Below are 57,671 nucleotides of genomic sequence, written 5' to 3'. Positions count from 1 at the left end.
AACACCATGTGGTCACGGGTCCAGGGCTGGGTCTCCTGGGACATCCGCCCCGCGAACACCCACTCATCCCGGTCCCCCACCCGCACCGCGGCACCCAGCACGGGATGGTCCACCCGCACCAGACCAGCCGCGGACACATCACCACCACCCACACCCGGCATCAGCCAGAACCGCTCACGCTGGAACGCATACGTCGGCAGGACCGTGCGCGCGGCACCCGTGTCCTTGTAGAACACGGACCAGTCCACCGCCACACCCACCGCGAAAGCCTCGGCAAGCGACAACGCGAACCGGCGCAGACCACCCTCACCACGCCGCAACGACCCGACCACACCCACACGCTCAGCCACACCGTGCGCGCTCAACGTGCCCTCAAGCGCCAGACCCAGCACCGGATGCGGAGACATCTCCACGAAACAGCCCGCGCCCTGGTCCACCAGAGCCCGCACCGCCGCCTCGAAACCGACCCGGCCCCGCAGGTTCCCGTACCAATACCCGGCGTCCAGCATGGCCGTGTCCACGAACCCACCGACCGCGGTGGAGTAGAACGGCACACTCCCCGACACCGGCTTCAGCGAGGCCAGGACCTCGCCCAGCTCGTCCTCGATGGCCTCCACCTGCGCGGAGTGCGACGCGTAGTCCACCGCCACCCGACGCGCACGAACACCCTCGCCCTCACACCGGGCCACGATCTCGTCCAACGCCGCGGGCTCACCCGCAACCACCACCGACGCCGGCCCGTTCACCGCAGCCACCGACACCCGACCGCCGAACGGACCCACCAACTCCTCGGCCCGCTCCACACCGACCGCCAGCGACACCATGCCACCCCGGCCCGCCAAACGCTCCCGCACCAGACGACTGCGCAGCGCCACCACCCGCGCACCGTCCCCCAGCGACAGACCACCCGCCACACACGCAGCGGCGATCTCCCCCTGGGAATGACCCACCACCGCGGACGGCTCGACACCGAAGGAACGCCACAACCCGGCCAGGGACACCATCACCGCCCACAACACCGGCTGGACGACATCCACCAGCTCCAGCGACGGCGCACCCTCCGCCCCACGCAACACATCCACCACACGCCAGTCCACGAACGCGGACAGCGCCTCATCACACTCCGCGATCAACCCCGCGAACACCGGCGACGAGTCCAGCAACTCCACCGCCATACCAGCCCACTGCGCCCCCTGACCCGGGAACACGAACACCGGCCGACCCGCCACCACACGACCCTCAACCACCTGCGACGCCGGATCACCCGCAGCCAACGCGCCCAGACCGGCCAGAAGTTCACCACGATCGGAGGCCACGACCACACCACGGGAATCCAACTGCGCCCGCGACACCACCGACGAGAAGCCGACGTCGGCGAGCGACAGTCCCGGCTCGGCGATCAGATGAGCCCGCAGCCGGTCCGCCTGCTCACGCAGCGCCGCCCCCGACTTGGCCGACACCACCACCGGAACCACCGGCAGCTCAACACCCCGGACCGGTACCTCCGCCACCTCGGCCGCCTCGGCCGGCTCCGCGGCCGGCTCCGCGGCCGGGGCCTCCTCCAGAATCACGTGCGCATTCGTACCGCTCACACCGAACGACGACACACCCGCACGCCGCGGACGCCCCTCCGACGAAGACCACTCCCGCGCCTCGGTCAGCAGTTCCACCGCACCCGAGGCCCAGTCCACGTGCGGCGACGGCTCGTCCACATGCAGCGTCCGCGGCAGAACCCCGTGCCGCATCGCCATCACCATCTTGATCACACCGCCGACACCCGCCGCAGCCTGCGTGTGTCCGATGTTCGACTTCAGCGAGCCGAGCCAGAGCGGGTCGCCCGAGCGCTGCTGACCGTAGGTCGCCAGCAGCGCCTGGGCCTCGATCGGGTCACCCAGCTTCGTGCCCGTCCCATGACCCTCGACCGCATCGACGTCCGCCGTGCTCAGACCCGCGTTGGCCAGCGCCGCCCGAATCACCCGCTCCTGCGAAGGACCGTTCGGCGCGGTCAGGCCGTTGCTCGCACCGTCCTGGTTCACCGCACTCCCGCGCAGCACCGCCAGCACGTCGTGCCCCTTGCGACGCGCATCCGACAGTCGCTCCAGCACCACCAGACCCACGCCCTCGGCCCAGCCGGTCCCGTTGGCGGCGGCCGCGTACGCCCGGCAGCGCCCGTCCGGGGAGATTCCACGCTGGCGGCTGAACTCCACGAAGACGTTCGGCCGAGCGAGCACCGTCACACCGCCGACGAGCGCCATCGAGCACTCGCCCAGTCGCAGGGCCTTGGCCGCGCTGTCCATCGCGACGAGCGAGGACGAGCAGGCCGTGTCGACCGTGACGGCCGGGCCCTCGAAGCCGAACGTGTAGGAGATCCGGCCGGAGGCGACGCTGCCCGCCGAGGAGATCGTGAGGTAGCCCTCGATCTGCTCCCGGCGGTCACTCGTGCCGGCGACGAACCCGTAGTCCTGGTACATCACACCGCAGAACACACCGGTGTCGCTGCCGCGCAGCGTCGTCGGGTCGATGCCGGCGTTCTCGAACGCCTCCCACGCGGCCTCCAGCAGCAGCCGCTGCTGCGGGTCCATGGCCAGGGCCTCGCGGGGGCTCAGCCCGAAGAACTCGGCGTCGAAGTCGCCCGCCGCGTCGACGAACCCACCCTCACGGGTGTACGCGGTGCCCGGGTTGTCCGGGTCCGGGTGGTAGAGGTTCTCCAGGTCCCAGCCGCGGTCGGTGGGGAACCGGGAGGTGCCGATGCGCCCGTCCGACACCATCGACCACAGCTCGTCCGGCGAGGTGACCCCGCCCGGGTAGCGGCAGCTCATTCCCACGATCGCCAACGGCTCGTTGGCCCGGTCCTCGTACTCGCGCAGCCGGGACTTGGTCTCGTTGAGGTCGACGGCGACCCGCCTCAGCGACTCGACGAGTTTGCTCTGCTGGAGGGCATTGCTGTCACCACTCATGGCCACGTTCTCTCTGAGGTAGTTCTGAAAGTAGTCCGGTCTCGTCCGAGCACGTGTCACGCGTCGTGGAACTCGGCGTCGATCATCTGCAGGATCTCCATAGCGGAGGTGGCCGCCTCGATCTGAGCGAGGTCGTTGTCGGTCCGCTCGATGTCGGTGAGCGCGGTGAGCATGGCGCGCAGTCGGCCGGCCACACGCTTCTTCTCCCCGTCCTCCGCGATCCCGGCGAGGAGGTCTTCGAGCCTCTTCAGCTCCTGGTCGATCGGCGGTTCGGCAACGGCCGGGGCCATCCTGGCCAGCACGAGCCGGGTGACCGCCACCGAGGTCGGGTGGTCGAAGACCAGGGTCGACGGGAACCGCAGGCCGGTGACGCGGCTGAGCCGGTTGCGCAGCTCGACGGCGCTCAGGGAGTCGAAGCCGAGTTCCTGGAACGCGCGGGCCGGGTCGACGGCCCCGGGGGACGCATGGCCCAGGACCCCCGCTACCTGGGCCTGAACGACCTGGAGGACGACGCCCTCCCGTTCGGGCTCGGCCACGTCGGCCAGCCGCTGCGCGAGCGATTCGTCCGTTTCCGCACGGCGGGCCGACGAACCCACCAGCGCGCGCATCAGCGCGGGGAGTATGCCGGCTCGTGCCTGGGCCCGCAGCGCGGCCAGGTCGAGCCGGACCGGCGCCAGCAGGGCGGTGTCGAGGGCCAGGGCCTGGTCGAACAGCTTCGGTCCGAGGTCGGCGGGGATGGCGCCGACGCCGATGCGTTCGAGCCGTGCCACCTCGGCTTCGGCCAGTTCACCGGACATGCCGCCCGCGTCCGCCCAGAGGCCCCAGGCCAGCGAGGTCGCGGCCAGGCCGTCCGCCCGGCGCTTGGCGGCCAGGGCGTCGAGGGCCGCGTTGGCCGCCGCGTAGTTCGCCTGACCGGGAGTACCGATCAGCGCCGACACCGAGGAGAAGAGGACGAAGGCCGCGAGGTCCATGCCGGCGGTCAGCTCGTGCAGGTGCCACGCCGCGTCCACCTTCGGACGCATGACCCGCTCGACCTGCTCCGCGGTCATCGACTCGATCACACCGTCGTCCAACACACCCGCCGCATGCACGACCGCCGCCAGCGGCCGATCCAACGATGCGATGAGAGACGCCAGTTGGTCACGGTCGGCGACGTCGCAGGCCTCGACCCGCACCGCCGCACCGGCCACCGCCAACTCCGCCACCAGCTCGGCGACACCCTCCGCCGCCGCACCACGCCGGCTCACCAGCAACAGGTCCTCGACCCCGTGACGCTCCACCAGATGCCGCGCGAACAGCGCACCCAGACCGGACGTACCACCCGTGACCAGCACCGTCCCGTCCAGCACCGGCCCCGCGCCGGGTGCGGCCGACACCCGCACCAGCCGCGGCGCGAGCAGCCGGCCACCACGCACCGCGAACTGCGGCTCGTCCGAACCGAACACCTTCGCCCAGTCCGCCGCACCGGCCTCGTCCACATCGACGAGCACGAACCGCCCCGGGTGCTCCGACTGTGCACTGCGCACCAGACCCCATACCGGGGCCTGCGCCACGTCCGGCGTCCCCTCGCCGGCGTCCACGCCGTTGCGGGTCACCACGATCAGCCGGGCCTCACTCAGCCGCGCGCTCTCCACCCAACGCTGCACGAGCGCAAGGGTCTTCGTCGCGACCGCCGTCGCCGCTCCGGCCACGTCGGCGGCACCCGCCGGGGACCCCACCGAGGCGAGCACGACCTCCGGAGTGGCCATGCCGTCGGCGAGGGCCTTCTCCAGCACGTCCAGGTCCTCGAAGCGCTCGCCCGGCGCCACCAGGTCGCCGAGTACGGCCGTCCGGACCGTTGCGGCCGGCGCGGACGTGACCTGGACCCAGTCGAGTTGGAAGAGGGAGTTCCGGTGGACGCGCTGTCTGTTGTCCAACTGGTCCTGCTGCACGGGGCGCAGGTCGAGACGGGCCAGGTTCAGCACCGGTTCGCCGTGCTGGCCGGTGATGTCGACCCGGAACGCGGAGTCGCCCGCCGGGGCGATCCGTACCCGTGCCCGCGAGGCACGGGTGGCCTGCCCGAGCCGGACGCCCGACCAGGTGAACGGCAGGTCGAGCGGGGACCCCGCCTCCTTGTCGAGCAGGACACCGTGGAGTGCCGCGTCGAAGAGGGCCGGGTGGATGCCGAAGCCCTCGCCACCACCGTCACCCGGCAGTTCCACCTCGGCGTACGTCCGGTCGCCGTTGCGCCAGGCCGCCCGCACACCCTGGAAGACCGGCCCGTAGTCGTACCCGAGATCGGCCAGACCCGCGTACAGCCCGTCCACGGGAAGCGGCTCGACCCCGGTGGGCGGCCACTCGGCCGGCCACGCCTCACCGGGCTCGGCATCGGGGCCGAGCAGTCCACGCGCGTGGCAGACCGCCTCCCGCTCGTCCTCGTCACCGCTCTCCGGACGGGTGTACACCGCCACCTCGCGGCGCCCGTCCGCAGCAGCCGGACCCACCGTGACCTGGACCTGCAGCGCCACACCGTCGGACAGGGCCAACGGCGCCTCCAGGACGAGTTCGTCGACGACGGGGGTGTCGGTCTGGCGGCCGGCGGTGAGGGCGAGCTCGACCAGCGCGGTCCCGGGCACGATCACCGTGCCGAGGACGACGTGGTCACGGGTCCAGGGCTGGGTGTCGGTGGACAGCCGGCCGGTCAGGACCCACTCGTCACGGTCGCCGACCTGGACGGCCGCCGCCAGGACCGGATGCCCGATCCGGCTCTGCCCGGCCGCCACCACGTCCCCGGCACCGCTGCCCGGCGCGAGCCAGTACCGCTCACGCTGGAACGCGTAGGTCGGCAGGGGCGTACGTGCGGCTCCGCTGGCCTTGTAGAACGCGGACCAGTCCACCTCCACACCCGCGATGTGGACCTGCCCGAGGAACTTGACGAAGGTCTGCACCTCGGGGTGCTTGGCACGCAGCGCCGGCACCAGCACCGATTCCGTACCGGTGGCGTGGTCGCCGAGTTCTTCCAGGGTCTGGCGGGCCATCGCGGTGAGCACACCGTCCGGGCCGAGCTCCAGGAAGCGGCGCACGCCCGCCTCGTGGAGCGTCCGCACACCGTCCGCGAAACGCACCGCCTGACGCACGTGCCGCACCCAGTAACCCGGATCGGCAAGCTCGGACGAGACCAGAGCGCCCGTCACGTTCGACACCACCGCGATCCGCGGCGCCGCATACGACAGACCCCGCGCGACCTGCTCGAACTCCGCGAGCATCGGCTCCATCCGCGGCGAGTGGAACGCGTGACTCACCCGCAGACGCGAAGTCTTGCGGCCCTCCCAGGCCGGAAGCCACTCCTCGGCGGCGTCCGCGTCACCGGAGACGACCACCGACCGCGGGCCGTTGACCGCCGCGATCTCCAGCCGGCCCTCGAACCCGGCCAGCGAGGCCGCGACCTCGTCCTCCCCCGCCTGCACCGCGACCATCGCACCGCCCGTCGGCAGCGCGCCCATCAGCCGGCCACGCGCCACCACCAGCGCGCAGGCATCCGCCAGCGACAGCACACCCGCCACGTGCGCGGCCACGATCTCACCGACCGAGTGCCCCATCACGTGGTCCACCCGGACCCCGAAGGACTCCACCAGGCGGAACAGCGCCACCTCGACCGCGAACAGTGCGGCCTGCGTGAACTCCGTCGCATCCAGCAGAGCCGCCTCCGCCGAACCCTCCTCCGCACTCAACAGCGCCCACAGCGAACGCCCCAGCAGCGGATCCAGCTCCGCACACACCTGCTCCAGCGCGGCGTCGAACGCCGGGAACGCCCCCGCCAGCTCCACACCCATCCGAGCCCGCTGCGAACCCTGACCGGTGAACAACACCGCCGTCCGCCCCGCCACCACACGGCCCTCAACCACCCGAGCCGCCGGATCACCGACCGCCAACGCCGCCAGACCAGCGAGGAGTTCATCCCGATCGGACGCCACCACCACACCACGGGAATCCAACTGTGCCCGCGACACCACGGAAGAGAAGCCGACATCCGTCAGAGAGACCTTCGGCTCCGCCAGAAGATGCGCCCGCAGCCGCTCGGCCTGCTCACGCAGCGCCGCACCGGACTTCGCCGACACCACCACCGGAACCACCGGCAACTCCACGCCCCGGACCGGCAGCCCGGCCGACTCCGTCATCTCCGCCGGCTCCGCGGCCGGAGCCTCCTCCAGAATCACATGCGCGTTCGTCCCACTGATCCCGAACGACGACACCGCAGCACGCCGCGGGCGCTCCGCCGACGCGGGCCACTCCCGCGCCTCCGTCAACAGCTCCACCGCACCCGAGGCCCAGTCCACGTGCGGCGACGGCTCGTCCACGTGCAGCGTCCGCGGCAGCACCCCGTGCCGCATCGCCATCACCATCTTGATCACACCGCCGACACCCGCCGCAGCCTGCGTGTGCCCGACGTTCGACTTCAGCGAGCCGAGCCACAGCGGGTCACCCGACCGCTCCCGGCCGTAGGTCGCCAGCAGCGCCTCGGCCTCGATCGGGTCACCCAGGGTGGTGCCGGTCCCGTGGCCCTCCACCGCATCGACGTCCGCCGCGGTCAGACCCGCGTTGGCCAGGGCCTGCCGGATCACCCGCTCCTGCGACGGGCCGTTCGGGGCGGTCAGGCCGTTGCTCGCACCGTCCTGGTTCACCGCACTCCCGCGCAGCACCGCCAGCACGTTGTGCCCCTTGCGACGCGCGTCCGACAGCCGTTCCAGCAGGAGCAGGCCCGAGCCCTCGGCCCAGCCGGTGCCGTCGGCGGCGGCCGCGTACGCCTTGCAACGTCCGTCGGCCGAAATGGCGCGCTGGCGGCTGAACTCCACGAAGATGCTCGGCCGGGACAGGACGGTGACGCCGCCCGCGAGGGCCATCGAGCACTCGCCCGAGCGCAGCGCCTTCGCAGCCAGGGCGATCGCGACGAGCGAGGAGGAGCAGGCGGTGTCGACCGTGACGGCCGGGCCCTCGAAGCCGAACGTGTAGGAGATCCGGCCGGAGGCCACGCTGGCCGCAGAGGCGATCGTCAGATAGCCCTCGACCTCGGAGGCCCGGTCGCTGGTGCCGGCGACGTACTGGTAGTCCGAGTACATGAGGCCGCAGAAGACACCGGTGTCACTGCCCCGCAGCGACGTCGGGTCGATGCCGGCGTCCTCGAACGCCTCCCACGCGCCCTCCAGCAGCAGCCGCTGCTGCGGGTCCATGACCACGGCCTCGCGGGGGCTCAGTCCGAAGAACTCGGCGTCGAACTCGTCCGCGCCGTCGACGAAGCCGCCCTCTCGGGTGTACGCGGTACCGGGGTTGTCCGGATCGGGGTCGTAGAGCCGTCCGAGTTCCCAGCCGCGGCCCTCCGGGAACGGGGACACCGCGTCGCGGCCCGATGCCACCAGCTCCCACAGCTCCTCCGGGGAGGTCACTCCGCCGGGGTAGCGGCAGCTCATGCCCACGATCGCCAACGGCTCGTTGGCCTGGTCCATGAGCTGCTTGTTCTGTCGCCGCAGGCGCTCGGTCTCCTTGATCGACTTCCGGAGAGCGCCGACGATGTCGTTCTTGTCGGTGGACATTCCTACTCCTTCACGTCAGGGCACGGGACGGGAATCGCGTTCCGGACAGCACGAATGACACGTTCTTCTTCCTCCTGACCGCCCGAATCGGGATTCGGAGGGCCACGCCGCCTGTCGACCGGCACCACCCACCGACGGCCCGGATCCCTTCCGGGCCGTCGGTGGTACGGGTGGGGTCAGAGCAGGCCCTTGTCCCGGAGCTTCGTCGACACCTCGATGAAGTTGCTCAGCTGCTCGTCGGTGTGCGCGGCGTTGATGATGATGCGGAGCACCGCCTGGCCCCGGCGCGCCGCCGGGTACAGGTACGGCGGCACCCGGATGCCCTCGTCGAGGTAGGCGTGGAAGAGCTCCACGCACCTGCGTTCGTCGCCGATCACGAGCGAGGAGAAGCAGGTCTCGGTGTCGGTGACGGGGAGTTCGGCGTCGAGGAGCATCTTGCGGAAGTCGGCGACCTTCGCCAGGTACCCGTCGACGATCTCCGGCTCGTCGTACGCGAGCAGTTTGGTGATGTAGTCCGTGCCGGCCGCGGCCGGTGCGGACATTCCCGCGGTGAACGATCCGGTGCCGGACAGCAGCTCGAATCCCAGGATGGCGTCCTTGGGTCCGGCGATGAGGCCGCCTTCGAGCCCGACGGCCTTCTTCATGGACACCATGATGAAGTCGGCGCGCTGCATACCGGCGTACTCTTCGGCGAACTTGCGGTGCGGAGGGCCGTAGAGCAGGAACCCGTTGGCGTCGTCGACGTACGACACCGCGCCGTAGCGCTCGCACACGTCGACGAGTTCGTGCATCGGGGCCACCGTGCCGTCGATGGAGAACACCGACTCCAGCACGACGACGACCCGCTTGCCGGCCAGTCCCTTGAGGACCTCCTCGAGGCTCTCCACGGAATTGTGCTTGAACGAGAAGATCCGTTCGCCGAACTTCAGGCCTTCGACGGACTTCCACAGCGACCAGTGCGCATCGCGGTCGAACACGAAGACCACGTCGCGGTTCACCATGGCAACGCCCGGCATGAACGAATGGGTTCCGGACATCGCGTTGATGAAGCCGATGTTGGCGAGGGTGCCGGTTCCGAAGCTGATCGCCGCTTCCTTCTTCAGGTACGCGGCAATCGTGGTCTCCATCTCGATGTGAGCGGGGGAGACACCCTGAACGGTACGGGATCCGCCGCTGGCCAGGCCGTACTTCCTGGTGGCGTCGAGCAGGCGGTCCATGACGTCGTCGCGGCGCTGGAGGTTCAGCATGTTCACCGACGCGAAGTTGGACACCAGGGTGTCGGTGCCGTGCACGGCGCCGGGGATGAGGCGGGACACCGGCGGGCCGGTGATGCCCGCGGCCCGGATGCCCTCGGCGAACTTGTCGAAATTCCAGCCGGGGAGAGTCGTCATCGTGAGCAGACCTCGTTTTCCTTCGTCAGCGTGTGAATACCTGGGCCGGCGCGTCCTCGGGCCGGGCGCGGTGGGGATGCTCGTCCGCGGGCCGTACCGTCGGGTCAGCCCTCTACGGGGGCCGGGCCGGCCGGTGCCGCGGTGCCGGGCCGACCGTCCGCCAGTTCGCGCAGCCGGTCGAGGACGCCCGACGCCTGCAGGTCGCTGACGGGGATCGAGGCCAGCAGGGCGCGGATCGCGGCCTCCTCGGCCGGCTCGGTGGTGGTCTCGCTCGCCGGCTTCACCAGGGTGAGCAGGTGCTGCGCGATCGCCAGCGAGGTCGGGTGGTCGAACACGAGGGTGGGCGGCAGCTGCAGCGACGTCAGGCGGGTGAGCCGGTTGCCGAGTTCGACGGCGCTGAGCGAGTCGAATCCGAGCGACTGGAGCTCACGCTCCGGGTCGACCATGTCCGCCGCGTCGTGGCCGAGCACCGCGGCGACCTGGACCCGGACGAGGTCCAGGACGACCTTCTCGCGGTCGGCCTCGGCTACGCCGGCGAGCCGCTGCTCCAGCGACCGGCCGCTGTCCGGGCCGCCGGGCCGTGCCCGCACCAGCCCGCGCAGCAGCCCCGGCAGCATGCCCCCGGACGCCTGGCGGCGCAGGGCGGCGTTGTCGAGTCGTACGGGCGCCAGCAGGGCGGTGTCCAGGCCGAGCGCCTGGTCGAACAGCTCCAGCCCGAGGGCCGCGGGGAGCGAGCGTACGCCCATCCGCTCGAGCCGGGCGATGTCCGAGGCCTGCAGCTGGGCGGCCATGCCCGCGTCGTTCGCCCACAGGCCCCACGCGAGGGAGGTGGCGGGGAGCCCGTCGGCGCGCCGCTGGGCGGCGAGCGCGTCGAGTGCGGCGTTGGCGGCCGCGTAGTTCGCCTGGCCGGGGCTGCCGATGAGGGCGGCCACGGACGAGAACAGGACGAACGCCGATGCTCCGCGGTCCTTGGTGAGCTCGTGCAGGTGCCACGCGCCGTCGGCCTTGGGGGCCATGACCCGGGCCACCTGGGCCGGGGTCATCGACTCGACCACGCCGTCGTCCAGCAGGCCGGCCGCGTGGACGACCGCGCCCAGCGGGCCCTCCACCGAGTCGAGCACCCGGGCCACCTGGTCGCGCTCGGCGACGTCGCACGCCTCGACCCGGACGTCGGCGCCCGCGGCCTCCAGCTCGGACACCAGTTCGGCGGCGCCTTCGGCGTCGGGACCGCGCCGGCTGACCAGCACCAGGTTCCGCGCCCCGTGCCGTTCGACGAGGTGTCGGGCCAGCAGCGCACCCAGGCCGCCGGTACCTCCGGTGATCACGATGGTGCCGTCCAGGTCCGGTGCCGTCGGTACGGTCAGCACCACCTTGCCGATGTTGCGGCCCTCGCGGAGGTACCGGAACGCCTCCTGGGCACTGCGCACGTCCCAGGACCTGCACGGCCCGAGGTCGATCGCCCCCTGTGCGAAGAGCGTGAGCAGCTCGCGCAGCATCTCCTGGATGCGGTCCGCCCCCGCCTCCATCAGGTCGAAGGCCCGGTAGCGGACACCCGGGTGCTCCCGCTCCACCATGTCCGTGTCACGGATGTCGGTCTTGCCGATCTCCAGGAACCGGCCGCCGCGCGGCAACAGGCTCAGGGACGCGTCGACGTACTCCCCGGCGAGCGAGTTCAGCACCACGTCGACGCCGTCGCCGCCGGTGGCCTCCCGGAAGGCGTCCCGGAACTCCAGGTCGCGCGAGGAGGCGATCCGGTCGGCCGGGATGCCCCGGTCCAGCAGGGCGCCCCACTTCGGCCGGCTCGCGGTCGTGAACACCTCGGCACCCACGTGGCGGGCCAGTTGGACGGCCGCCGAGCCCACGCCGCCGGCCGCGGCGTGCACGAGCAGGCGCTCCCCGGCCTGCAGGTCGGCCAGGTCGAACAGGCCGCGGTACGCGGTGAGGTACACGATGGGAACCGATGCCGCCTCGGCGAACGACCAGTCGGCCGGCATCGGGGCGAGCATCCGCCGGTCGGACACGGCCACGGGGCCGAACGAGTCGGCGACGAGCCCGAAGACCCGGTCTCCCGGAGCCAGGTCGGTGACGTCCGCACCGACCTCAAGGACCACGCCGGAGGCCTCGGTGCCCATGTCGGCCTCGCCCGGGTACATCCCGAGGGCGATGAGCACGTCGCGGAAGTTCAGGCCGGCGGCCCGCACCCCGATCCGGACGTCGCCCGCGCCGAGCGGCCGGTCGCCGTCGGACGGAAGGACGGCCAGCCCGTCCAGCGACCCCTTGGTGGCGGCCGTCAGCCTCCACGGTCCGTCCGGCAGCACCGCGGCCCTGGCCAGGCGCGGCACGGCGAACCGGTTCTCGCGCACCGCGAGCTGCGGCTCGTCGTCGAGGGCGGCGGCCAGGGCTCCCCACTCGGGTGCCGCGCTGCCGTCGAGGTCGACGAGCACGAACCGGCCGGGCCGCTCGGACTGGGCACTGTGCACCAGGCCCCAGACGGCGGCCTGGGCGATGTCGGGCCGTTCGCAACCGACCGCGACGGCGCCGCGGGTCACGAACACCAGGCGCGTGTCCACGAGCCATTCGCTGACGAGCCACTGCTGCACCAGCATCAGGGCGTCTTCCGTGGCCTTGCGGGCGGCCGCGGCCGGGTCGCCCGCCGGGGTCTCGACCGCGACCAGGACCAGGTCGGGGGCGGGCATGCCCACGGCGACCTCGTCCTCCAGCGCGTACAGGTCGACGAACCGGTCTCCCGGGGCCTGGAGGTCGCCGAGGACCGCGAGGCGCACGTCGCGGGGTTCGGGGGTCGCGACCGTGGCCCAGTCGACCTGGTACAGCGACTGCTCGGTGCTCTTGCGTGCCCGCCCGAGCTGGCCCGGCTCCACCGTGCGCACGGCGAGCTTGTCGACGCTCACCACGAGCTGACCGGCGTCGTCGACCATGACGATCCGCACGGCGGACTCGCCGGCCGGGCTGACCCGGACCCGGACAGCGGTCGCGCCGGCCCGGCCGAGCCGGATGCCCGACCAGGAGAACGGCAGCACCACCGGGTCGCCGGGCCGGGTGTCGAGCATCCCGGTGTGCAGGGTGGCGTCGAACAGCGCGGGGTGGACGGCGAATCCGGTGCTCGGGGCGTTGTCGGACAGCGCCACCTCTGCGTACACCTCGTCGCCGGCCCGCCACACGGCGCGGACGTTCTGGAAGAGCGGCCCGTAGTGGAGCCCGTACTCGGTGAGCATCGGGTAGAGCCCGTCCACGGCGACCGGCTCGGCCCCGGTGGGCGGCCACGCCAGGACGGGCTCCGGCTCATCCTCCGATGCCGCGGCGAGGACACCGCGCGCGTGGCAGACCAGCACGGACGCGTCCTCGTCGGCGGATTCCGCGGCGGACAGGACGGCGACCTCGCGGCGCCCGTCGGCGTCGGCCGTTCCGACCGTCACCTGGATCCGGCGTGCCGCCCCCTCTTCGAGGACCAGCGGCGCCTGGAGGGTGAGTTCCGCGAGGACGGGGCTGCCGACCTGACCACCGGCGGTCAGCGCCATGTCGACCAGGCCGGTGCCGGGGACGATGGTCACCCCGAGCACGACGTGGTCGCGGGTCCACGGCTGGAGATCGGTGGAGAGACGGCCGGTGAACACCCACTCGTCCCGGGTGCCGACCTGGACCGCGCCGAGCAGGATCGGGTGCTCCAACGCGTTCAGCCCGAACGCGACGGCGTCGCCCGCCTCAGCGCCGGAGGCCTGCCAGTACCGGTCGTTCTGGAACGCGTAGGTCGGGAGCTTGACCCGGGCCGCGCCCGTGGCCTTGTAGAACGCGGACCAGTCCACGTCCACGCCCGCGATGTGGGCCTGCCCGAGGAACTTGACGAAGGTCTGCGCCTCGGGGTGCTTGGCCCGCAGCGCGGGGACCAGCACCGCGTCCTGTACACCGAGCTCGTCCAGACTCTGGCGGGCCATCGCGGTGAGCACACCGTCCGGGCCGAGCTCCAGGAAGCGGCGCACGCCCGCCTCGTGGAGCGTCCGCACACCGTCCGCGAAGCGCACCGCCTGACGCACGTGCCGCACCCAGTAGCCCGGATCGGCAAGCTCGGACGAGACCAGAGCGCCCGTCACGTTCGACACCACCGCGATCCGCGGCGCCGCATACGACAGACCCCGGGCGACCTGCTCGAACTCCGCGAGCATCGGCTCCATCCGCGGCGAGTGGAAAGCGTGACTCACCCGCAGACGCGAAGTCTTGCGGCCCTCCCAGGCCGGAAGCCACTCCTCGGCGGCGTCCGCGTCACCGGAGACGACCACCGACCGCGGGCCGTTGACCGCCGCGATCTCCAGCCGGCCCTCGAACCCGGCCAGCGAGGCCGCGACCTCGTCCTCCCCCGCCTGCACCGCGACCATCGCACCGCCCGTCGGCAGCGCGCCCATCAGCCGGCCACGCGCCACCACCAGCGCGCAGGCATCCGCCAGCGACAGCACACCCGCCACGTGCGCGGCCACGATCTCACCGACCGAGTGCCCCATCACGTGGTCCACCCGGATCCCGAAGGACTCCACCAGGCGGAACAGCGCCACCTCGACCGCGAACAGTGCGGCCTGCGTGAACTCCGTCGCATCCAGCAGAGCCGCCTGCTCCGTGCCCTCCTCCGCGCTCAACAGCGCCCACAGCGAACGCCCCAGCAGCGGATCCAGCTCCGCACACACCTGCTCCAGCGCGGTGTCGAAGGCCGGGAACGCCCCCGCCAGCTCCACACCCATCCGAGCCCGCTGCGAACCCTGACCGGTGAACAACACCGCCGTCCGACCCGGAACCACGCGGCCCTCAACCACCCGAGCCGCCGGATCGCCGACCGCCAACGCCGCCAGACCGGCAAGGAGTTCATCCCGGTCCGAGGCGACCACCACACCACGGGAGTCGAGCTGCGCCCGGGAGACCACGGAAGAGAAGCCGACATCCGTCAGGGAGGCCTTCGGCTCCGCCAGAAGGTGCGCCCGCAGCCGCTCGGCCTGCTCACGCAGCGCCGCACCGGACTTGCCCGACACCACCACCGGCACGAGCGGCAGCTCGGCCGACTCCGGTGCCTCGGCCGGCTCCGCGGCCGGAGCCTCCTCCAGAATCACATGCGCGTTCGTCCCACTGATCCCGAACGACGACACCGCAGCACGCCGCGGACGCTCCGCCGACGCAGGCCACTCCCGCGCCTCCGTCAACAGCTCCACCGCACCCGAAGCCCAGTCCACGTGCGGCGACGGCTCATCCACATGCAGCGTCCGCGGCAGAACCCCGTGCCGCATCGCCATCACCATCTTGATCACACCCGCCACACCGGCAGCCGCCGAGGTGTGCCCGATGTTCGACTTGATCGAGCCCAGCCACAGCGGGTCACCCGCCCGCTCCCGGCCATAGGTCGCCAGCAGCGCCCGGGCCTCGATCGGGTCACCCAGGGTGGTGCCGGTGCCATGGCCCTCCACCGCGTCCACGTCCGCCGCGGTCAGACCCGCGTTGGCCAGGGCGGCCCGGATGACGCGCTCCTGCGAGGGACCGTTCGGCGCGGTCAGGCCGTTGCTCGCACCGTCCTGGTTCACCGCGGTGCCGCGGATCACGGCGAGGACGTCGTGCCCCTTGCGGCGGGCGTCCGACAGCCGTTCCAGGACGACCAGGCCGACGCCCTCGGAGAAGCCGGTGCCGTCGGCGGCGGCCGCGTAGGACTTGCAGCGCCCGTCCACGGACAGCCCCCGTTGGCGGCTGAACTCCACGAACAGGAAGGGTCCGGACAGCACTGTGGCGCCGCCGACCAGGGCCATCGAGCACTCGCCCGAGCGCAGCGACTGCGCCGCCATGTGCAGCGCCACCGCCGACGAGGAGCACGCCGTGTCCACCGACACCGCCGGGCCTTCGAGGCCGAGGGCGTAGGAGATCCGGCCGGAGGCCACACTCGACGACTTGCCGGTGAGGCGGTAGCCCTCCAGCTCCGGGGCGGGCCCGCTGCCGTAGTCGGAGCCGGTCACACCGCAGAAGACGCCGATGTCGCCGCCGGTGAGGGAGCTCGGGTCGATGCCCGCGTTCTCCAGCGCCTCCCAGGCCACCGGGAGCAGCAGTCGCTGCTGCGGGTCCATGGCCATCGCCTCGCGGGGGCTGACGCCGAAGAAGTCGGCGTCGAAGTCGCCCACCGCGTCGAGGAAGCCGCCGCCCTGGTTGTAGAACCTCCCGGCCTCGTCCGGGTCCGGGTCGTAGAGTCCCTCCAGGTCCCAGCCGCGGTCGGCCGGCATCCCGGAGACGGCGTCCCGGCCGGAGGCCACGAGGTCCCACAGTTCCTCCGGGGAGGTGACTCCACCGGGGTAGCGACAGCTCATTCCCACGATCGCCAGCGGTTCGCTCAGCTGGTCCAGGATGCGGTTCTTGTCCTGGCGCAGCCGGTCGTTCTCCTTGAGCGATTGCCGGAGCGCCTCGACGAGTTCGTTCTCATCAATGGGCATGGTTCTGGGCACCTCCAAGTCAGCGCCCCGGGGGGCGAATTGATCGTCACCCCGGGGCGGGGCGGGCGGAACGCCTCAGCTGTGTGCGCCGGCCGTGGCCGGCGTCTTCTCCTCGTCGGGGTCCGATTCGCTGATGCCGAACCGGTCGTGGAACCGCTTCAGCGGTCCGGGTGCCCACCAGTTCGCGGTGCCCAGCAGCCGCATGAAGGCGGGCACGAGCACGCCGCGGACGAGCGTCGCGTCGAGCAGGACGGCCAGCGGAAGGCCGATGCCGAGTCCCTTGACGTAGCTGACGCTGGAGAAGGTGAGGCCGGCGAACGCCATGGCGAGCAGCAGGGCCGCGTACGTGACGACCCGGCCGGTGCGTTCGAGGCCGAAGGCGACCGCCTCGTCGTTGCGGCCGGTCCTGCGGTACTCCTCCGTGATGCGGGACAGGATGAAGACCGCGTAGTCCAGCGACAGCGCGAAGGCGATCGCGACGACGACGATGGGCACGAGCCAGGTGAGTGCTCCGGTGACGACGAAGTCGCCGACGAGCCACTTCAGGTGCCCCTCCTGGAGGATGTACACCAGGGCGCCGAAGGTTGCGGAGAGGCTCAGGGCGCTCAGCAGGATCGCCTTCAGGGGCAGCAGGACGCTACCCGTCAGCAGGAACAGCAGGACGAGGCTGCCGATGGCGAGGATGGCGATGGCGATCGGCAACCGGTCGCCCAGGACGTCGAAGGTGTCGACGGAGTCGGCCGGCGCGCCGCCGACGAGGACCGCGAAGGGTGCTGCGGCGTCGCGCACGGTGCGGACGAGTGCGGCGCCGTCGTCGCCGTAGGGGTCGACGCTGAGCACGAGGGACAGGTAGGTGTCGGACTCGTTGGCGAACCGTGCCGAGGCGGGGTCCGCCTCCAGGACCTTCTGGCCCTTGCTGTAGCCGCCGGTGAGGGCGTCGACCCTGGCGACCGCGCTGTTCTGGGAGAGCTGCTTGGCGTACCGGTCGATGTCCGCGGTGCGGGAGGCGGGGCTCCCGATGTCCGTGGCCACCACCGTGAGGGTGTCCTGCTCACGGTTGTCGAACTTGTCGCGGACGGTGGTGGCGACCTGTGCCGACTGTGCCGTGGGGGGCAGGATCTGCTCGTCGGGCAGCCGCGCCTTCATGTCCATCGCCGGCGAGGCGAGGAACATCATGAAGGCCAGGACCGCCAGGAGGAGGGGCACCGGGCGGCGCATCACGAACATGGCGAGCCGGTGCCAGAAGCCCTCGCTGTCCACGCGGGCGGCGGTGGCGTTCTTGCGGGCCCGGCGCCCGGCGATGCGGTCCGGTCCCATCCAGACCAACAGGGCGGGCACGATCAGCAGGGTGGTGGCGGCGGCGGTGAGGCCGGTGAGGACGGAGCCGACGGCCAGCGAATGGAAGACGGTGAACGGCAGCACCAGCATGGAGCCGAGGGCCACGGCCAAGGTGGTCGCGGAGAAGACCACCGTGCGCCCGACGGTGCGCATCGTCGTGCGGATGGCGTCCGGTACGGGGGCGCCGGCGGCGAGTTCCTCCCGGTAGCGGGTGATGAAGAGCAGGCTGTAGTCGATCGCCAGGCCCAGGCCCAGGAACGTGGTGACCATCGTCACCATGTCCGCGATCTCCATCAGGAACGTGATGGCGAACAGCAGGCCCATCACCACGAACGTCGTGGTGATCGCGATGGCCAGGGGCAGCAGCGCGGCACGGAGGCTGCCGAAGATCAGTACCAGGAGGACGAGGACGACGGGGATGAAGAACGCCTCGGCCTTCAGCGAGTCGTCGGCCGCCGTTTCGAGGTTCTCCACCCACATGAGGCCGCTGCCGCCGAGTTTGACGTCGAGGCCGTCGACCGTTCCGGAGTAGGTCTTCTTCAGCACCTTCGCACGTTCCTGGACCGTGTCGAAGTCACCGACGATGCGGCCCAGGACCAGCGCCTGCTTGTGGTCCTTGCCGCGCATCGCGGACGACTGCGTCGTCCAGTAGGAGACGACGTCGCTCACGCCCTGCTCGGCGGCGACCTTCCTGGTGAGCTCGGCGCCGGCCGCGGCCACGTCCGGAGCGTCCACCCCGCGCTCGTCCTGCACCAGGATGACGAGGTTCGGCGGTCCCTGGTCGAACCGGTCCTCCAGCGCCTCGGCGGCGCGCGAGGATTCGGTCCCCGGGCTCCCGTATCCCCCGAGCGTGACGCGCGACGTAAGACCGACACCGAGGGCTGCGAAGGCGAGCGCCGCGATCAGCGTGATCAGGAGCACCCGCTTGGGCCTGTTGATCGCGAGGTCGGCAATGCGGTTCAGCAACTGGCACCCCTCGGTTCGCGGCGCGAGGAGGACTCACGCGAAACGTGCGACATTCGGATCCTTGACCCTCCGTTGGCGGCTGCGAGGCGGCGTTCGGGCTGCCTCGACCTCACGACTCACCAGCAATGAGCCGCCGGGTGCGCGGCTGGATACACATCGATCGAGAAACACAGGGGCATCGACTGCGGGCCGAGAGGTCGGTATACGATGCCGCCGGGCGAGCAGGGCGGAGCGCGTGCGGCCGTTGCACGGCCGGCAACTGTGCTCCGTCGAAGGCGTGTTGACGACACCTTGCACCGGCGGGCCGGGATCGGGCTCCGTCGCCCGGGCGGCGGTTCGCGCGGACGTTCGTCAGACCGAAGCGGCCCCCGGATCCGTTCGACCGCCGGGACTCCGGACCGCGCCGGGCAGGGACCTCCGCCGGTTTGGCCGGCTCACCGAAGGGTACAGATCGCTCGCCGCGGAGCCTCCACGCCGCCCGTACGGCCCTGTACGGCCCCGTCCGAACCAGTGCGGACCCGCCGGACCCGCGTCACCCCGATGAACGCGGTGTCGAGGGCTCACCCACCTGCGCGTACCCCTGATGAGTCAGCGGAGAGATCAGTGAATGCGAGCGACGACCACACGGAACCAGCCTCGGACGAAGCGGTGCTCCGCAGGCTCTCGGATGTCATCGGGCCCTGTCCCGAGAGGGTGACCGAAAGCGCCAAGGCCCTCTTCCAGCGCTTCGGCACCCGTGGAGACCCGGCCTTCTCCCCCGAAGGACCAGGTCCCGGCTTCCCCCCGCACGTCGAAGGACTCTCACTGAACATGACGCAGCAGATCCCCTGACGGTTCATCACCGTTCAGAGGTTTCCGGCTCGGGCGTCGACAGGAAGCTGCCAACCCGTATCGGACGGCCACGAGCGACGACTATAGAGGCAGAAGTCGACCATGAGGAAGCATCTTCCGCAGGCGGGGCGAACTGACCCCCGGTGAGTTGTATCCACGGCCGGGAGCGCGGGCTCTTCATGGTGTCAGGCCATCTCCGCTTCGACGGCACGAGAACGGTTGAACATAGAACCATGCCGGCGTGCCTCCCATCCGACGTCCGATCAGCAGTGATCCGAGAACTCCAGGGACGGACATGAGCACTACCGAAACGACCCCCGCCGCCGCCCGTTGCCCGGTCGACCATTCCGCCGGGCGTCGTCCCCCGGTCACCATCCGGGCCGCCGACCTGCCGGCACCGAAGGCGCCGGGAGCCGTGCAGACGTACATGTTCACGAAGTTCCAGACGGACTGGCTCGAGAAGGTCCGGGACAAGCTCGGTCACCGGTTCAAGCTCCAGCTCCGCCCCGGTCCCGACATGTACGTGATCTCCGATCCGGGTGACGTCAAGGAGATGTTCCAGGCGTCCCCCGACGTCCTGCACACCGGCAACGGGAACGACGTGTCCCGCAAGTTCTTCGGCCGGACCGGCCTCGCCTTCCTCGACGGGGACGAGCACAAGGTCCGGCGCAAGGAGCTGCTGCCCAGCTTCAAGGGCACGGCGTACCTGCGGATCAAGGCCGCGATCGAGGAGATGGCGGAGCGCGACATCCCCAACTGGCCCCAGAACAAGGTGATGCCGCTGCGCCCGATCATCCACCGGTTCACCGTCGAGGTGATCCGTGAGGTCGTGTTCGGCAAGGTCACCCCCTCGTGCTGGGACCAGCTGATCGAAGAGATCATGGGTGTCGTCGAGCTGAACGAGCACATGACGGCGGCCTTCCCGCTGGAGCAGATGTCGGGCTTCTCGAACTGGCTGATCAAGTCGATCCCCAGCACCGGCCTGGCCTCCTTCCTCAAGCACCGCGCCCGCGCGGACGAGCTGCTCTTCGAGGCCTTCAACGAGCGCCGCGAGATCGGCCAGCTCGACGACGACCTGCTGTCGATGATGCTCAAGATCGAGGTCGACGGCCGCAAGCTGACCGACGTCGAACTCCGCGACGAGATCATGACGTTGTTCCTCGCCGGCACGGAGACCACCGTGTCGTCCGTCGCCTGGGCGCTGGAGTACCTGAGCCGGTTCCCCGTCGAGCTGGCTCGCTTGCGGGACGAGATCGACGCGGGCGATACTGACGACTACCTTGAGGCAGTCTGCTACGAGGTGCTTCGCCTCCGTCCGCCGCTGCCACTGCTGATGCCCCGTGAGGTGATGAAGCCGATCCAGATCGGCGGTGTGTACTACGAACCCGGTGACATCGTGTGGGCCAGTTCCCACCTGCTGAGCACCGATCCGAACAACTTCGACGAACCCAAGGCGTTCCGCCCCGAGCGGTACCTCAACGTCAAGCTGGACACCACCGCCTGGGCCCCGTTCGGAGGCAACATCACCCGTTGCCCCGGCGACAAGATCGCGGTGGACGAGATGAAGAGCGTGCTGCGCGTGGTTCTGTCCCACTTCGATCTGGACCGCCCCGACAAGACGCCCGAGCGGGTACACCACCGCGGAATCCTCATCAAGCCCGAGCACGGTGCCCGCATGGCGCTCCGAGCACGCAAGAGGAAGGCTGTCACTGCATGAGGGTGCCGAACGAGTTGTACACCGCCCGGCCCTGGCGGATCCACGAGTTCACCAAGGACTTCACCCTGGAGGACGTGTGGGCCCTGCCGACGCCGGGCGGACCGGACGACCTGCCGCGTCTGGTGAAGCAGTTCACCTCGAACGACGACTCCGAGATGTCCGCGTCCGTGATCCGCGTCCTGTTCGCGATCCGCTGGAAGATCGGCGCGCTGCTCGGGCTGGACAAGGCCGAGGACGGCGTCGGCAAGCGCGTGGCGTCCCTGCGCGACCGGCTGCCGGCCGACCTCCTGGAGCTGCCCGACGGGCCGGACTTCGAGCTGGTGCCGCTCCGCTCCGTCTACCAGACCGACACCGAGTACGTGGCCGAGATGGCCAACAAGACCTGCCACGTGCTGATGCACATCGGCTGGGTCCCGGACGGGACCGGCGGGTACCGCGGCGAGATGGCCGCGCTGGTCAAGCCCAACGGGCTGTTCGGCAAGGCCTACATGGCCGGGATCACGCCCTTCCGCCGGGCCCTGGTGGTCCCCTCCCTCATCCGCGGGATCGGCAACAACTGGTCGAAGTACGCCTGACCGCTCCCTGACGTGACGACCCGGCGGCCGCGGCGCCGTCGCCGGGTCGGTCGGGCGGTACCCACCGCCGCGCCGCCGACGCGTCGGCGGCGCGGCGCACACCCATGAGCAGGTGCACTCCGCGGTCCTGGGCGGCCGCCGGGGTCCACCCGTGCTTCCGAACGAAGGACAAGACATGCGCAACCTGGTGACCGGGGCCAGCGGGTTCCTGGGCAGCCATCTCGTCGAGGGCCTCCTCGCCGCCGGCGAGGACGTGACCGCCCTGGTCCGCAGGTCCAGCGACCGCAGCCACCTCGACCGGCTCGGGGTCGACGTCGTGGAGGCCGACCTCCTGGACCGCGGCGCGCTCGTGAAGCGCGTCGCGGGCTTCGACCGGGTCTTCCACTGCGCCGCGATGGTCAAGGACTGGGGCACCTGGAGCGAGTTCCGCGCCGCCAACGTGACCAGCGTGCAGAACCTCCTGGAGGCGTCCGCCGCCGCAGGGGTCGGGCTCTTCGTCCACGTCAGCTCGACGGACGTGTACGGCCACCCGGACCGCGTCGTCGACGAGAGCGCGCCGCTGCGCCGCCGCGGCTTCCTCTACGGCGACACCAAGATCGAGGCCGAGGAACTCCTCTGGCAGTTCATCGACCGGCACGACCTGCCCACGGTCGTGGTCCGGCCCGCCAGCCTGTACGGGCCCCGGTCGAAGACCTTCGTCGACGACGCCCTGAAGCTGCTGCGCGAGGGCACCCCGATGATCCCGGCGAACCGTTCGGCAGGACTCACCGAGGTGTCGAACGCCGTGGACGCGATCCTGCTCCTTGCGTCGGACAAGCGGAGCGTGGGCAGGGCGTTCAACATCACCGACGACTCGCCGGTCAGCTGGCAGACCTACTTCGAGCGGCTGGCCGAGATCGCGGGCCTGCCGCGGCCCCGGTTCGTGCCGATCCCCCGGCGTGCCGCGTACACGGCGGCGTGGGCGATCGAGGCCGCCTACCGCGGGCTGCGCCTGACGTCGAGCCCCCCGCTGACCAGGCTCGCGGTGGACATCCTGACCACCGAGCAGGGGTTCTCCAGCGAACGGCTCCGCTCCGAATTCGGGTACCGCCCGCGGATCGACTTCGAGGAGGGCATGCGGAGGCTGCGCGAGGAGCTGCGCGGCCGACCGTCCCCGGACTCGCCCACGAGGTAGCGGGACGGCGGGACGCCACCGCGGCAGGGCCCCGGACGGAGTGTCGAGTCGTCGCGGCACACCGCGGCCGTTACGGAGAGGAACCGTCATCGACATCGACGCACAGCACGTGACACGCGGGGCCGGTTCCGGACAGCCCCTCGGGCCCGGAGGGCTCCCCCGTATCCGGGCCGTCCACGCCTCGACGCCTACCGGACGGCCGCGGACGGCGCGCCCGTACGCCGGTCCCGGTTCGGTGGTCGAGGCCAATGCCCGGTTCCGGCAGCTCGTCGCGGACGGTGCGACGGACCTGTCGGTGGCCTTCGACCTGCCGAGCCGGGCGGGCCACGACAGCGATGCCCCGATCGCGGCCGGCGAGGTCGGCCGGACCGGGATCGCCGTCGATTCGATCGACGACATGCGGGTCCTCCTCGGCGGCCTCCCGCTGGCCGAGGTCTCCACCTCGCTCCGGCTCGGCGCGCCCGGCGCGGCGCCGTTCCTGCTGCTCTGCCAACTGGTGGGCGAGGAGCAGGGCGTGGCCGCCGACCGGCTCACCGGCGCGATCCGGAGCGACGTCCTGGAGGAGTGCGTCACGCGGGGAACGCACCTCTTCCCGCCGGGACCGTCACGGCGGCTGCTCGCCGACACGTTCCGGTACTGCGCCGCGGAGGTCCCGAGGTGGGACGCGGTGTCGGTCTCCGGCCGCGCCCTGGCGGACGCGGGTGCCTCGCCCGCACAGGAGCTCGCCTTCACCCTCGCGACCGGGATCGAGTACGTCCGGGCGGCGGTGGCGGCCGGGATCGACGTCACGGACTTCGCACCACGGTTGTCCTTCCTGTTCGCCGAACCGGCGGCGCTCGCCGAAGAGCGCGCCAAGTACCGCGCCGCACACCGGATCTGGGCCCGGGTGATGCACGAGGAGTTCGGTGCCCGGGACCCCGGGGCGCTGCTGCCGCGCCTCGGCATCGGGACCGCGGGGGCGCCCGCGGACGAACTCGAGACGGCCGCGCTGGACCTCCTGGGCGAGGTCGAGCGGCACGGCGGGGCGGCCGGTGCCGCGGCCCGCGGCTTCCAGGAGCGCGAGATCGGGCGCCACGCGCACCGCACCGGCCGGGTGGACGAAGGGGGACCGTACGAGGCGGCGCGCATCGATCCGGCGATCGAGGCCCGGCAGGCCGAACGCCTCTGCAAGCTCCGCGCCCTGCGGGACTCCTCCCGAACGGGCGACGCGCTCGTCCGGCTGCAGGAGGCGGCCGGGGGCACCGCCAACGTCCTCCACCCGATGAAGGAGGCTCTCGCCGCGTACGCCACGGTCGGAGAGGTCTGCGCCGCACTGCGCGAGGTGTGGGGCACGTCCGCCCCCGCGGTCTGACCCGTGGTTCGGCCCGCCCACGCCGTCGGGGGCACGAGGCCGCGCGCGTCGAGGACGGCTGCTCACCGCCGCCGGACCGGACGCCGGAGGCGGCGCGCGGCCTCGCGGCCCGGGACGGTCGAAACCGCGACCACGGCACGGTGGTTGGCGCGCTCGACCTCCCCGGCCACCCGGGCGCAGCCCTCGCAGTTCTCCAGGTGCCGGGCCAGTTCGGGGCCGCGCCGCCGGCCGGGGCGCCGGATGGCTTCGGCCAGCCGGGCGGTGAAGTAGTGGCACGCCGGCTCGGCGCCCTCGTCCACGTCCTCACGCAGGTAGGCCTCGCGCAGTCCCTCCCGGGCCCGCGCGGCGAGGGAGCGGACGCCGCTCGCCGTCATACCCATCCGTTGCGCGACGGCGGCCGCCGGCTCGCCCTCCACCACGGTGAGCCAGAGGAGCACCTGCCACCGCTCGGGGAGGGAGCGGTAGGCCTTGGCGACCAGGGCCGTCTCCTCGGTGGCGAGCAGCGCGGCCTCGGTCTCCGCGTCGCCGGCGAGGTGTTCGACCCAGGTCTCGAAGTCCTCCGGCAGCAGCACCCGCCGGGTGAAGTGCCTGCTCCACTCCATCGCCGTGCGACGGACGCAGGCCATCAGGTAGGGGCGCCAGGCGTGGCGCGGTCCGTGGCCGCGGGCCACCGAGACGTAGGTGCGGGCGTAGGCCTCGGCGGCGAGGTCCTGGGCGGTCTGGGCGTCGCGGCAGTAGCCGCGTGCGTAGGCCAGCACGGCGCCGTGGTGGCGGGTGAAGACCTCGGCCATCACGGCTCCGACACGGGAGGTGTCGCTGGCGGTCGCGGCGGGAAGGACCGCGGAGAGCTCGACGTCGCTCAAGGTGCTCAGACCCAGTCCGTAGTCGTCGGAACGCACGGTCAAAGTGTTCTCCTCAGGTCTGGTCGCCCCGTGGTGGGAAGGTCACGCGCACCGGGGGGTGCGGCGGCCGCACGGGGCCGGGGAGATCGGGGGCTCGGTTGTCGGCGAGCGGCTCAGGCGCGGCGCTGCACCTGGCGGCTCTTGGGCGACCTGGCGCGGGGGCACCCGGTCGCGGGGGACGTGACGATGTCGATGCCCTCGGCCTGCCCGGGTCGGCGACACCGGTGAGGGACGGCTGCCGCGCCGTCGGGAGGCGGTGGAGGGTGGTCCACAGCACACCAGCCGGACGGCTTTCCGGCAATCGTCTCCTCGCTCGCCACCTGTCCGCCCATTCCCAAACCGAATAGCGGGCGACGCCCGCCGGGCGGTGTTCGCGGGTGCCCGGTCGGCCGGTGGCCCGTGTCTGCGCAGACCCCACCGGTCCCATCAGTCCCGGCGCGCGGGCGAAGTCCTGTGCGTAACAGAAATGCCAATTCGGGTTTGGCATGTTCCGAATCCGTAGCGTGACGCAACCGATGGCGCCGTGACGGGCGAGCGGGTACACGCCACGAGGGGGTGTCGCATCGCCAGAAGCGGCTCCACGACGCCGTGTTCGGCCCTCCGCCGTCGACGCACCGTGCGCGGGCATGCGCACTGTGCGCTCGTGGCGCGGTCGGCGCCGGAGGTATCGGCCAAGGGGGAAGGGGGCGGCAACTCCCGCCCGTGCCAACGAAACTGGGACGTCCGAGGCGTCATGACCATGCAGACCGACCGCCGCCGGCGGGGCGCGTTCCCGGCCCTCACGACGGTCCAACAAGGGCGCGCCCCCGGACGGAGGCGTGAGCGTCGGACATCGGGCGTCGGCGCCCGGCGTGGGCGCGCCACGAGGCCGGTACGGGCCCGGCGAGGGCGCCCGGCACTCGGCACTCGGCACTCGGCACTCGGCACCCGGGCGGGCGGCGGTACGTCACGCTCTCCCCGGCGGCGCCCGGCGACGCCTCACCCGGCCCTGTTCTGCGACCAGCGGCCGGACGGCCGCCGAAGCGGGCTCGCCCGGGTCCCCGGGCCCACTCCCCCGCCCCGGCCCCGGCCCCGGCCCCGCCACCGACGTCCCCCACGCCGCCGCCCCGGGCCCGACGGCCCACCCGGCGGTGCGGGCACTCCGGCCGGCCTCGGCCGCGGACGTCCGGGCCCACGGCGGCCCCGTGGGAACGCCCTGCCCCCGCACCTCGCCACGGCCCTGCTCCTCGCGGAACGAATCGCCGTTCACCTCCTCACGCCCGGCCCGGGCCCCCGGGCCCGTGACACCGGCACCCTCCCCGGAACCACGACGGCGGTGGCGATGCCACGCAGACTCCCCGGGCCGGGGCCCGGGGAGTCTCCGTGGCATCGCCACCGCCCGATCGGTCGATCGCCGGGGTCAGCCGACACCGGACGGGTCGTGGCCGTCCTGATCGGTACCGGAGCCGTGGTCCGCACCGGCACCCTGGCCGGCGCTGTCCCCGGCACCCTGGCCGGCGTCGGCACCGGCACCCTGGCCGTTACCGGCACCGGCACCGTGATCGCCGTGACCGCCCTCGTCGGCGTGGTCACCGTGATCGCCGTCGACGTGGTCGCCCTGGTCGCCGTGCCCGGTGTGGTCGGTACCGCTCGTGACCACCCCGCCCAGCTTCTGGTGCAGGAAGTCCGCGGTGGTGTCGGACAGGACGACCACCCACCGGTCACCCACCAGGTACGACCCGCCGTACTCCTCGGCGCCCGACGTCCAGACCGTCTGGGCCCCGGTGTTCGGGAAGGTGGCGATCCACACCTCGTCCTCGCCGACGTTGCACAGCCCCTGGCGGAGGTCCGCCGTGTCGGCGGTGATGTCCGCCGTACAGCCGATCCGCCGGGCCAGGTCCTCCACCGAGGCACCGGCGACACCGGCCGATGCTCGCGGCAGAGCGAACAGTCCTCCGGTCCCACCCATCAGTTCGACGACGCCCAGGGCGAGCAGGACGGTCATCCCGAGCCACTGGAGCCGGCGACGTGCCTTGCCCTGTGACCGGACGGGCGCCACGGTGGAGTCCCAGGGCATCACTTACCGGTCACCGGCTTCCCGGCGGGGTTGACGGCCGACCACAGGTTGTCCTTGCCGTTCCCGTTGGCGTCACCGGGGGCCTTGTCGCCCGCGAAGGTGTAGACGGGCTTGCAGTTGATGGACAGCTGCCAGGTGCCGTCGGTGCGCTGCATCTTGCCGATCAGCTTCGGGTCCACGCCCTTGACCTGGCTCGGGTCGACGGCGGGCGCCGGCTTCCAGGTCACCGCGCACTGGCCCTCGCACATGGACTTCATCGGCCAGGACGGGTCCTTGGCGTACTGGTACAGCGTCATGCCCTGCGCGTCCACGACGATCTGGCCGAGCTGCGCGTTCGTGGTCACGGAGACCCCGGCCCCGCCGGTGGCCGGCTGAGCCGGCTGGGACGGCTGGGGCTTCGGCGCCGTGCCGGCCGTCTCCGACGGGTAGGCCGGCGCAGCGGTGGCCGCGGGGGCCGCCTTCTTGCCGTCGGGGGCCAGGGCGAACCAGACCCCGCCGACGCCCTGGCCCTTGGTGTCACCGGCCGCGGTGTCCTGCGCGTAGCGGTAGACCGGCCAGCCGCCCAGCGTCAGCTGCTTCGACCCGTCGGCCCGGGTGACCTCGCCGAGCATCGCGGCGTCGATCCCGGTCCCCGCGGTGGTGCCCTCCTTGGCGACCGGCGGCCAGGTCTTGGCGCAGCCGTCGTTGCAGTTGGACATCGGGGGCTTGGCGGTGTCCTTGTCGAACCGGTACAGGGTGAAGCCCTGACTGTCGGTGACCACCATGCCGAGCTTGGGGTCGTTGCGCCAGGTCAGCGTTCCCCCGGCCTGCCCCTCGCCCGCCGACGCACCCGCCGAGGCGCCCGCGGACGCACCCGCACTCGCCGAGGCCCCGGCGGACGGCGACCCGCTGGCGCCGCCGTACGAGCCGTACGAACCGTAGGAGCCGCCGCCGGCCGGCGCGGCGTCCTGCGCACCGACCAGCTGGCCGGATCCGGACGGCGTCTTGGCACTGCTGCTCATGCTGCCCCAGAGGGCCATCACCACGAGCCCGACCAACAGGACGCAGAGCCCGGCCAGTCCGTATCGCTTCGTCAACATGTTGCTTGCCTTTCCATCGGTGGAATCTGGCCTTCCGTGGATCTGTGCGTCCCCGGTGACCCGGTCCGGCGTCGAGCGCCGGTCCCCGGGCACGGGACGCGGATGTCAGGGTCGATAGCCCTCCGGAACCTCTCGATCGGTCCGCCGCCCCGACGGGCGGCGCGGGCGGCGGCGCGAACCCCTGCGACGGCACGGGCCGCGCTCCGCGGCGAGCGCCGGCCGTGCCGGCCTCACTGCATCCGCAGCGCGAGCGCGGGACACCGGTCGACGGCGCGCGCCGCCTGGGAGAGCAGCCGCGCGGGTACCGGCATCACGGCGGCGGCGGGGAACCCGTCCGGCCCCAGCCGGATGACGTCGGGCAGGACACCGGTGCACAGGCCGTGGGCCTCGCAGAGCGTCCAGTCGACGACGATGGAGCCGGCACTCTCCACCTCCGGCAGCGGCAGGACGTCCTGCGACGGCCGTCCGCAGCCGCCCTGGTACGAGTGCGCGACCAGGTCGTCGTCGAACACGGCCAGGGAGGAGGCCACGAACCGCGCGGCGGCGTCGGGGTGGCTGCACGCGCCGCGGCCGGTGACCGCCTGCATGCCGGCCTGCACCCGGTCGAGGGCGCGCTGCCCACCGCCGCGGACCAGGTCCTCCAGGGCCGACGTCAGGTCGGGCAGACCGATGTAGCAGGGCCCGCACTGGCCGGCCGTCTCGTCCGCCATCCAGCGGGAGATCCGGACGACCTCCCACAGCGGGCAGGTCGTCTCCGGCAGCGGCAGGATGGCCCCGGCGCCCAGCGCCCCTCCGAGGCGCTGGAAGGACTGGCGGGAGATCACGGCCTGGCGGGCCGCGTCGGGCGTCAGCCACTTCCCGTGGTACCCGCCGACCAGCACGCCCTGCCCGATGTCCAGCTCGCACGCCGCCAGGACGGTCTCCAGCGGCACCCCGGTGGGGGTCTCCACCACGGTGGAGCCGGCGATGGTGAGCAGCACCGTGCCGGGCTCGTCGGGGAGACCGTTCTCCCGGTAGGGCAGTGCACCCCAGCGGGCCGCCACGGCGAGCTGGGCGTACGTCTCGGCGTTGGACAGCAGGGTGGGGGCTCCCCCGACACCGCTGTCGCTGGTGCGCACGCCGCCTCCCCGGGGCAGGGCGATCCCGTTGGTGATGCCGCGGGCCAGCGAGCTCCCCTCCCCCGTCACGAACCGTTCGGGCAGTCGCACCACCTCCACCGGCGGCTTCACCGACCTCCGTTCGGCCAGCGCCTGGCGCAGGGACTCCTCGGTGTCGGCCCGGGTGACGCCGATCGCCACCCGTTCCGCGCCGATCGCGGTGGCCGCGATCAGTGCACCGTCCACCACGAGGTGCGGGGCGCGCAGGATCAGCGTGGTGTCCTTCAGGCAACTCGGTTCTCCTTCCGTTCCGTTGACGACGACGACCGGTGTGGTGCGGCGCCGGGCAGCCGACTTGACGACCGCCCTGATCTTCCGGGCGAAGGGGAATCCGGCACCTCCCCGGCCGCGCAGGTCCACGTTCTCGGCCAGTTCGGCCAGTTCCTCCGCGCCCATCGACGGCAGCTGGCCGTGGACCTGGAGGTGCGAGCGGTAGTCGACCCGGTACAGGCTCTCCAGGCCGGCGAACAGGACCGGCCGTCCGAACCAGAGGACGGGTGGCGGGTAGGTACTCACGCGCCCTGCCGCCGTCGTCCGACTCCGGCGCCGGCTCCGGCGCCGGCCAGGCCCGGCCCGGCGGCGAAGCCCCGGCCCACGGCCAGGCCCGGCTCGGCCGCCGTGGCCTGCCCGCCGACCACCGGCAGGCGCTGGGTGGTGGCCTCGGGGGCACCACCGGCCTCCGTCGGGAGCGGCCGTGCGGGGGCCTGCCGCGGGCCGGAACGGTCCTGCAGGGCCAGCCGGACCGTGAGCGCGCCTGCCACGCCCAGGACGGCCACCCCGTACAGCACGACCACCCAGGGGGCCGCGACCCGGCCCGACTGCAGCCCGTGGACCAGGCCCGCACCCCACGCCGGGTACGAGAACAGGTGGATGACCCTCCACCGGCGCGCGTCACCCGAGCGGGCGAGCCTGCCCCGGGCCGCCCCGGCCAGCGCCACCGCAGGGAACAGGTACCCGGCGACGGTCCCCAGGCCGAAGACCACGGGCTTGACCGGGTCGGTGAACGGCACGAAGGCCGCCAGCGCACCGATCTGTCCCACGATCAGCTTCATCCAGACGTGCAGGACGAGGAAGACGACTCCCCCGACGCCCATCGCGCGGTGGACGGCCTGCGCGATGAGCCGGTGCGACGGGCTCAGGACCAGCCGGTCGGTCGCCGCCAGGCCCCACAGGACCGCGGAGGTGAACGACACGAGTGCCAGCACACCGACGGCGAACGTCAGGAACGCCTGCAGTCTGGGGTCCACGACGATGGCCGTCACGCCCAGGCCTCCCGCCAACAGCGGCAGGAACGACCACGGACCCGACCGCTTGCGACCGCCCTCCGCGGGCTGTTCGCCCTCGGCCGCCGGGCGCGCCCGGCCGGGCCGCTCGACGTCCCGCGGCACCGGGCCGAACCGTCGTGACCGCCGCCTCTGCCCTCTCACCATTGCTGAGCCCTCCGGCCTCGTCCTGAACCTGCTGTCGAATCTGGTCCCGGGGCCGGCCGGCACGGGCCGGCCCCGGAAGGGGCGGGTCACCCGCAGCGACGCCCCTGGTTGATGCAACTGACCATCTGGTCCTGCAGGTTCTTGCTCATGTTGTTGATGAAGTCACCGTGATCGGTGATCGGGTTGTGCAGTTGCTCGGGGAAGCTGTCGACCGCGAACCGGACCCCCGCCGGCACGTCGTAGGCGACGCGCTCGACCAGCTGGGGGATCACCTTGAAGTTCTTCGGGCACGCGCCCGAAGCGTTGGAGAAGGCGGTGTGCGTCCGGTGGTTGGCGCTGTCGATGTTCTTGCCGTCCCAGCAGTCCGGGAACTTCAGCGTCCGGACGACCCGGCTCCCCTTCGGGCAGATCGGGTACTTGTCGACGAGCTGGCGGTTCTCGAAGCCCGTGCAGCTCCACGACGCGTGGGCGTTCGCCGGCCCGTTGGTGAAGGCCTTGGCGTCGCCGGTGAGGATGCGCAGGAACTGCTTCATCGGCTGGACCTGGTTCCCGACGGTGGAGGTGTACGTGATGTTCGCCTCGGCCGGCTGCAGGATCCGTCCCACGTTCTTGTCCTTGCCACCACCGGGCGCCTTGGCGTCCTTCTCGTTGGTGCCGTCGAAGACGCGCAGGACCGGCCAGTAGTACGCCGACCCGTCACCGTTGGAGCAGGTGGTGCCCGAGGCGGCGAGTTTGGCGTTGGAGGAGAACGCGTCCGTGGCCACGTTCCCGACGTAGTCGTGCATGTGGTGCGCGCCGTTGCTCACACCGGGGGCGACGATCACGTTGTCGGGGTTGAGGTGGCGGTTCTCGTTGCGCCCGCACCGGGACGTGAAGGAACCGGTGGCCGACCCCTTCTTGGCGGGCGCGGCAACGTTCGGGGCGTTCTTGATGTCGACGAACCCGCTCTTGTTCTTGGAGAGGGACTTCACCTGCGCGGCGGCCTTGGTCTCGGCGGCGGCGCCGCCCACGCCGTCGGCGCTGAACCCCTTGGCCGCGTCCTGGACCGCCAGGTCGTTCCTGACCGTGCACTTCGCGATGCCCGAGAGGTCCTTCGGCAGCCCGGAGTCCGGACCGGCGCTGTCCGACAGCTTCTTCAGGGTGTCCGCGCGCTTGTTGGCGAGATCGTCCATGACGCGCTTCTCGTTGTCGCCCGGAGCGGGCGCGGCCAGCCGGTTGTACGCGTCCGCCACCTGGACGTCGAGGTCGGCGAGGTTCTTGTCCACCGCCTCCTGGGAGGCTTCCGGCACCTCGTTCAGGGCCACGCCGGCGTCGGCGCAGGCGACGGTGCCGACCCGTGCGGAGCCCGACTTCGAGGTCTGGCGCTGGCCGGCGAAGGCGACCGACACCACCGTTCCCACCGCGCCGGTGCCCAGGACCACCGCCAGCAACAGGGCGCCGGCCCTTCTCTTCGACGTGCCGCGTTTACGGGACTTCATGTACTTCACACTCCTCAGACGGGGTATCGGGCCTGCCGGGCAGGCCGCGGGCAGCCTCGGCCGGGTCGTCCGCTAGCGGGTCGATCCGGCGGGCGCCGGCGGGCGGCTCGCGGACGGCGTGGCCGAACCGGCCGGCGCCGGGTTGAGCTTGTCGAACTTGACGAGTCGGGTGTCCTCCAGGACGTTCATGTGGTCGAGCACCGTGCCGTTGGCCGTGCTCGCCAGGTCCCGGACCGTGGCGTTCTGGGTGCTGGCCCGTACCTGGGCCAGCACCGCGAACACCTGCCCGTGGGCGCTGCGCAGGAGGTTCGCGAAGAGTTCGTCGAACTCCGGGCCCTGCGCGGCCTCCAACTGCCTGAGCCAGCCCTGCTGTTGCGCCGATGGCTCACTGGGCACGCTCTGGTTCAGGGTCTGGGCGGCGGTCAACACCGCTCTGTCGAGGTCGGTGTGACCGTCGATCAGGTGCTGGCCGGCCACCTTGACCTCGGGGGTGGTGCCCTTCGCGAGGGCCATCCGACCTGCGGGGATCTCCCACAGTCCGGCCAGCCGCACCCGCTTGACGAAGTCGCGGTCGAGGGCGGTGAGCGGCCCGGACGGCGTCTGCACCACATCTTGGTCGTCGCTCACCGGGGCGGCGCGATAGGCGCCGGCCGACTTCGCCACGGGGTACACCAGGGCCGCCGCGGTCAGGATCATCGCGACGATGATCAGGACGGTGGCCGACGACCTCGGGACGCGGCTCACCAGGGGGAGGCCGTAGGCGGCCCCGCCCGGTCCACGCTTCTTCCGCAAAGATGACATGGGGGTTCTTCCTCCACCGCACCCGGAGGATCAGGGCCGCGCGGGAGCCACCGGAACGGGTCCGGATGGCCTTCCGGTGGTCCGCGCGGGGACGACCCACGCGCGACGGTCCACGGACGGCGCGGCCGACGAGGGGATGACGAGGCAGCGACGGTCGACTGCCACGAGGGGGACGGCCCGGATCCGAACGCCCGGCGACGCCCCGGACGGGCTCGCAACGGACGGCGTCACGGACGGTGTGACGGGCTTGGTCGCGGGCGGCTCCACGAGCCGCATCACCGCGGGGGTATCACGGACCCACCTGGTCCGGCCCGGTGAGGGCGGGGTCCGGCACCGCGGCCGGACGCACCGTTGCCGTGCGTCGCCGGCACGGGACCGGCCGGCGCCGGCGGACGGGCCTCAGCGCCCGTTCGTCCGGACGGTCCGGTTGGGCCCGGCGGTCTGGAGCAGGGATTGCATCCCCGCTCTGCGGCGCAGGCGGGCGTACTCGGACGCCATGATCTGGATCTTCAGCGCCAGCAGGAGCTCGAACCTGGCCCGGGGGTCGCGCAGACCGCTGCCGAAGACCTTCTCCAGGTTGCGCAGCCGGTTCCGGACGGCCTGCGGGTGGATGCGGAGCAGCCGGGCCGCCGGGAGCGTGCCACCGCCCTCCAGCCAGGCGAGCAGCGTCTCCTCCGTCCACTGCCGCTGCTGCGGTGTCATGTCGGCCAGGCGTCCGAGCCACTTCGCGGAGAGGTGGCTCGCCAGCAGCGGGTCCTGGAAGAGCATGAGGGTCGCCAGGTGGTCCTCGACGAAGTGGATCCCGGCGGAGGCGCCCTGCGGCACCATCGTCAGCAGTTTGCGGGCCCAGCCGAGCGAGACCACCGCGTCCTCGACCGGCACGGCCGGCCCCACCACGGCGGTCCGCCCCTCCAACCAGAGGGCGAGCGCCCGGGGCATGCCCGGCAGCGGATCCGGGATCAGCAGGTAGGGGAGCGTCCCCTTGATGCCGGCGACGACCTCCGCCCCGGAGAGTCCCGGCGGCGGCGTCCCGGGCGAGGAGTACAGCGCCACCGCCTGGACCGTGGTCGGCTGGGTGCGCCCCCGGCCACCGCGGGAACCGTGACCGGTGCCGGTCCGCCCCACCGTGCCGCCGTGGCGCGCCGCGCCGGGGCGACCTGCCGTGCCGCTGTGACCCGCTGCGCCGCTTCGGCCCGCCGTGCCGGCTCGGCCGGCGGCACCTCCGTGGCCCACCGTGCCGCCGTGGCCCACCGTGCCGCTCTGGCTCAGAGAGCCACTGCGGCTCACCTCGCTGCCGCGGGTCACCGTGCCGCCGCGACTCACCGTGCCGCTCTGGCTCACCCCGCCGCTGTGGCTCGCCGTGCCACTGTGGCCGGCGAGGCGGCGCTGTACGGGTTCCCGGCGACCGACGGCCCCCGGGAGGGCGAGGTCGCTCATCGCGACCCCCTTCCCGCGACGTCGAGACAGTTCCCGTCACCGGAACCCGTCGAGAGCGCGCCGACCCGGACGGGCCGGGCGGGACGCGACCCGACGCACCGCGATCCGGTGGTGGCCGTTCCGCCCGCACCGCGTCCCAGCACGAAGAGTTCGTACGGAGTCGGCACCGGCGACCTGCTGCCGGAGCATGCTTCCCGCATGGCGACACCCCTCTCTCTCGAATCCCCGACCCCAACCGGGCCGGACACGTTTAGAGATGGGCCGCAGGAGGTTTCGTCCCGCCGTGTTATCAATCCGTTATCTTCCGAACCGCGCCACACACCCCCGGTGAACCGCCGCCGGCCCTGCCCCGCAAGGGCCGCATGTGCACGCACGGCCGACCGACCGATGGTCGTACGCGCACCCTCACCCGACGAGACCCCGATCGCACAAAGTCCTCACAACCGATCCGGACCGATCTCGAATTCACCCCTGATCACATCTGACTCACCATCACATAACCATGATCACCGACCGCTTCGGTCCGGTCAGGATGGATCACCGGCGGAGCGTCGAGAGGCGTGTTGAGCCTTCGAATCGACGAACGCCGGTCCGTCCCCGCAATTGTGCCGACCGAACAGGTATTCTCCCGGTTGCTTGTAGGCTGTGGCCCCCACCGGGGGATGGCAGGAACTGCGGAAGCCTGTCGCACGGCCCCCAGGCCCGAATGCCCTGCACCACATTCACGCGATCGGGGCCGTGATGCGACTCAACCTGAACCAGCTGGCGATCTTCGCGAAGGTCATCGAATGTGGTGGGTTCTCCGCGGCGGCCCAGGTGCTGTTCCTGAGCCAGTCGTCGGTCTCCAAGCAGGTGCAGAACCTCGAAGCGTCGCTGCGGACCGTCCTGGTCGACCGCTCGGGCCCGAAGATCCGCCCCACCCCGGCCGGCCGGGTCCTGCTCGCCCAGACCAAGGAGATGCTGGCGCTGGCCGATCACGCCGTCGGCGCCGTCCAGGCGGCCGCGCGGTGGCCCAACGAGCGCCTGGTGGTCGGCAGCACGGCCGCCGTGGGCGACTACCTGCTGCCGGCGGTCCTGCGGGAACTGCGGCGCCGCGAGCCCGACGGGCTGTTCACCGTGGTCGTCAACAGCCCCGAGTGCCTGGCCGGCGCGCTCCAGCAGGGCCGGATCGGCGTCGGCGTGGCCGACGGCCCGCTGCCCCCGGGGCGGTACGAGTCGGAGGAGCTCGCCAGCGACGAGATGCTGCTGATCTGCGCGCCCGACCACCCGCTGGCCGGGCAGGAGGTCACACCGGCGGACCTGTCCGCCGAGTCCTTCCTCCTCCTCGAATCGGGCTCCCAGACCCGGCGGCAGCTGCTGGAGCTCCTGCACACCTGGGACCTCGTCGGCGCGCGCACCCTCGACCTGTGGGGAACGGAGAGCGTCCGGGAGGCCGTCCGCATCGGCCTGGGCATCAGCCTGGTCCCCCGGCGCTCCGTCCGCTTCGAGCTCCTGCACGGCGTCCTCGCCGAACTCCACGTCGACCCCGGCCCGACCCCCCGCACCGTCACCGCCAACTGGACCGTCGCCCGCCCCCTCTCCCCCTACGAGGAGCTCCTGCTCTCACTCCTCCGCGAGGTGGCCAACACCCCCACCACACCGCCGAGTTCACTCCCGCCCGAGCCGGGCCGGCCCGGCCCCGGCTCCGGCCCCGGATCCGGCTCCGGGGGCACCCCGCCCCCTCCCGGGATCCCCCTGCAGGCCCGCCGCGCCGCGGGAGGAGCGGAGCCCCCACCGGCTCTGGACGAGGCCGAACCGTCGACCCGCTCGCGGTAGAGCAGGAGGGTCGCGCCGTCCTGGCCGGCAAGACCCGAAAGAGCGGCCCCGGATCCCGCGATGCCCGCTGTGCCGGTGGTCGGAGCGTCAGAAGAAGCAGGGGTCCATCGGCACCGGGGCCTGCCCCGGGAGGGCGAGGCCGCGGGCCACACGCCAGGCGTGCTGTTCGCCCGAGGCCGCCACCGCCTCCAGCACGCCCTCGGCCTGGTGGACGCCGGCCGGGCCGGGCGCGGGGGTGGCGTGGTAGCCGCCGAACCGCGCGACCGGGCTCCAGGACGGCGACACGGCGGGCAGGTCCGGGGCCAGGCCCTGGTGCTCCTGGGCGCCGTGGACGATGCGCCCGCCGACGACGGTGAGAACGGACTCGATGTGCGGGATGTCGGCCTCGGACACGGTGAAGTAGTCGGCGCTGAGCAGCGCGAGGTCGGCGTAACTTCCCACCGACAGACGGCCCTTGACGTTCTCCTCGCCGGTGAGCCGGGCCCCGCCCAGCGTGTAGAGCTCCAGGGCCTGCTCGCGGCCGAGCCGGTTGTGGCCGGCCGCGAGGCGCCTGCCGCTGACCGCCCGGCCGGAGACCAGCCAGTGCAGCGCGACCCAGGGGTTGTAGGAGGAGACCCGGGTGGCGTCGGTGCCCGCGGCGACGGTGAGGCCGCGGTCCAGCATGGCGCGCAGCGGCGGCGCCTCGGCGGCGGCCGGCGCACCGTAGCGCGAGACGAACGCCTCGCCCTGGAAGGAGAGGCGGTTCTGGACGGAGACGGCGCCGCCGAGCGCCGCGATCCGGTCGAGGCTCTCCGGACCGACGGTCTCCGCGTGGTCGAAGAGCCAGCGGTTGCCGTGCGGGAAGAGCCCCTCGGCGGCGAGCTTCTCGAAGACGGCGAGGTCGCGGCGGATGGTCTCGTCGTAGGTGGCGTGCAGCCGGAAGCCCCAGCCGTGCTCCGTCAGCAACCGGACGGCCTTCTCGAACTCCGCCTCGTAGGGGCCGAGTTGCGGCCTCGGCTCGGTGAAGTTCTCGAAGTCGGCCGCGGCCCAGGTGAGGTTCTCCCCCGCCCCGTTCAGGCGCAACCAGGCATCGCCGTCCCCGGGGCGCAAGGTGTTGACCCAGCGGGTGAGGTCGTCCAGCTCCTGCCCCGCGGTCTGGGGGAAGAGGTGGTAGGCGATGCGCAGGGTCAGCTCGCCCCGGCGGGCCAGCTCCATGACGGTGCCGTAGTTCTCGGGGAAGCTCTGGAAGCCGCCGGCGGCGTCGATCGCGGAGGTGAGGCCGAAGCGGTTCAGCTCGCGCAGGAAGTGCCGGGTGGAACCGATCCGGTCGGCCTCGTCCAGCGTCGGTGCCTTGGCCAGGGTGGAGTAGAGCAGCAGCGCGCCCGGGGCGGCGATCAGCAGGCCGGTCGGTTCGCCGTCGTGTCCGCGCACGATCTGGCCGCCGGCGGGGTCGGGGGTGTCCCGGGTGAACCCCGCGGCGCGCAGCGCGGCCCGGTTGAGCAGCGCCGACTGGTAGAGGTGCAGGACGAAGACGGGGGTGTCGGGCGCCGCGGCGTTGAGCTCCGCGAGGGTCGGCAGCCGCCGTTCGGCGAACTGGTCGGCGGACCAGCCGCCCACCACCCGCACCCACTGGCCGGGCGGGGTGCGCTCGGCCTGGAGCCGGAGCATGGCCAGGGCCTCGCGCAGCGTCGGGACACCGTCCCAGCGCAGCTCCAGCACGTAGTTGAGGCCGCCGCGGATGACGTGCAGGTGCGCGTCGTTGAGCCCCGGTACGGCCCGGCGGCCGAGGGCGTCGACCACCCGGGTCTCGGGGCCGACCAGCGGGGCGACGTCCGCGTCGTCGCCGACCGCCTGGATCACTCCGTCCCGGACGGCCAGGGCCGTCGCCCGGGGCCGTCGCGGGTCGTTGGTGTGCACCTTGGCGTTGCGGACGACCAGGTCGGCGGGCCGGGCGGGGGCGCCAGGACGGATCCCGGCGACGGGCATGCTGGACAACGAAGTCCCCTTCGCTCAGTGGCGGTTGGTGGATCGGCCGGGGCGCGCGACCGCGGTGCGCGCCGGGCCGGCGGTGCCGAGTGCGGCGGGGGCCGGGCCCGTCCGGTGACGGGCCCGGCCCGCGGTCACGCTCCCGCCCCGGGGGTGTCGACGAGGTGCTCGGCGAGGAACCAGACCTGGGTCTCGCCGGTCCGGATGATCTGGGAGACCAGCAGGTCCTGGGTGCCGTCGTCGCCCAGCTCCGCCGTACGGGCGGCGGCGTCGCGGGCGTCGGCGAGGATGGTCTCGTGCGCGTCGAGGAGCCCCGAGAGCATCGACGGCACGGGCTCGATGCCGTCCGGCGGGCGCGGCACGCCGGTGATCTGGGCCGCGTGGCGGGGATCGCCCACCGCGACGCCGCCGAGCATCTGCACCCGCTCGGCGAGCGCGTCGACCAGCTCCAGCTGCTCCTGCGCGTGCTTGTCGAAGAGCAGGTGCAGCTGGTAGGCCGTCGGCCCGCGCATGCCCCAGTGGTACTTCTTGTAGAGCGCGTACAGGAACTGGGTGTCCGCCAGGACGCGGTTCAGCCGCTGGGAGGAGTACTGCCGGGCGTCGTGGGAGAGCGCGATCGGCAGCTGCGTGACGGTGCCGAACTCCTGGATCTCGGGGGCGTGCTGGTGGAGGCGTGGCTGGCTGGTCATGGTGCTCCTGCTGCTCCTTCGGGGCGGGGGTGTCGAGAGGCGGCATCAGACTAGGAGCGCCGGGGCCGGGGACCTGTTCCGACGGCGCACCGCCCACAGCCGGTCCGCGCACCGTCGTCGGCGCGGTCGACCACCGACCGCGCGCACCGGCCGGCCGCCGGGCCTCCGACCGCCCGGCGGCCCGGCGGCCCGGCACAGCACTCTCGGACGACACCGTGTGCTCTCAGAGGCCACCGGACGCCGCCCGTCGCCCCTAGCGTCGGAGCACCACAGCCCGCACGCCGCTGTCCGAAAGGGACGAAGACCCATGCCGTTCATCACCGTTGGCCAGGAGAACTCCGCCTCCATCGACCTCTACTACGAGGACCACGGCTCGGGGCAGCCGGTCGTCCTCATCCACGGGTTCCCGCTGAACGGGCACTCCTGGGAGCGGCAGAGCGCCGCGCTGCTCGACGCCGGCTACCGGGTCATCACCTACGACCGCCGTGGCTTCGGCCAGTCCTCCCAGCCCACCACCGGCTACGACTACGACACCTTCGCCGCCGACCTGAACACCGTGCTGGAGACCCTGGACCTCCAGGACGCCGTGCTCGTCGGCTTCTCGATGGGCACCGGCGAGGTCGCCCGGTACGTGTCCGCCCACGGCTCCGCGCGCGTCGCCAAGGTCGCCTTCCTCGCCTCGCTGGAGCCCTGGCTGCTCAAGACCGACGAGAACCCGGACGGCGTCGCCGCCCAGGACTTCTTCGACGGTGTCGTCGCGGCGGTGAAGGCCGACCGCTACGCCTACTACAGCGACTTCTTCCAGAACTTCTACAACCTGGACGAGAACCTCGGCACCAGGATCAGCGAGGAGGCCGTCCGCAACAGCTGGAACGTCGCGGCGGGCGGCGGCTCCTACGCCGCGTCGGCCGCACCGACCACCTGGTCCACCGACTTCCGCTCCGACATCCCCCGCATCGACGTGCCGGCCCTGATCCTGCACGGGACCGGCGACCGCATCCTGCCCGTGGAGAACACCGCGCGCCCGTTCCACCGGGCGCTGCCCACCGCCGAGTACGTGGAGATCGAGGGTGCGCCGCACGGTCTCCTGTGGACCCACGCCGAGGAGGTCAACGCGGCGCTGCTGGCCTTCCTCGCGAAGTGACCCGGACGGCCGCGGCACCCCCGGGCCGCGGCCGTCCGACCCCGCCGCCGGTGGGCGGCCGGGCGCCTCGTCGCCCCGGCCGCCCACCGGCGCGTCCGGCCCTGCCACTGTGTCTGCCCCTGTCCCGGGCCCCCGCCCCTGTCCCCGCCCCTGTCCCGGCCCCGCCCCTGCCTGTCAAAGGCGTTCCCAGGAGAACCCGTGCCCGCCCAAGAGGTCATCAGCACCGACATCGTCCTCGACGCACAGATCGTCCTCGGCGAACACGAGTCCGTCGACGTCCCGGTGCGCCTCGCCTACCGCAGCGACGACCCGCTCGCCGTCGCACTCGAATTCCTCGGCCCCGCAGCGGAGGCGGGTACCTGGCATTTCTCCCGCGACCTCCTCTGGGAGGGACTGCAGAAGCCCACCGGCCTCGGCGACGTCCGCATCTGGCCGCCCTGCCCCTGCCACGGCCGCACCGCCCTGCGCATCATGCTCCTCGGGGACGACGGATCCGTCCTCGTCGACCTCCCGTCCCGCCAGGTGCGTCGCTGGCTCCGCCGCGAGAGCTTCGCGCTGGTCCCCCCGGGCACCGAGGGCGGCGCGATCGACTGGGACGCCGAACTGAGCGGCCTGGCCGGCTGAGGTCCCGGGGCTCGCTGTTCGGGTGGTGTCGGACCGCCGGTCGGATGAGATTACGGCCCCATCGGCAACCCTGCACGGCCGCACGGTGCATGGGTGGAGAGGGCGTTTCGACGCCCGGTCCGGGCATTTCGACGCCCGGTCCCCGTCCCCAACCGCGGAGCCTTCATGTCACCGCTGTCCGTTGCCCGTCGCCTGTTCGCCGGTCTCCTGCTCGCGCTGCTCGCTCTCGCCGCCGTCGTCGGCGGCGGCGGCCCCGGCGGGTCTCCGGCCGCTGCGGCCACCACCGGCGTCCTGGCAGGCGTCGACTGGGACGCACTCGCCCGCTGCGAGAGCGGAGCACGCTGGCACGTCAACAGCGGCAACGGCTACTACGGCGGACTGCAGTTCGACGGGGCCACCTGGCGTGCCAACGGCGGCCTCGCCTACGCGCCCCGCGCGGACCAGGCGACCCGTGAACAGCAGATCGCGGTGGCCGAGAAGCTCGCCGCACGCCGCGGCCTCGCGCCGTGGCCCGGCTGCGCAGCCCGTGCCACCGGCGGCAGCGGCCTCCCCGCCGCCCATGCCGGTACTCACCCGCGTGCCCACCGCCCGGCGCAGCCACGACCGCACGCCCCTGCCGCGTCCGCGCCCCGCACGCCCAGTGCCCACAGTGCCGACGCAGCAGACGCGCCCTCGGCCGCGGAGGACGGCGGCAGCGACGCGGACCGTCCGGGCACCTGGACGGTGCAGCCGGGCGACACCCTCGACGGCATCGCCCACGCCTTCGACACCCCCGGCGGTTGGCCCGCCCTCCACGCACTCAATGCCGACACCATCGGGCCCGACCCGGACCTGCTCCTGCCCGGCCAGGTCCTCGTCCTGAGCTGAGACCCGCGCGGCCCGGGCCGGGCGGGACGCCCACGGCGAGGACGTCGGCGCCGGTCCGTTCCTCCTGGATGTGCCCGGCTGCGGTGTCGGATCAGCCGCGGGCGGCGTTGCGGCGGCGGAGGCGGAAGCCGAGGACGACGAGCACCACGGCGACGACCGCCGTACCGACGGCGGCCCAGGTGGCGACGGTCGAGTCGCCGTCGTCCGCGACGTCCTTCGTCCGGACGTCGGACGTCGCCGTGGCGGTCGCGGGACCGGAGGTGGGGGGACCGGCCGTGGCGGCCCCGGAGGTGGTCGGGTCGGCGGTGCCGGCGCCGGTGGGGGCGGCGGCGGGGACCGTCGGACCGGTGACGGTGCCGGGGGTGACGGCCGGGGACGGGACTGCGGGCGGCCCGACCTTGGGACCCGCGGTGGGCATCGAGCCGACCGGGTCGCTGATGGCGGCGGCCGCCACGTCGAGCTCGCGCTCACCGTGGCCGAGGTCGGGGAAGGCGCAGTCGACGGTGATCTTCCAGTGACCGCTCGGCAGGATCTCCCGGGTGGTGTAGCTGCCCGGGTGGCCCGGGAGGGCGACCAGACGCCAGGGGCCCACCGTGCGCCCGTCGGAGGAGGTGGCGGCGAGCGAGCCGGCGAACCCCTCGACGACCGGGTCGCGGTCGTTCTCGAAGCTGGCGACGGTGGTGACGTGCCCGTTGTCCACCCCGGTGATCTCCAGGTGGACGGTGTCGCCGTGGGCGGAGGCGGTGGTGGCGGCGGGTACGAGAACGGCCGCCCCGGCAACGGCCAGGGCGGCGGCGATGGAACGTATGCGCATGGGCGGTGCTTCCTCGTGCGGTGAGTGGGACGGCCGGGGGCGGCCGCCGTGGATTCACGGCGGCCGCCCCCGGCCGGCGGTCCTACCTGCGGTCAGCGGACCCTATCGGGCGCCGGCGGACCTGTCCGGGGCCGGCGGACCTGTCTGGCGCCGGCGGACCTGTCCGGGTCAGGAGGCCTTCTGCAGGGACCAGCTCTGGTAGGCCTGACCGTTCGGCTGCTGGAGCTCCAGCAGTCGGCCGCCGTAGTACCAGCGGTTGCTGATGCCGAGGACCAGCGAGGTGCCCCGGGCGCTGAGGGTGACGCCGCCGTTGGAGGAGTTCACCTGCCACTTCTGCGCGTCCGCGTCGGAGCACGGCTGCTGGGCGACGTACTGGCCCGCCACCGCGTTGCCGCCCAGCTGGAGGCACTTGTCGGAGCGCACGGACTTGATCCGCACGGTGCCGGAGCCGGCGTCCTCGAAGGTCCACTTCTGGTTGGCGTAGCCGGTGCGCTGGTAGGCGATCGCCACCGTACCGTCGTTCATCGAGCTGCCCCAGAGGTCCGCGGCCTGGCCGGTGAGACCGTTCACCAGGGTGTAGCGGGTGCCGGGCTGCGGCTTGCCGGAGTCGGCGGTGGTCTTGAAGGTGACGGTGCGGCCCGGCTTGGAGACCTTGCCGGCGGCGTCACGGTAGGCGACGGCCACGCTGTACTGGGTACCCGGAGCGAGCCGGACCAGGCCGACCACGGTGGCGCGGACGGTGCCCACGGACTGGCCGTTCAGCAGGACGTCGTAGCCGCTGGCACCGTTGGCGGCCGGCCAGCTCAGCACGGCCGAGCTCTGGGTCACCTGGCTGACCGTCACGTCGGGGCCGGTGGAGCCGGTGGTGGAGGTGGCGGTCGGGGTCGGCGTGGCGGTCGGGGAAGAGGTCCCGGTGGCCGTCGCGGTCGGGGACGGCGTGGCGGTCGGGGAGGAGGACCCGGTGGCCGTCGCGGTCGGGGACGGCGTGGTCGTCCTGGTGGGCGTGGCGGTCGCGGTGGGCGACGCGGTGGGCGACGCGGTGGCGGTCTTGGTCGCGGTGGGCGACGGGCCGGCGGTCTTGGTCGGGGTCGGCGTCGGCGTCGGGGTCGGGCCGGTGCCGCCGCCCGCGATCAGGAACCGGTTGTTGGCGACGTTCCAGTGCGTGGTCAGGTAACTGCCGGGAGCCGGGTTGGTGTTGTAGTAGTCGTCGTGGCGGCAGTCGAGCCGGTCGTCATGCTTGTTGTCCGGGCAGACGGTCTTCATCTGCGGGTAGTTCGGGGCGTCCGAGTAGCACATCAGGTCCCACTCGTCGACGCAGTGGCCGGCCTTGCTGGAGTTCGGCGCGCTGTCGTTGACGGCGCCGAGGTTGTGGCCGAGCTCGTGCGCGGCGGTGGCGCCGTCCCAGCAGCCCGAGTCGCTACGGCCGTACGAGGGGCCGAAGTTGCTCTGGTTGTCCTGGCCGGGACGCTCGTCACCCGCGAAGGTACCGATGCCGCAGTACACCTGGGCGTCGGTGAACATCATGTACTTGCGGTCCTTGCGGTTGAACCCCTGCTTGGCGAGCGCGTTGTTCTGCGAGTTGAAGTCCTTGATCTCGGTGCTGGAGACCTGGACGTTCAGCACCGAGGCGGTGCAGTCGGACTCGGTGACGAAGCGGACGTGCCGCTCTCCGCCGGTCTCCTGGGCGCTGGCGTTGTAGATGACGTCGACGTCCGCGGCCCACTTCTTGAAGGAGGCCAGGTACTGGGCGAAGCGGTCGTTGCCCGGGGCGTGGACGTACACCACCTGGACGCGGTTCCCGCTGGTGCCGTCACCGTCACAGACGACGGTCGGGCCACCCGCGGGCGTGCCGCCGGCCGCGTTCTGCTGCGGGGCGCCTGCCGCTTCGCCGAGCAGCGCCTTGCTACCGGCGTCCAGCACGGGCGAGCCACCCGCCAGCAGGTCGGCGGCGGCCGGCGGCTGGGCGTTGGCGGCCGGGGTCAGCGCGGCCGGCTGGGCGACGGCCGCGGCCACCGGGGCGACGTCCTTGTGGATGTCGATGCCCTGCGGAGGCGCATCGGGGCCGTGGCTGCAGAGCGAACCACCGCTGACCTGCAGCTGTCCGGCGCAGCGGTCGTCGCTGGGCAGGCTCAGGCCGGTGTAGACGAGACCGCGCTCGGGCTGCTCCTTGGGTATCTCCTTGAGCGGTGTCGCCTTGCTGTCACGCTTCGGGGCCGGCGCCTGGGTGCCGCTCTCCGCGGAGCCGGTCTCCCCTTCGTCGTCGGTGACCAGGCCGACCATCTGGCCCGCCCCGAGGACGTCCGCCGACGCCACGGCGGAGTTGTGGGAGGGCGCGTCCACCACGGTCTGGATTCCCAGTGCGCCCGCGACCAGGCCGGCCGCGACCGCGAGGCCGATCAGTGCCGTCCTGCGGGTCGAGCGCTTCTGCCTGCGACGACGAAGCTCGCTGCTCCGGTGTCCCATCACGGTCCTTTCCTCGTGCGAGGGCCCGGGGTCCCCCTGCTGGCGGGACGGGTCCGGGCCTTCCGACACTCAAGAGATCCGACGGGACGGGCGGCAATAACAGAAACCTTCTTCGAAAGTCGCGAGATCGTTCGTCACAAGGCCCGGAACGGTCGGCGCGATCAGACCGCCTGCGGGTGCGGAGCGGCACCCGCGCCGACGCGGATCCCCGCCATCCCCGCAGGTCGCGCCACCCCGCCGAGGACTTCCCGGACACCGGACCGTCGCAACCTGATCGTTCCATCTCCCTTCTTGTTCGGTGTTGTTGACGCATTGTCTTGCAATATCCGACTTCCCATCACCTTCACCGGACGGGCCTTGACGCGGGAAGTTCCTTCCGGCCAACATCCTCTACCGGCGAGTAGAAGAGCCACCCCGGAAGGCCCGGCGCCCGCTTCCGCGACATCGCATGCCGGGGCGCTCCCGTGCGGCCCGCGACGTTCGCGCCCGCCGCCGCACCGCACGGCGGCCGTTCGAACACACACCCCCATCGGGGCGCACAGAGGAGAAGAGACGATGCCGGATTCGGCGACCGACCTGGCCGCGGATGCCGAACTGGCACGTGCGATCCGAGCGGGACACGAACCAGACCTGACGACACTCGCCGACACGGCGCACCGTCACCGGGAGTCGGTGGTGGCCTACGCCGGACTGTTCTGCGCGGAGGACCGTGCCGCGGAGGACCGAGCTGCAGAGGAGCTCGCGGACGAGGCCTTCGAGCGGACCCTGGCGGCTGTCCGCACCGGCGCCGGACCGACGGCGAGCTGGCGACCGTACCTGCTGGCCGAGGTGAGGAGAGCCGCCGCCGACTGGGCCGACACCGGACGCGAAGCGAGGCTGAGCGACGGCTTCGCCGCCTGGCTCGGCACGCTGCCGCGGCCGGATCCCGCCGACCCGTCGGCTCGCGCGGCGGTTGCCTCGGCGGAAGCGGACTCGTACCTGCTGCGCGCGTTCCTCAACCTGCCGGAGCATCGGCAGGCGGCGCTGTGGCACTGTCTCGGGGAGCCGATCGGCAATCCGTCGACGCCTCCACCGGAACCGGACGCACCAGGCAGGCAGATCCTCTACGACGCCTACCTGCAGGTGTACGCCTCGCGGGTCCCGCATCGTTCGTGCCGCCATCTGGTCGCCGCCCTGGGGGAGTTCGTCCGGCACGGCGCCACCGATGACACGGCGCACCTCGATCGCCACCTCGCACAGTGCGACAACTGCGGTCACGCCCGAGCGGTACTGGCCGCCATCGACCTGTGGCAGCGCCCGGTCCTGCTCCGGGGACTGCTGCTCTGGACGGGAGAGCCGTCGTCGCCGTCGCCGCCGGCCCTGCCGGCGGTCGCGGCCGACACCCGGCCGACGCCGACGGTCGCACCACGCCCCACTCCCCGCACCCGAGCGTGGCCGCCGCACGCCGGCGGCCGCCTCGGCGGGCGACGCGCACTGGCGGCCTTCACCGCCGCGGGGACGTGCGCAGTGGCGGCGCTGCTCATCGCCGGCACGTCCTTCACGACCACGACCCCGGCGGGGGCACATCCTCCCGTGACCGCCACTGCCGTCCCGCTCCCCGGCCCCACGGAGTCGACACCCCCGACCAGTCCCCCGAGCACGCGGGCGACGACCGTCCCGGGCTCGCCGTCGGACTCGCCTTCCCCCGCCCCGTCGCCCACAGAGTCGACGGTGCCGGCCTCGACCTCCCCGTCCCACAGCAAGTCGAACACATCAGCCACGGCCGCCCCCTCCCCCACCCCGTCGACCCCACCACCAACCGTGGTCGTGGCACCACCACCGACCGTTCCCGTCGGCCTCCCGCTCCTCAACCGGAGCTCGGGGCTCTGCGTCGGCATCGTCGACCTGAGCGCCGGCAGCCCACTCCAGCTCCAGAAGTGCACCGGCCAGGCTTCCCAGCGCTGGGAGCGCCTGGCCGCCGACCAGGACGTCTACCAGCTCCGCAACGTGGAGACGGGCATGTGCCTGGACGGCACCACCGCCGGCGGGAACACGGTCGCAGTCGTCCTCCGAAGCTGCCGATCCGGCACACAACGCGCCCAGCAGCTCTGGCGGTTCGAACCGGACGCCAGAACCGGCGCCGTCCGCCTGTGGTTCGTCCCCCCGGTCCCGTCGAGCGACTACGCCTCTCACCTGCTCGGCCCCTGCAACTGGCCCGAGGCCGACCCACCGCGCGTCGGATCACCCCTCGTCCAGCTGCCCAACTACTACCACTCCGCCAGCTTCCTGTTCACCATGGGATGACCGGCGGCCGGCGTTCTCCGGCCGGATCGCGCAGGTCAGGACCCATCCCGTCCAACTCCTGTGGCCCTGACCCTGCGAGAGCCGCGGGACAGCCCATCGCCACCCCGACCGATCCCACCGGCTCCGGCGTCTTCACCATCCACACCAAGCGACGTCATGCACGACGAGGACGCCGGACACGGCATCCTCGTCACCACCTCATGGTTCGACTACGCGGCGGGAGCGGCGCGTCCGGGAGTCCGGCGGCGCCCGGAGGAGCCCCGGTCGTCGCGGCCGGAGGCGGCCCGGGTGTCGCCGGCGGTGTAGGCAGGGCGGCCGCGGCCGCCGCGACTCGTGGACGGGCCGCGGCGCGGCCGCTCGACGACGGGGTCGGCGATCACGGCGGGGATGCCGGTGGGCACCCGGGCGCCGGTGATACGGGCCAGGTCCTCGTCACCGGCGAGGACCCTGGTGGTGACGGGGGTGATACCGGCCGTAGTCATCATGCGGGCCGTCGCGCGTCGCTGGTTGGGCAGGACGAGGGTGACGACGGTGCCGGACTCACCGGCCCGGGCCGTGCGCCCGCCCCGGTGCAGGTAGTCCTTGTGGTCGCCCGGCGGGTCCAGGTTGACGACCAGGTCGAGCCCGTCGACGTGGATGCCCCGGGCCGCGACGTTGGTCGCGATCAGTGCGGTCACCTGACCGGTGCGGAACTGTCCCAGGGTGCGGGTGCGCTCGGGCTGGGACTTGCCGCCGTGCAGGGCCGCGGCCTTCACTCCGTTCGCGAGCAGGTCCTCCACCAGGCGGTCCGCTCCGTGCTTGGTGTCGGTGAACATGATCACCCTGCCGTCGCGGGACGCGATGTGGGCGATCGTGGCGTTCTTGTCGAAGCCCTGCACGTGCAGCACGTGGTGTTCCATGGTGCTGACCGCTCCCGCGGACGGGTCCACCGAGTGCGTGACCGGGTCCTTGAGGAAGCGCCGCACCAGGCGGTCGACGTTGCGGTCCAGGGTGGCGGAGAACAGCATCGTCTGGCCGCCTTCGGCGACCAGTTCGAGGAGCTCGGTGACCTGCGGCAGGAAGCCCATGTCGGCCATCTGGTCGGCCTCGTCGAGCACCGTGATGCCGACCCGGTCCAGCCGGCAGTCGCCGCGCCGGATCAGGTCGTTCAGCCGGCCCGGGGTGGCCACCACGACCTCCGCCCCGCGGTTCAGCATCCATGCCTGGCGGCTGATCGACGTCCCGCCCACCACGGTCGCCATCCGCAGGCGTACGGCGCGGGCGTAGGGGGTGAGAGCCTCGGTGACCTGCTGCGCGAGCTCGCGGGTGGGGACCAGCACCACGGCCAGCGGGTAGCACGGCTCGGCCCGCTGCCCGACGGTGCGGGCCAGCACGGCGAGGCCGAACGCGATGGTCTTGCCGGAGCCGGTCCGGCCTCGTCCGAGGACGTCGCGGCCGGCCAGCGAGTTCGGCAGCGTTGCGGCCTGGATCGGGAACGGCGCGACGACGCCTTGGCGGGTCAGGACCGACAGCAGCGCCTTCGGCATGTCCAGCTCATCGAAGGACTCGACGGCCGGCAGTGCCGGGGTGGCGCTCACCGGCATCGCGAACTCTCCCGACGCGGAGGGACCCCGAGAGGTGCTCCGGCCGGCGGGGCGTCGGCTTCCGGCGGGCCGGTCGCCGTAGAAGGATCCGCCACCGGAGCGGGAGCCGGCCCCGGAGCGGACGTCGGCGTTGTGGTGCGAGGAGCGACTGGAGCGGGCCATGCGGGATGCCTTCCTCGGGGCGGCACGTCGCGAGGAAGGCTCCGTGGCGCGGGGCGCCCGGCGGAGACCGCAAGGGAACGGGCCTGACGTCTGACGGGCGGGGTGTGGACGGTGGAACCGTGCGGCACGTCACCCACGGTCGGCGCTCACCGCGGGAGCGGGAGCAGAGAACCTCGAACCGTGAGCTGACACGGCAGGGCGCCGATCCGGACGCGGCGCTGTGCGTCTCGCGTGGGAATGGCCGCCGGTGGCGGAGCCAGGGCCTGAACGGCCGGGAGGATGCGCCGTGGCACGACGGCCGAGGGGCCCGCACCGGGCATGTGCGCGGTGCGGGCCCCTCGCTGCTGGGCAGGTGCCGTGGCAGAAGAACTACAGCGGGCGAATGTTCTCGGCCTGCGGGCCCTTCTGGCCCTGCGTGACGTCGAACTCGACCTTCTGGCCCTCAAGCAGCTCACGGAAGCCGTTGGCGTTGATGTTCGAGTAGTGGGCGAAGACGTCGGGGCCGCCACCCTCCTGCTCGATGAAGCCGAAGCCCTTCTCCGAGTTGAACCACTTCACAGTGCCATTAGCCATTAAAGAATCTCCTTCAAGGGACTGTCCGAAGCACGCACAGCGCGGGCTTCGAGTCACCGTATGGAGCGCCCACCGGGTAAGAGCCGGGGAACAGAAAATGCGCCTGCGAAACATCAGCAGGCGCACACAAAGTTCATGGGAACCACTACTGCAACTAAGTCGACTGTAGCAGGCCACGGCCCGCTGCGGCGGGATCTTTCACCCCCGGTTCTGCGGGCACCTTCCCCGAGGGAGGCCGGCTCCGAGCCGAGAGGACCGTGAACACGCCTGGAGAGCAAGCTTCTTGGGAGTCCGGCGGCCCGCACACCCCCGCCGTGGCCGGCGGCTGCCCCGGGCGGGCGATTTACGTGGTGCGGAACACCTGCCCTAGCGGCGACAGCCTTGCGAAGGCGACCCACCGCACCACCCACCGGCATCATTCAGGGGGCGCACCGGACGGCGGGCACGCATTCCGGCCCGACTCGAACCCGCATGCGCGGAAAAGGCCCGCGCCCGCGTCTCCAGGCGCATACTGGCCGGAATGACGAAATCTTCAGCAGGTCGCCGCCCCTTGCCCACCAGCCCCTTCAAGCCCCGGGCGGAGGCACCACGCAAGCACTTCGCCGTCGGCGACCGGGTCACCCATGACAGGTACGGCCTCGGTCGGGTCATCGGCGTCGAAGGTGACGACGACATCGCGGTACTCGTCGACTTCGGATCACGACAGGAACGCATCACCCACCCGTACACCGCGATGTTCAAACTCTGACCCCGGCCCCCCGGCGCTCGGCCGGCTGTGCCGCGCACCACGCAGGCGGAGCGCGCCGAGCGGGACGGTGGGACACCGTGCCGGCGTGCGGCGGAAGGCGCGTTGGGGACGCATCCTCCGCCTTTGCCCAGTAGGGAAGTCGAAGGCCCGGACCGCACGGCGGTCCGGGCCTTCGTCATGTCCTGGTCCGGGTCCTGGTCCCAGTCGGTCCGGCCGGTTCTCACCGAACAGCAGGGAGCACCCACGACTTCACGGAGTCGGCGCGACGGCGAGCAGGCCGGGAACCACCAGGTAGCCGTGGCCGGGCCGTACCGACTGCGAGGAGTGGGTGGTCACGGTGTTCACCGCTCCCGTCTCCGACTGCCCGCCGGGGCTGCCCTTACCCGCAGGACGAAGCCGCAACGGGTGCCGGAATACGGGTGCCCTGGATATTCACGACCCTACTCCTGTGGCGGACGGCCTGGAGGAGACCACTGCGGAGTAGCGTGGGAGACAACCGAGGACATTCCACACACCGGCATCAGCGCCGACTCACCCTGGGTCGTGATGGGTCCCTCGTGGACCGGACGGGCGGCGCCGCATGATGCCGATTCCATTCCCCACCTCTTCCGCTTCCGGGCCGTGGTCGGTTCCCGGCATCCCGCTGCTGCCGCGGCTGGAACTGGAGCCGACGATGTCGCGGGACGGTGTCTTCGACGGCGCCTGGTGGCCCCGCTCGAACCGCGTCCTCACCGAACACATCTACGTCTCCCTGCTCCCCGATCAGCAACAGGCCTCCGCCGAGGCCGTGGCCGACCTGATCGCCAAGCATCGGCGTAGGGCGTAGCACCGATTAGCTCGGCATCATCGCCAACTGCCCAACGAACAAGGCCGGGTCCGACGCACAGTGTGCGTCGGAACCCGGCCTTCTTGGTAGCGGGGACAGGATTTGAACCTGCGACCTCTGGGTTATGAGCCCAGCGAGCTACCGAGCTGCTCCACCCCGCGTCGGAAACACCGACCATACGGCACCGAGAGCAGCAGCGGAAATCCATTACCCACCGGTTGCAGGGTCCGCGACCCGGCTCCGGTGGGCGCGCAGGGTGCGCATCGCACGCGTGATGCCGTAGCCGAGCAGCCAGGGCAGCACCGTGATGCCCCCGACATACCCGGCGAGGTAGCCGAGGAAGTGGTCCCACCAGGTCGGCTCGTTCCAGGTGTCCGTGGGCAGGACCGTGTCGACCGCCAACACGCCCACCGGCAGCGCCGGCAGCAGCACCGACCACAGCCGTGCCCGCCAGCCGGGCCGACGGGCGCACCACGTCCCCATGGCAGCCATAACGAAGGGCCCGAACGGCACCCACAGCACTACCGGGATGAACAGCAGAACCAACCACTCGTCCGAATACCCGAACATCATCGGCGCCCCCTGATGTCGCCCGCCCTTGGGCTTCCTCCCCCGCCGCACCCCTGCGTGAACCAGCTGGCCACATGCTGCCGGCCCCCGGCCGTTCCTCTGCCCGGATCGCAGAAGCGACGTTGCGTCAGCCGGTGCACTCCCGTTGATCGTCCGGCCGCTTCCGAGCCCCGTCGATGGCAGAGCACCGACATGCCTGGACTCCACCCCACAGCGTCCGGGCCACCCACGTGGACGACCGTAGACCGGCGTTGACCTGTGTAGACGTACTGGCGATGGTCATCGCGTCCCCGGAGCGTCCCCGGGCAACAAGAAAGGGCCTGGAAGCTCTAGGCTTCCAGGCCCTTTGAACTGCGACTTTAACGTCGGGACGACAGGATTTGAACCTGCGACCCCTTGACCCCCAGTTACGAAGATATGTTCTACCGTCATATATGCGGGCCCACTGGCATCCATTTTGGTGCGCAATGCCCGAGTTCGGCAGCGACTGGAGCCCGTCTCCTTCCACGGTACTCCACGTTTCCCGTCCCCGCAGCGTCCCCGGGGCCCAGCGGGCCGTCCCCGGACCGTCCCCTAAGCCAGAGGCGCGACTTACCCACCTACCCGGAGGCGACCCACGCGGACGACGATCAGCGCGGAGCCAGTAGTCGAGGACCTCGCCCCCTTGATACTGACCAAATCGCCCACCTGATGAGCGACGTGACTGCCTCTCCCCTGCCGAGCGATTCCACCCGACCCATGCTCCCCTGGTCGCCCCGCAGCTTCCTAATGTCGTTGTGAGCGTCGATGCCAGCCACGGCGGGGCCCCTGCCGAAAGCCTCAGCCGCAGTAACGGGGTAGCGATGCAGATTCGTTTCCTGTCTGCGGTGGTCGCCATTTCACCACAGGGCGCAGTTGCCGCCAGGTCGGTATTGGGCAGGTCGTTTCAGAGCCGCCTTGGGCAAAGGGAGTAAGCGCCACCGGTCTGGAGCCAGCAGGATTGAGAGCCACCTCGCCTGACGGCGCGACACGCCGTGTTCGGGGCAGCGTCATCGGTTGGCCCGGCTGGCGGCGACACGCTTACTTCTTGATCACGGTCAAGACGGGCCGCCGGACTGCCACCCTTCCGTGCCGGCAGGCAAAGAGTGGCCCCTCACAGAATGGCCACAATGGCGAGTCGGATCTCACTTTTGCCGTTTCAGTGCGCGTGTCACGCGTGGGAGTTCCTCGTGGAGTAGTCGGCCGATCAGTGCGCCGCCGAAGACGATGACTCCCACGCCGACCAGCCATGACTGGATGACCAGGACGGTCCCGAACGGGCCGTAGGTGACCGTGTTGGAGGCGATCAGCGGCGAGAAGACGAGCCGAGAGAAGAGCCGCAGGCCGAGCAGTCCGACTACGGTCAGCACGGCTCCCGGAAGCAGGGCACGCCAGCGCACCCGCCCGCCGAGCAGCAGCCATTGCGACCACCAGACGAACAGGACCGCGCTCAGCGCCGCCGCGAGACCGCCGACCGGGGACCGGCGCCAGAGCGTGCTGGTGGCGGACACGAAGAGGAATCCGATGAGGACGGCGAGCCACAGTACGTGCCGCCACCGGGCCCACCAGCGGGCCGGCGGCAGGTTCCAGGCCTTCTCGTAGCCGCTCTGCACCGCGGCGCCGAACGACAGGCCGAACACCGCCAGGGCGGCGAGGCCGAAGGCCGTCGTCGTCCGGAACGCCTGGCCGGGCCGCCCGAAGAGCTGCTCGACCTCCTGTCTGGAAGCCAGCGACACGCCGAGCCCATCCCCCAGCCACTGCGCGAATCCCCGCCCGCGATCCGGATCGGCTGCGGAGACCACGATCAGCAGCGGAACCAGCGTGAGGAACCCGAGCGCCGCGAAGCCCAGCGCCCGCTGTGACAGCTGCAGATCGCCGCCCCGCGCCCAGCCGCGCCCGGCCGGCGAACGGCGGATCACCCGTCGCAGCCGTCGGAACAGGGACGGCTTGCCCGTATCGCTGGGGGGTTCCATCGGCATGAACGTTGACTACCACGATCGATGCGCCGCTGGTGGAGGGCGCGACCACAGGAACCGAGCCAGGCCCTCGGGTGCGGTCGGCGAACTCGACGACAAGGACCCTGGCACCGACGACGGACTCGACAAGGACGTGCACCTGCGGCATCAGGGCCCGTGGCGCGCTCGCGGCGAGTCCTCTTGCCGTGGTCGATACGCGGCGCGGTGAGCTCCTGCTGTTTCGGCCAGCGCCGTGCGAACTCCCGCACCCGGCCCACCCCGAACTGGCGACGGGACAGCAAGCCGACATCCGGCTGGGCCTGCTGCTGCGTCGTATGACCATCGGCAGGCCCAGCCGGCGGGTCGCCTACTGGCGGGCCATGTGCATGCGCATCTCGCTCTCGGCGTCGACGATCAGGTCGCCCGACAGGTCGACGGTGACGCTGTGGAGGGCGCCGGTGAAGCGGAACGGCGCCTGGTAGTCGGGGGTGACGGCCGAACCGGGGTTGGCTCCGCAGGCCATGCCGCCGGGGTTGAAGGCGATCGGGGTGGTGACCGGCATGTCGCTCTCGCCGACGAGGCGCCCGTCGATGTACAGCTGGGCCCGGCCGGGTGCGCCCTTGCCTTGCGCGATGTCCGGGGCGCCGGTGGGCTCGAACTCGAAGCGCAGCGTGTGTCGCCCCTCGGGCACGCTCTCGCTGGAGACCACGTGGTGCAGGGTCCGCTGGACGTAGTTGTGGGCGTAGTGGAGGTGGCCGTCCTTGACGTAGAGGGACCAGCCGCCGGCGTTGGTGCCCTGGCAGAGCAGGACGCCCTGCGCGCCGCCGGGCGGGATCTCGACGTCGGCGGTGACGCTGTGCGGGCGGTTGAGGACCCGGGGCGCGACCGCGGCCGGCAGGGTCTGCGTGCCGGGACGGAAGGTGTAGCTGGTGCGGGCCTCGGTGATCTGCGGGCGCTCGGTCATGATGCGCTGTAGGACGCTGCCGTCGATCGGCATCACGTTGTACCTGCCCGCCTCCACGTACCACAGGGCGATCATCTCGATCAGTTTGCTGCGGTGTTCCTGGGCGAGGTTCCTGGTCTCGGCGATGTCCTCGTCGACGTGGTAGAGCTCCCAGTGGTGGGCGTCGAGGTCGTCGAGGTCGGCCATCGTGATCGGGGTGCCGAAGGGCCGCTCGGCCTCCTCGAAGGAGGGGCCGGGCCAGGGGCAGACCGCCCGCCACCCGTCGTGGTCGATCGCCCGGTGCCCGAGCATCTCGTAGTACTGGGTACGGTGACGGGTCGCCGCACCGGCATCGTCGAAGGTGTGGGCGAAGCTGACTCCGTGCAGGGGCGACTGGGTGACACCCCGAATGGTCGCGGGCGGTTCGACCCCAAGCACGTCGAGAACGGTGGGGACCATGTCGATGATGTGCGCGAACTGGCTGCGGACCTCACCGCGGGCCTGGATGCCGGCGGGCCAGTGGACGAGGAACGGGTCGCTGACGCCGCCCCGATAGGTCTCCCGCTTCCACCGCCTGAACGGTGTATTGCCCGCCCACGTCCAGCCCCACGGGTAGTGGTTGAACGTGGCCGGGCCGCCGATCTCCTCGATCCGCGCCAGGCTCTCCTCCAGCGACTCGGGCGCGTTGTTGAAGAACTGCAGCTCATTGGTGGTGCCGGTCACCCCGCCCTCGGCGCTCGCCCCATTGTCGGAAACCACCATGATCAGCGTGTTGTCGAACTCGCCGGTCTCCTTCAGGAACTCCACCAACCGCCCGAGGTGATGGTCGGCATGGGAGAGGAACCCGGCGTAGACCTCCATCATCCGCGCGGCCAGCCGCCGCGCGTCGGGCGTGAGCGACTCCCACGCGGGCACGTCCGGATCGTGCGGCGACAGCTGCGCGTCCGCCGGCACCACGCCGAGCTCCTTCTGCCGGGCGAAGGTCCGCTCGCGGTAGGCCTCCCAGCCGTCGTCGAACCGGCCCCGGTAGCGGTCCGCCCACTCCTCGGGCACATGGTGCGGGGCATGGGTGGCGCCGGGGCACAGGTTCAGGAAGAACGGCTTGTCCGGGGCGACCTGCTTGGCGTCGGCGATGAACGACATCGCCCGCTCGACCAGGTCCTCCGTCAGGTGGTAGCCCTCCTCCGGCGTGGCCGGCGGCTCCACCTGGTGGTTGTCGTAGACCAGGTCCGGGTACCACTGGCTGGAATCCCCGCCCAGGAACCCGTAGAACCGCTCGAAGCCCCGCCCCAGCGGCCACCGGTCGTACGGGCCCGCCGCCGACTCCTGCTCCGAGGGCATCAGGTGCCACTTGCCGACCATGTACGTGTTGTAGCCGCGCTGCAGCAGCATCTCCGACAGGAACCCGTTCTCGAACGGGATCTGCCCGTTGTAGCCCGGATAGCCGGTGGCCAGCTCCGTGATCGCCGCCATGCCGTTGGCGTGGTGGTTGCGGCCCGTCATGATGCACGAGCGCGACGGCGAGCACAGCGCCGTGGTGTGCATGTTGCTGTACAGCAGACCGCCCGCGGCCAGCGCGTCCAGATTCGGCGTCTCGATCGGACTGCCGTAGCAGCCGAACTGGCCGAACCCGGTGTCGTCGAAAACGATGAACAGCACGTTCGGCGCACCCGCCGCCGCCCGCACCGGTCGCGGCCACGCCGGACTCGACTCCTCGGTCGTCCGGCCCACCACCCCAGGGAACCGCTGCCCCGGCCGGTACTCACTCCACGATGTCTGCGCCATTTCGGCCTCCGTCCCACCAGTGGCGCGAGCACCGGTGATGTTTGTGTGCGGCTCTCCACAGAGCCACTCGCCGACGCAGGGCTGCGATCGGAATGGCCAAACAGGGCCCCTGCCGTCGGCCGTCGGCTGGGATTCGACCTGGGCTTCTCAGCGCAGGCTCGCCCCTCAACCAGACTTCTCCGCAGTGACTTGCGCCCGGTCGCGGTGGCCACCCCGGCCACTCTCCCTTGGCCTATTCGGGCCTTACGGCGAGTACCGCGAGCAGGATGAGCACCAGCAGCAGAACGGTCAGCACCGTCGGGTAGCTCCACAGCGCGAGCACCAGGGCGAGAATCAGCAGAACACCGAGGGCGATCCACCGCCGGTAGGCGGCCCATCGGGTGGCCCGGACGGAGGCGGCTCGCGCGACGTACTCATGGCACTCCCGGGGACGGTCGCGGCGAAACCGCCGCTCACCGCCCATTGGATACGCAACGCGGCTGAAGGCGCACCCGGGGTTGCGCCCTTGGGGCGAGCCGCCCGGGCCGCAGCCGGCTCGTGCTACGCCTTCCCCTCCTCGTCGCCCGCCGTTTCGAACCCCTTCACAGCCCTCGCCGCCGTCTCCCTACCCGTGGCCCTGGTCGCGCTCCGGAACCTCACCACGACCCAACCAGTGATTGCTGCCGACCGACCAGCCCGGGAATCGAGAGCGCACTTGGGCCACGATCCGCATGGTGCACAGCTGGCAACATCGCAGGGTAGGCACGCGGCCTTTGTCTGCAGGGAAGCGGACCGCAATCTGGCGGGCCATCAGCAACCACCGGCGCCAGCGCACTGCCGTCTACCGCGCCGCGCCGCCGGCCACCGCGTTCGCTGCAGCCGAATCAAGGTCGACTACCCATCGCCTGCGGATGGCGATCTTCCAGGCGGTGTGTTGCCTTGAGCGTGTCCTGCCCGACTGGTTTTGACGTGCCTCGCGCACCGTCCCGCGCGCTCTGCCGACACGCCCGGCCGCAGAGCGAATCTTGGACCCGGGATCACCGAGTCCGAGAAGGAGAAGCCCATGGGACAGCGTGCGCAGCGTGGTCGGGTGTACCGGCGGTGTGGGTGTCGGGACGAGAGCGGGAGGCAGCTGGGCCCGTGGTGTCTGCGGCTGGCCGGGGACGCGAAACACGGGAGGTGGACGTACGCCGT

Annotated in this window: 34 protein-coding genes and 1 tRNA gene (1 of these 35 only partly in view); 11 read left to right on the top strand and 24 right to left on the bottom strand. The window is 71.9% G+C overall.

Going from position 1 to position 57,671, the window contains the following annotated elements:
* The 5 genes from RMN57_RS28435 to RMN57_RS28415 all read right to left on the bottom strand — a co-directional run.
* On the bottom strand, positions 1–2,957 hold the start of the coding sequence (locus RMN57_RS28435) for an SDR family NAD(P)-dependent oxidoreductase (RefSeq protein WP_313766130.1). The gene continues 3,550 nt to the left of window position 1, outside the view; 2,957 of the gene's 6,507 nt are visible here — the first part of the coding sequence; it begins with the start codon at positions 2,955–2,957; its stop codon lies beyond the left edge, outside the window.
* A 56-nt stretch (positions 2,958–3,013) separates the two neighbouring features.
* The gene (locus RMN57_RS28430; protein ID WP_313766129.1) at positions 3,014–8,524 is read right to left on the bottom strand and encodes an SDR family NAD(P)-dependent oxidoreductase; all 5,511 of its coding nucleotides are present in this window, start codon (positions 8,522–8,524) and stop codon (positions 3,014–3,016) included.
* A gap of 176 nt (positions 8,525–8,700) precedes the next feature.
* Positions 8,701–9,915, bottom strand: coding sequence for a pyridoxal phosphate-dependent aminotransferase family protein (locus RMN57_RS28425; RefSeq protein WP_313766128.1), 1,215 nt, complete (start codon positions 9,913–9,915; stop codon positions 8,701–8,703).
* 104 nt (positions 9,916–10,019) lie between these two features.
* Positions 10,020–16,379, bottom strand: coding sequence for a type I polyketide synthase (locus RMN57_RS28420; RefSeq protein ID WP_313766127.1), 6,360 nt, complete (start codon positions 16,377–16,379; stop codon positions 10,020–10,022).
* A gap of 75 nt (positions 16,380–16,454) precedes the next feature.
* On the bottom strand, positions 16,455–18,683 hold the full coding sequence (locus RMN57_RS28415; protein WP_313766126.1) for an MMPL family transporter: 2,229 nt from the start codon (positions 18,681–18,683) through the stop codon (positions 16,455–16,457).
* 1,126 nt (positions 18,684–19,809) lie between these two features.
* Here RMN57_RS28415 and RMN57_RS28410 point away from each other — a divergent pair.
* The 4 genes from RMN57_RS28410 (at position 19,810) to RMN57_RS28395 (ending at position 24,331) form a co-directional block, all read left to right on the top strand.
* Positions 19,810–21,231 carry a cytochrome P450 gene (locus RMN57_RS28410; RefSeq protein ID WP_313766125.1) on the top strand — a complete coding sequence of 474 codons (1,422 nt, stop codon included), beginning with the start codon at positions 19,810–19,812 and terminating at the stop codon, positions 21,229–21,231.
* Positions 21,228–21,806, top strand: coding sequence for a DUF2867 domain-containing protein (locus RMN57_RS28405; RefSeq protein WP_313766124.1), 579 nt, complete (start codon positions 21,228–21,230; stop codon positions 21,804–21,806). The genes RMN57_RS28410 and RMN57_RS28405 overlap by 4 nt, the downstream gene beginning before the upstream one ends.
* Before the next feature lie 175 nt (positions 21,807–21,981).
* A complete protein-coding gene (locus RMN57_RS28400; protein ID WP_313766123.1) occupies positions 21,982–22,980 on the top strand; it encodes an NAD-dependent epimerase/dehydratase family protein in 999 nt (332 codons plus the stop codon).
* Between the two features lie 88 nt (positions 22,981–23,068).
* Positions 23,069–24,331 (top strand): methylmalonyl-CoA mutase family protein, encoded by a 1,263-nt coding sequence (locus RMN57_RS28395; RefSeq protein ID WP_380236820.1) that lies wholly within the window; start codon positions 23,069–23,071, stop codon positions 24,329–24,331.
* Positions 24,332–24,393: 62 nt separating this feature from the next.
* On the opposite strand, the gene RMN57_RS28390 is transcribed toward RMN57_RS28395, so the two are convergent.
* From RMN57_RS28390 to RMN57_RS28355, 8 genes are all read right to left on the bottom strand, one after another.
* Entirely contained in the window at positions 24,394–25,230 is an 837-nt protein-coding gene (locus tag RMN57_RS28390) for a sigma-70 family RNA polymerase sigma factor (RefSeq protein ID WP_313768002.1), read from the bottom strand.
* A gap of 1,402 nt (positions 25,231–26,632) precedes the next feature.
* Complete coding sequence (locus RMN57_RS28385) at positions 26,633–27,289, bottom strand: hypothetical protein (RefSeq protein ID WP_313766121.1); 657 nt, start codon at positions 27,287–27,289, stop codon at positions 26,633–26,635.
* On the bottom strand, positions 27,289–28,368 hold the full coding sequence (locus RMN57_RS28380; RefSeq protein WP_313766120.1) for an SCO0930 family lipoprotein: 1,080 nt from the start codon (positions 28,366–28,368) through the stop codon (positions 27,289–27,291). The genes RMN57_RS28385 and RMN57_RS28380 overlap by 1 nt, the downstream gene beginning before the upstream one ends.
* A gap of 230 nt (positions 28,369–28,598) precedes the next feature.
* Positions 28,599–30,041: an NADH-ubiquinone oxidoreductase-F iron-sulfur binding region domain-containing protein gene (locus tag RMN57_RS28375; RefSeq protein WP_313766119.1), complete on the bottom strand. Its 1,443-nt coding sequence runs from the start codon at positions 30,039–30,041 to the stop codon at positions 28,599–28,601.
* Positions 30,038–30,787, bottom strand: coding sequence for a hypothetical protein (locus tag RMN57_RS28370; protein WP_313766118.1), 750 nt, complete (start codon positions 30,785–30,787; stop codon positions 30,038–30,040). Before RMN57_RS28370 ends, RMN57_RS28375 begins: the two co-directional genes overlap by 4 nt.
* Before the next feature lie 254 nt (positions 30,788–31,041).
* Entirely contained in the window at positions 31,042–32,433 is a 1,392-nt protein-coding gene (locus RMN57_RS28365; protein ID WP_313766117.1) for a DUF1996 domain-containing protein, read from the bottom strand.
* A gap of 72 nt (positions 32,434–32,505) precedes the next feature.
* Complete coding sequence (locus RMN57_RS28360; protein WP_313766116.1) at positions 32,506–33,234, bottom strand: DUF4142 domain-containing protein; 729 nt, start codon at positions 33,232–33,234, stop codon at positions 32,506–32,508.
* A 399-nt stretch (positions 33,235–33,633) separates the two neighbouring features.
* On the bottom strand, positions 33,634–34,287 hold the full coding sequence (locus tag RMN57_RS28355) for a helix-turn-helix domain-containing protein (RefSeq protein WP_313766115.1): 654 nt from the start codon (positions 34,285–34,287) through the stop codon (positions 33,634–33,636).
* Positions 34,288–35,412: 1,125 nt separating this feature from the next.
* Between RMN57_RS28355 and RMN57_RS28350 the strand changes: the two genes are divergently transcribed.
* Entirely contained in the window at positions 35,413–36,486 is a 1,074-nt protein-coding gene (locus tag RMN57_RS28350) for a LysR family transcriptional regulator (RefSeq protein ID WP_313766114.1), read from the top strand.
* A gap of 87 nt (positions 36,487–36,573) precedes the next feature.
* Here RMN57_RS28350 and RMN57_RS28345 read toward each other — a convergent pair whose 3' ends face one another.
* Positions 36,574–38,451 carry an amidohydrolase gene (locus RMN57_RS28345; protein ID WP_313768001.1) on the bottom strand — a complete coding sequence of 626 codons (1,878 nt, stop codon included), beginning with the start codon at positions 38,449–38,451 and terminating at the stop codon, positions 36,574–36,576.
* 134 nt (positions 38,452–38,585) lie between these two features.
* Positions 38,586–39,140 carry a DNA starvation/stationary phase protection protein gene (locus RMN57_RS28340; RefSeq protein ID WP_313766113.1) on the bottom strand — a complete coding sequence of 185 codons (555 nt, stop codon included), beginning with the start codon at positions 39,138–39,140 and terminating at the stop codon, positions 38,586–38,588.
* Positions 39,141–39,447: 307 nt separating this feature from the next.
* Here RMN57_RS28340 and RMN57_RS28335 point away from each other — a divergent pair, with 307 nt between their 5' ends.
* The 3 genes from RMN57_RS28335 (at position 39,448) to RMN57_RS28325 (ending at position 41,775) form a co-directional block, all read left to right on the top strand.
* Positions 39,448–40,284 (top strand): alpha/beta hydrolase, encoded by an 837-nt coding sequence (locus RMN57_RS28335; RefSeq protein WP_313766112.1) that lies wholly within the window; start codon positions 39,448–39,450, stop codon positions 40,282–40,284.
* Positions 40,285–40,482: 198 nt separating this feature from the next.
* The gene (locus tag RMN57_RS28330; RefSeq protein WP_313766111.1) at positions 40,483–40,908 is read left to right on the top strand and encodes an SsgA family sporulation/cell division regulator; all 426 of its coding nucleotides are present in this window, start codon (positions 40,483–40,485) and stop codon (positions 40,906–40,908) included.
* 165 nt (positions 40,909–41,073) lie between these two features.
* Positions 41,074–41,775, top strand: coding sequence for a transglycosylase family protein (locus tag RMN57_RS28325; RefSeq protein ID WP_313766110.1), 702 nt, complete (start codon positions 41,074–41,076; stop codon positions 41,773–41,775).
* A gap of 91 nt (positions 41,776–41,866) precedes the next feature.
* On the opposite strand, the gene RMN57_RS28320 is transcribed toward RMN57_RS28325, so the two are convergent.
* Positions 41,867–42,589, bottom strand: coding sequence for a hypothetical protein (locus RMN57_RS28320; protein ID WP_313766109.1), 723 nt, complete (start codon positions 42,587–42,589; stop codon positions 41,867–41,869).
* 168 nt (positions 42,590–42,757) lie between these two features.
* Entirely contained in the window at positions 42,758–45,052 is a 2,295-nt protein-coding gene (locus RMN57_RS28315) for an RICIN domain-containing protein (RefSeq protein ID WP_313766108.1), read from the bottom strand.
* Positions 45,053–45,607: 555 nt separating this feature from the next.
* On the opposite strand from RMN57_RS28315, the gene RMN57_RS28310 reads away from it, so the two are divergent.
* Complete coding sequence (locus RMN57_RS28310) at positions 45,608–47,335, top strand: RICIN domain-containing protein (protein WP_313766107.1); 1,728 nt, start codon at positions 45,608–45,610, stop codon at positions 47,333–47,335.
* A gap of 209 nt (positions 47,336–47,544) precedes the next feature.
* Here the strand turns inward: RMN57_RS28310 and RMN57_RS28305 are convergent, their stop codons facing one another.
* Both RMN57_RS28305 and RMN57_RS28300 read right to left on the bottom strand, forming a co-directional pair.
* Positions 47,545–49,080 carry a DEAD/DEAH box helicase gene (locus tag RMN57_RS28305; protein ID WP_313766106.1) on the bottom strand — a complete coding sequence of 512 codons (1,536 nt, stop codon included), beginning with the start codon at positions 49,078–49,080 and terminating at the stop codon, positions 47,545–47,547.
* A gap of 369 nt (positions 49,081–49,449) precedes the next feature.
* Complete coding sequence (locus RMN57_RS28300) at positions 49,450–49,653, bottom strand: cold-shock protein (protein ID WP_045694210.1); 204 nt, start codon at positions 49,651–49,653, stop codon at positions 49,450–49,452.
* Positions 49,654–50,173: 520 nt separating this feature from the next.
* Between RMN57_RS28300 and RMN57_RS28295 the strand changes: the two genes are divergently transcribed.
* Both RMN57_RS28295 and RMN57_RS28290 read left to right on the top strand, forming a co-directional pair.
* Positions 50,174–50,401 carry a hypothetical protein gene (locus RMN57_RS28295; RefSeq protein ID WP_313766105.1) on the top strand — a complete coding sequence of 76 codons (228 nt, stop codon included), beginning with the start codon at positions 50,174–50,176 and terminating at the stop codon, positions 50,399–50,401.
* Between the two features lie 580 nt (positions 50,402–50,981).
* Entirely contained in the window at positions 50,982–51,227 is a 246-nt protein-coding gene (locus RMN57_RS28290; RefSeq protein WP_313766104.1) for a DUF5994 family protein, read from the top strand.
* Positions 51,228–51,311: 84 nt separating this feature from the next.
* On the opposite strand, the gene RMN57_RS28285 is transcribed toward RMN57_RS28290, so the two are convergent.
* The 5 genes from RMN57_RS28285 to RMN57_RS28265 form a co-directional block, all read right to left on the bottom strand.
* Positions 51,312–51,388, bottom strand: a tRNA-Met gene (locus RMN57_RS28285).
* Between the two features lie 46 nt (positions 51,389–51,434).
* Positions 51,435–51,710, bottom strand: a complete 276-nt coding sequence (locus RMN57_RS28280; protein ID WP_313766103.1) for a hypothetical protein — start codon at positions 51,708–51,710, stop codon at positions 51,435–51,437.
* A gap of 1,250 nt (positions 51,711–52,960) precedes the next feature.
* Positions 52,961–53,794: a YhjD/YihY/BrkB family envelope integrity protein gene (locus tag RMN57_RS28275; protein WP_313766102.1), complete on the bottom strand. Its 834-nt coding sequence runs from the start codon at positions 53,792–53,794 to the stop codon at positions 52,961–52,963.
* 343 nt (positions 53,795–54,137) lie between these two features.
* On the bottom strand, positions 54,138–56,372 hold the full coding sequence (locus RMN57_RS28270) for an arylsulfatase (RefSeq protein WP_313766101.1): 2,235 nt from the start codon (positions 56,370–56,372) through the stop codon (positions 54,138–54,140).
* 358 nt (positions 56,373–56,730) lie between these two features.
* A complete protein-coding gene (locus RMN57_RS28265) occupies positions 56,731–56,961 on the bottom strand; it encodes a hypothetical protein (protein ID WP_313766100.1) in 231 nt (76 codons plus the stop codon).
* Positions 56,962–57,671: the final 710 nt, after the last annotated feature.

Source organism: Kitasatospora sp. CM 4170, from assembly GCF_032110285.1.
In the GTDB taxonomy this organism is placed as follows: Bacteria; Actinomycetota; Actinomycetes; order Streptomycetales; family Streptomycetaceae; genus Kitasatospora; species Kitasatospora aburaviensis.
Note: the sequence above shows the minus strand (reverse complement) of the source record. Positions and strands in the feature narration are given on the sequence as shown.

Excerpts from the sequence above, each read along its gene's own strand:
- RMN57_RS28430 (WP_313766129.1), bottom strand. The coding sequence starts at position 8,524 with ATGTCCACCGACAAGAACGACATCGTCGGCGCTCTCCGGAAGTCGATC.
- RMN57_RS28315 (WP_313766108.1), bottom strand. The coding sequence starts at position 45,052 with ATGGGACACCGGAGCAGCGAGCTTCGTCGTCGCAGGCAGAAGCGCTCG.
- RMN57_RS28400 (WP_313766123.1), top strand. The coding sequence starts at position 21,982 with ATGCGCAACCTGGTGACCGGGGCCAGCGGGTTCCTGGGCAGCCATCTC.
- RMN57_RS28340 (WP_313766113.1), bottom strand. The coding sequence starts at position 39,140 with ATGACCAGCCAGCCACGCCTCCACCAGCACGCCCCCGAGATCCAGGAG.
- RMN57_RS28290 (WP_313766104.1), top strand. The coding sequence starts at position 50,982 with ATGATGCCGATTCCATTCCCCACCTCTTCCGCTTCCGGGCCGTGGTCG.
- RMN57_RS28350 (WP_313766114.1), top strand. The coding sequence starts at position 35,413 with ATGCGACTCAACCTGAACCAGCTGGCGATCTTCGCGAAGGTCATCGAA.
- RMN57_RS28365 (WP_313766117.1), bottom strand. The coding sequence starts at position 32,433 with ATGAAGTCCCGTAAACGCGGCACGTCGAAGAGAAGGGCCGGCGCCCTG.
- RMN57_RS28380 (WP_313766120.1), bottom strand. The coding sequence starts at position 28,368 with ATGTTGACGAAGCGATACGGACTGGCCGGGCTCTGCGTCCTGTTGGTC.
- RMN57_RS28320 (WP_313766109.1), bottom strand. The coding sequence starts at position 42,589 with ATGCGCATACGTTCCATCGCCGCCGCCCTGGCCGTTGCCGGGGCGGCC.
- RMN57_RS28265 (WP_313766100.1), bottom strand. The coding sequence starts at position 56,961 with ATGGGCGGTGAGCGGCGGTTTCGCCGCGACCGTCCCCGGGAGTGCCAT.
- RMN57_RS28335 (WP_313766112.1), top strand. The coding sequence starts at position 39,448 with ATGCCGTTCATCACCGTTGGCCAGGAGAACTCCGCCTCCATCGACCTC.
- RMN57_RS28425 (WP_313766128.1), bottom strand. The coding sequence starts at position 9,915 with ATGACGACTCTCCCCGGCTGGAATTTCGACAAGTTCGCCGAGGGCATC.
- RMN57_RS28410 (WP_313766125.1), top strand. The coding sequence starts at position 19,810 with ATGAGCACTACCGAAACGACCCCCGCCGCCGCCCGTTGCCCGGTCGAC.
- RMN57_RS28385 (WP_313766121.1), bottom strand. The coding sequence starts at position 27,289 with ATGCCCTGGGACTCCACCGTGGCGCCCGTCCGGTCACAGGGCAAGGCA.
- RMN57_RS28280 (WP_313766103.1), bottom strand. The coding sequence starts at position 51,710 with ATGGGGACGTGGTGCGCCCGTCGGCCCGGCTGGCGGGCACGGCTGTGG.
- RMN57_RS28310 (WP_313766107.1), top strand. The coding sequence starts at position 45,608 with ATGCCGGATTCGGCGACCGACCTGGCCGCGGATGCCGAACTGGCACGT.
- RMN57_RS28275 (WP_313766102.1), bottom strand. The coding sequence starts at position 53,794 with ATGCCGATGGAACCCCCCAGCGATACGGGCAAGCCGTCCCTGTTCCGA.
- RMN57_RS28325 (WP_313766110.1), top strand. The coding sequence starts at position 41,074 with ATGTCACCGCTGTCCGTTGCCCGTCGCCTGTTCGCCGGTCTCCTGCTC.
- RMN57_RS28405 (WP_313766124.1), top strand. The coding sequence starts at position 21,228 with ATGAGGGTGCCGAACGAGTTGTACACCGCCCGGCCCTGGCGGATCCAC.
- RMN57_RS28360 (WP_313766116.1), bottom strand. The coding sequence starts at position 33,234 with ATGTCATCTTTGCGGAAGAAGCGTGGACCGGGCGGGGCCGCCTACGGC.
- RMN57_RS28295 (WP_313766105.1), top strand. The coding sequence starts at position 50,174 with ATGACGAAATCTTCAGCAGGTCGCCGCCCCTTGCCCACCAGCCCCTTC.
- RMN57_RS28300 (WP_045694210.1), bottom strand. The coding sequence starts at position 49,653 with ATGGCTAATGGCACTGTGAAGTGGTTCAACTCGGAGAAGGGCTTCGGC.
- RMN57_RS28420 (WP_313766127.1), bottom strand. The coding sequence starts at position 16,379 with ATGCCCATTGATGAGAACGAACTCGTCGAGGCGCTCCGGCAATCGCTC.
- RMN57_RS28305 (WP_313766106.1), bottom strand. The coding sequence starts at position 49,080 with ATGGCCCGCTCCAGTCGCTCCTCGCACCACAACGCCGACGTCCGCTCC.
- RMN57_RS28345 (WP_313768001.1), bottom strand. The coding sequence starts at position 38,451 with ATGCCCGTCGCCGGGATCCGTCCTGGCGCCCCCGCCCGGCCCGCCGAC.